Annotated in this window: 45 protein-coding genes, 2 tRNA genes and 5 pseudogenes (1 of these 52 cut by a window edge); 23 read left to right on the top strand and 29 right to left on the bottom strand. The window is 68.2% G+C overall.

Going from position 1 to position 57,671, the window contains the following annotated elements; all coding sequences use genetic code 11:
* Nucleotides 1-118: 118 nt before the first annotated feature.
* The 9 genes and pseudogenes from Rai3103_RS16575 to Rai3103_RS16615 all read right to left on the bottom strand — a co-directional run bounded on the left by Rai3103_RS16575 (nucleotide 119) and on the right by Rai3103_RS16615 (nucleotide 8,360).
* Entirely contained in the window at nucleotides 119-814 is a 696-nt protein-coding gene (locus Rai3103_RS16575; RefSeq protein ID WP_194793186.1) for an acyltransferase family protein, read from the bottom strand.
* Between the two features lie 52 nt (nucleotides 815-866).
* Entirely contained in the window at nucleotides 867-1,220 is a 354-nt protein-coding gene (locus tag Rai3103_RS16580; RefSeq protein ID WP_277873030.1) for a metal-sulfur cluster assembly factor, read from the bottom strand.
* Between the two features lie 71 nt (nucleotides 1,221-1,291).
* Nucleotides 1,292-1,759, bottom strand: a complete 468-nt coding sequence (gene sufU / locus Rai3103_RS16585; RefSeq protein WP_153573493.1) for a Fe-S cluster assembly sulfur transfer protein SufU — start codon at nucleotides 1,757-1,759, stop codon at nucleotides 1,292-1,294.
* A pseudogene (locus Rai3103_RS16590) lies at nucleotides 1,756-3,047 on the bottom strand (cysteine desulfurase). The gene sufU and the pseudogene Rai3103_RS16590 overlap by 4 nt, the downstream one beginning before the upstream one ends.
* Nucleotides 3,048-3,060: 13 nt before the next feature.
* The gene (gene sufC, locus Rai3103_RS16595) at nucleotides 3,061-3,828 is read right to left on the bottom strand and encodes a Fe-S cluster assembly ATPase SufC (RefSeq protein ID WP_153573494.1); all 768 of its coding nucleotides are present in this window, start codon (nucleotides 3,826-3,828) and stop codon (nucleotides 3,061-3,063) included.
* 50 nt (nucleotides 3,829-3,878) lie between these two features.
* Nucleotides 3,879-5,099: a Fe-S cluster assembly protein SufD gene (gene sufD / locus Rai3103_RS16600; protein WP_228489010.1), complete on the bottom strand. Its 1,221-nt coding sequence runs from the start codon at nucleotides 5,097-5,099 to the stop codon at nucleotides 3,879-3,881.
* A gap of 49 nt (nucleotides 5,100-5,148) precedes the next feature.
* On the bottom strand, nucleotides 5,149-6,582 hold the full coding sequence (gene sufB, locus Rai3103_RS16605; RefSeq protein ID WP_153573495.1) for a Fe-S cluster assembly protein SufB: 1,434 nt from the start codon (nucleotides 6,580-6,582) through the stop codon (nucleotides 5,149-5,151).
* 3 nt (nucleotides 6,583-6,585) lie between these two features.
* A complete protein-coding gene (locus tag Rai3103_RS16610; RefSeq protein ID WP_228489011.1) occupies nucleotides 6,586-7,440 on the bottom strand; it encodes a helix-turn-helix transcriptional regulator in 855 nt (284 codons plus the stop codon).
* Nucleotides 7,441-7,526: 86 nt separating this feature from the next.
* Nucleotides 7,527-8,360: an alpha/beta fold hydrolase gene (locus tag Rai3103_RS16615; protein ID WP_153573496.1), complete on the bottom strand. Its 834-nt coding sequence runs from the start codon at nucleotides 8,358-8,360 to the stop codon at nucleotides 7,527-7,529.
* Nucleotides 8,361-8,651: 291 nt separating this feature from the next.
* Between Rai3103_RS16615 and Rai3103_RS16620 the strand changes: the two genes are divergently transcribed.
* The 4 genes from Rai3103_RS16620 (at nucleotide 8,652) to Rai3103_RS16635 (ending at nucleotide 11,632) form a co-directional block, all read left to right on the top strand.
* Nucleotides 8,652-9,371, top strand: a complete 720-nt coding sequence (locus tag Rai3103_RS16620; protein WP_153573497.1) for an ABC transporter ATP-binding protein — start codon at nucleotides 8,652-8,654, stop codon at nucleotides 9,369-9,371.
* A gap of 11 nt (nucleotides 9,372-9,382) precedes the next feature.
* Nucleotides 9,383-10,186 carry an ABC transporter permease gene (locus Rai3103_RS16625; RefSeq protein ID WP_194793187.1) on the top strand — a complete coding sequence of 268 codons (804 nt, stop codon included), beginning with the start codon at nucleotides 9,383-9,385 and terminating at the stop codon, nucleotides 10,184-10,186.
* Nucleotides 10,183-11,082: a COX15/CtaA family protein gene (locus Rai3103_RS16630; protein ID WP_153573498.1), complete on the top strand. Its 900-nt coding sequence runs from the start codon at nucleotides 10,183-10,185 to the stop codon at nucleotides 11,080-11,082. Before Rai3103_RS16625 ends, Rai3103_RS16630 begins: the two co-directional genes overlap by 4 nt.
* Nucleotides 11,083-11,185: 103 nt before the next feature.
* Nucleotides 11,186-11,632, top strand: coding sequence for a hypothetical protein (locus Rai3103_RS16635; protein WP_228489012.1), 447 nt, complete (start codon nucleotides 11,186-11,188; stop codon nucleotides 11,630-11,632).
* 30 nt (nucleotides 11,633-11,662) lie between these two features.
* Here the strand turns inward: Rai3103_RS16635 and Rai3103_RS16640 are convergent, their stop codons facing one another.
* Nucleotides 11,663-12,373 carry a TIGR03936 family radical SAM-associated protein gene (locus Rai3103_RS16640; protein ID WP_153573499.1) on the bottom strand — a complete coding sequence of 237 codons (711 nt, stop codon included), beginning with the start codon at nucleotides 12,371-12,373 and terminating at the stop codon, nucleotides 11,663-11,665.
* A gap of 272 nt (nucleotides 12,374-12,645) precedes the next feature.
* On the opposite strand from Rai3103_RS16640, the gene Rai3103_RS16645 reads away from it, so the two are divergent.
* The 6 genes and pseudogenes from Rai3103_RS16645 (at nucleotide 12,646) to Rai3103_RS16670 (ending at nucleotide 19,698) form a co-directional block, all read left to right on the top strand.
* A complete protein-coding gene (locus Rai3103_RS16645; protein WP_194793188.1) occupies nucleotides 12,646-13,149 on the top strand; it encodes an SRPBCC domain-containing protein in 504 nt (167 codons plus the stop codon).
* A 77-nt stretch (nucleotides 13,150-13,226) separates the two neighbouring features.
* Nucleotides 13,227-14,941: pseudogene (locus Rai3103_RS16650) on the top strand (NAD-dependent malic enzyme).
* A 117-nt stretch (nucleotides 14,942-15,058) separates the two neighbouring features.
* On the top strand, nucleotides 15,059-16,009 hold the full coding sequence (locus Rai3103_RS16655; RefSeq protein WP_153573501.1) for a polysaccharide deacetylase family protein: 951 nt from the start codon (nucleotides 15,059-15,061) through the stop codon (nucleotides 16,007-16,009).
* Nucleotides 15,985-17,466, top strand: a complete 1,482-nt coding sequence (locus Rai3103_RS16660) for a glycosyltransferase family 2 protein (protein WP_153573502.1) — start codon at nucleotides 15,985-15,987, stop codon at nucleotides 17,464-17,466. The genes Rai3103_RS16655 and Rai3103_RS16660 overlap by 25 nt, the downstream gene beginning before the upstream one ends.
* The gene (locus Rai3103_RS16665) at nucleotides 17,463-18,734 is read left to right on the top strand and encodes an acyltransferase family protein (protein ID WP_153573503.1); all 1,272 of its coding nucleotides are present in this window, start codon (nucleotides 17,463-17,465) and stop codon (nucleotides 18,732-18,734) included. The genes Rai3103_RS16660 and Rai3103_RS16665 overlap by 4 nt, the downstream gene beginning before the upstream one ends.
* A 16-nt stretch (nucleotides 18,735-18,750) precedes the next feature.
* Nucleotides 18,751-19,698 (top strand): chitosanase, encoded by a 948-nt coding sequence (locus Rai3103_RS16670; protein ID WP_153573504.1) that lies wholly within the window; start codon nucleotides 18,751-18,753, stop codon nucleotides 19,696-19,698.
* A gap of 43 nt (nucleotides 19,699-19,741) precedes the next feature.
* Here the strand turns inward: Rai3103_RS16670 and Rai3103_RS16675 are convergent.
* The 12 genes and pseudogenes from Rai3103_RS16675 to Rai3103_RS16725 form a co-directional block, all read right to left on the bottom strand.
* Nucleotides 19,742-21,723, bottom strand: a pseudogene (locus Rai3103_RS16675) (TIGR03960 family B12-binding radical SAM protein).
* Entirely contained in the window at nucleotides 21,674-22,600 is a 927-nt protein-coding gene (locus Rai3103_RS16680) for a CPBP family intramembrane glutamic endopeptidase (RefSeq protein WP_153573505.1), read from the bottom strand. Before Rai3103_RS16680 ends, Rai3103_RS16675 begins: the two are co-directional and overlap by 50 nt.
* The gene (locus tag Rai3103_RS17100) at nucleotides 22,555-22,746 is read right to left on the bottom strand and encodes a hypothetical protein (RefSeq protein ID WP_194793370.1); all 192 of its coding nucleotides are present in this window, start codon (nucleotides 22,744-22,746) and stop codon (nucleotides 22,555-22,557) included. Before Rai3103_RS17100 ends, Rai3103_RS16680 begins: the two co-directional genes overlap by 46 nt.
* 2 nt (nucleotides 22,747-22,748) lie before the next feature.
* Nucleotides 22,749-23,141: a monovalent cation/H(+) antiporter subunit G gene (mnhG, locus tag Rai3103_RS16685; protein ID WP_194793189.1), complete on the bottom strand. Its 393-nt coding sequence runs from the start codon at nucleotides 23,139-23,141 to the stop codon at nucleotides 22,749-22,751.
* 142 nt (nucleotides 23,142-23,283) lie between these two features.
* Nucleotides 23,284-23,592 (bottom strand): annotated as a pseudogene (locus tag Rai3103_RS19155) (MrpF/PhaF family protein); the annotation flags it as partial.
* A gap of 18 nt (nucleotides 23,593-23,610) precedes the next feature.
* Nucleotides 23,611-24,198, bottom strand: coding sequence for a Na+/H+ antiporter subunit E (locus Rai3103_RS16695; RefSeq protein ID WP_153573507.1), 588 nt, complete (start codon nucleotides 24,196-24,198; stop codon nucleotides 23,611-23,613).
* On the bottom strand, nucleotides 24,195-25,715 hold the full coding sequence (locus Rai3103_RS16700; RefSeq protein WP_153573508.1) for a Na+/H+ antiporter subunit D: 1,521 nt from the start codon (nucleotides 25,713-25,715) through the stop codon (nucleotides 24,195-24,197). Before Rai3103_RS16700 ends, Rai3103_RS16695 begins: the two co-directional genes overlap by 4 nt.
* Complete coding sequence (locus Rai3103_RS16705) at nucleotides 25,712-26,197, bottom strand: Na(+)/H(+) antiporter subunit C (protein ID WP_153573509.1); 486 nt, start codon at nucleotides 26,195-26,197, stop codon at nucleotides 25,712-25,714. The genes Rai3103_RS16700 and Rai3103_RS16705 overlap by 4 nt, the downstream gene beginning before the upstream one ends.
* Entirely contained in the window at nucleotides 26,197-29,184 is a 2,988-nt protein-coding gene (locus tag Rai3103_RS16710; RefSeq protein ID WP_153573510.1) for a Na+/H+ antiporter subunit A, read from the bottom strand. The genes Rai3103_RS16705 and Rai3103_RS16710 overlap by 1 nt, the downstream gene beginning before the upstream one ends.
* Nucleotides 29,181-29,615: a nucleoside-diphosphate kinase gene (gene ndk, locus Rai3103_RS16715; protein WP_153573511.1), complete on the bottom strand. Its 435-nt coding sequence runs from the start codon at nucleotides 29,613-29,615 to the stop codon at nucleotides 29,181-29,183. Before ndk ends, Rai3103_RS16710 begins: the two co-directional genes overlap by 4 nt.
* An 88-nt stretch (nucleotides 29,616-29,703) precedes the next feature.
* Complete coding sequence (locus tag Rai3103_RS16720) at nucleotides 29,704-30,045, bottom strand: DUF4233 domain-containing protein (protein ID WP_228489013.1); 342 nt, start codon at nucleotides 30,043-30,045, stop codon at nucleotides 29,704-29,706.
* A gap of 2 nt (nucleotides 30,046-30,047) precedes the next feature.
* Nucleotides 30,048-31,562 (bottom strand): bifunctional folylpolyglutamate synthase/dihydrofolate synthase, encoded by a 1,515-nt coding sequence (locus Rai3103_RS16725; protein WP_153573512.1) that lies wholly within the window; start codon nucleotides 31,560-31,562, stop codon nucleotides 30,048-30,050.
* Nucleotides 31,563-31,699: 137 nt separating this feature from the next.
* Between Rai3103_RS16725 and Rai3103_RS16730 the strand changes: the two genes are divergently transcribed.
* From Rai3103_RS16730 to valS, 5 genes are all read left to right on the top strand, one after another.
* Nucleotides 31,700-33,487 carry a copper resistance CopC/CopD family protein gene (locus tag Rai3103_RS16730; RefSeq protein WP_153573513.1) on the top strand — a complete coding sequence of 596 codons (1,788 nt, stop codon included), beginning with the start codon at nucleotides 31,700-31,702 and terminating at the stop codon, nucleotides 33,485-33,487.
* Between the two features lie 2 nt (nucleotides 33,488-33,489).
* Complete coding sequence (locus Rai3103_RS16735) at nucleotides 33,490-34,191, top strand: YcnI family protein (RefSeq protein WP_194793190.1); 702 nt, start codon at nucleotides 33,490-33,492, stop codon at nucleotides 34,189-34,191.
* 44 nt (nucleotides 34,192-34,235) lie between these two features.
* Nucleotides 34,236-34,799 (top strand): MauE/DoxX family redox-associated membrane protein, encoded by a 564-nt coding sequence (locus Rai3103_RS16740; RefSeq protein WP_153573515.1) that lies wholly within the window; start codon nucleotides 34,236-34,238, stop codon nucleotides 34,797-34,799.
* A gap of 72 nt (nucleotides 34,800-34,871) precedes the next feature.
* On the top strand, nucleotides 34,872-35,657 hold the full coding sequence (locus Rai3103_RS16745) for a DsbA family protein (protein ID WP_153573516.1): 786 nt from the start codon (nucleotides 34,872-34,874) through the stop codon (nucleotides 35,655-35,657).
* A gap of 73 nt (nucleotides 35,658-35,730) precedes the next feature.
* On the top strand, nucleotides 35,731-38,346 hold the full coding sequence (gene valS, locus Rai3103_RS16750) for a valine--tRNA ligase (RefSeq protein WP_153573517.1): 2,616 nt from the start codon (nucleotides 35,731-35,733) through the stop codon (nucleotides 38,344-38,346).
* A 351-nt stretch (nucleotides 38,347-38,697) separates the two neighbouring features.
* Here valS and clpX read toward each other — a convergent pair whose 3' ends face one another.
* From clpX to tig, 4 genes are all read right to left on the bottom strand, one after another.
* Nucleotides 38,698-39,993, bottom strand: a complete 1,296-nt coding sequence (clpX, locus tag Rai3103_RS16755; RefSeq protein ID WP_153573518.1) for an ATP-dependent Clp protease ATP-binding subunit ClpX — start codon at nucleotides 39,991-39,993, stop codon at nucleotides 38,698-38,700.
* 20 nt (nucleotides 39,994-40,013) lie between these two features.
* Nucleotides 40,014-40,724, bottom strand: coding sequence for an ATP-dependent Clp protease proteolytic subunit (locus Rai3103_RS16760; protein WP_153573519.1), 711 nt, complete (start codon nucleotides 40,722-40,724; stop codon nucleotides 40,014-40,016).
* Between the two features lie 11 nt (nucleotides 40,725-40,735).
* The gene (locus tag Rai3103_RS16765) at nucleotides 40,736-41,311 is read right to left on the bottom strand and encodes an ATP-dependent Clp protease proteolytic subunit (RefSeq protein WP_153573838.1); all 576 of its coding nucleotides are present in this window, start codon (nucleotides 41,309-41,311) and stop codon (nucleotides 40,736-40,738) included.
* Between the two features lie 184 nt (nucleotides 41,312-41,495).
* Nucleotides 41,496-42,929 (bottom strand): trigger factor, encoded by a 1,434-nt coding sequence (tig, locus tag Rai3103_RS16770; RefSeq protein WP_153573520.1) that lies wholly within the window; start codon nucleotides 42,927-42,929, stop codon nucleotides 41,496-41,498.
* Between the two features lie 244 nt (nucleotides 42,930-43,173).
* On the opposite strand from tig, the gene Rai3103_RS16775 reads away from it, so the two are divergent.
* From Rai3103_RS16775 to Rai3103_RS16790, 4 genes and pseudogenes are all read left to right on the top strand, one after another.
* Nucleotides 43,174-43,246 (top strand) — tRNA-Pro (locus tag Rai3103_RS16775).
* 101 nt (nucleotides 43,247-43,347) lie between these two features.
* Nucleotides 43,348-43,812, top strand: a complete 465-nt coding sequence (locus Rai3103_RS16780; RefSeq protein ID WP_153573521.1) for a phage tail protein — start codon at nucleotides 43,348-43,350, stop codon at nucleotides 43,810-43,812.
* Nucleotide 43,813: 1 nt separating this feature from the next.
* Nucleotides 43,814-46,227 (top strand): annotated as a pseudogene (locus Rai3103_RS16785) (ATP-binding cassette domain-containing protein).
* Between the two features lie 46 nt (nucleotides 46,228-46,273).
* Complete coding sequence (locus tag Rai3103_RS16790) at nucleotides 46,274-46,993, top strand: NYN domain-containing protein (RefSeq protein WP_153573522.1); 720 nt, start codon at nucleotides 46,274-46,276, stop codon at nucleotides 46,991-46,993.
* Nucleotides 46,994-47,086: 93 nt separating this feature from the next.
* Here the strand turns inward: Rai3103_RS16790 and Rai3103_RS16795 are convergent, their stop codons facing one another.
* Together Rai3103_RS16795 and Rai3103_RS16800 are read right to left on the bottom strand one after the other, a co-directional pair.
* Nucleotides 47,087-48,784, bottom strand: a complete 1,698-nt coding sequence (locus Rai3103_RS16795; RefSeq protein ID WP_228489014.1) for an MFS transporter — start codon at nucleotides 48,782-48,784, stop codon at nucleotides 47,087-47,089.
* A complete protein-coding gene (locus Rai3103_RS16800; protein ID WP_153573523.1) occupies nucleotides 48,781-50,010 on the bottom strand; it encodes an amidohydrolase in 1,230 nt (409 codons plus the stop codon). The genes Rai3103_RS16795 and Rai3103_RS16800 overlap by 4 nt, the downstream gene beginning before the upstream one ends.
* Nucleotides 50,011-50,419: 409 nt before the next feature.
* Here Rai3103_RS16800 and Rai3103_RS16805 point away from each other — a divergent pair.
* Nucleotides 50,420-50,493, top strand: a tRNA-Gly gene (locus Rai3103_RS16805).
* A gap of 663 nt (nucleotides 50,494-51,156) precedes the next feature.
* Here the strand turns inward: Rai3103_RS16805 and Rai3103_RS17105 are convergent.
* A complete protein-coding gene (locus tag Rai3103_RS17105) occupies nucleotides 51,157-51,300 on the bottom strand; it encodes a hypothetical protein (RefSeq protein WP_194793191.1) in 144 nt (47 codons plus the stop codon).
* Between the two features lie 1,007 nt (nucleotides 51,301-52,307).
* Between Rai3103_RS17105 and Rai3103_RS16815 the strand changes: the two genes are divergently transcribed.
* The 3 genes from Rai3103_RS16815 to drmD all read left to right on the top strand — a co-directional run.
* A complete protein-coding gene (locus Rai3103_RS16815) occupies nucleotides 52,308-52,550 on the top strand; it encodes a hypothetical protein (RefSeq protein ID WP_239022468.1) in 243 nt (80 codons plus the stop codon).
* A gap of 613 nt (nucleotides 52,551-53,163) precedes the next feature.
* The gene (locus Rai3103_RS16820; RefSeq protein ID WP_153573525.1) at nucleotides 53,164-53,520 is read left to right on the top strand and encodes a hypothetical protein; all 357 of its coding nucleotides are present in this window, start codon (nucleotides 53,164-53,166) and stop codon (nucleotides 53,518-53,520) included.
* A gap of 1,153 nt (nucleotides 53,521-54,673) precedes the next feature.
* Nucleotides 54,674-57,671 carry the 5' portion of a DISARM system SNF2-like helicase DrmD gene (drmD, locus tag Rai3103_RS16825; protein WP_153573526.1) on the top strand. The gene runs 191 nt beyond the window's last position, so only the first 2,998 of its 3,189 coding nucleotides appear in the window; the start codon lies at nucleotides 54,674-54,676; the stop codon falls past the right edge of the window.

Genomic DNA, 57,671 nt, shown 5'->3' on the forward strand with positions numbered 1-57,671 from the left:
GCGGTCTGCGCGACGGCCAGCACGGCCATCGCGGCGGTGGGCGGGACCAGGTTCGCGACCCACTGGTCCCCCAGCCCCACGGCGCTGCGCGGGTAGTAGTCGACGGCGAACAGCAGCATCAGAAGGGCGAGCACCGCCCCGACGAGGGTCGCCCAGACGACGGCCACCGGCCCGGTGCGCCACCACCCACGGTGGTAGGCGATGCCCAACTGGTGCACGAACAGCCAGACCGCCACGTAGTTGGCGTCAGCGGCCCAACCGATGCCGAGGACGAAGCGGACGACGTCGACGGCGATCGCGGCGACACCGAGCACCAGCAGGACCTGCACCCCCAGAGGTCGTGCGCCATCACCATCACCGGTGCGAGCATGACGACGACGAGGTAGACGAGCAGGAACCACAGCACCTCGGTCAGCTTGCGGGTGCCGACGACCGCCGTGTCGAGGTTCCCGAGCCAGGCGACCACCGTTCCGATGGCTGTCCAGACCGCGATGTAGAACACCAGCGGGCCGAGCAGCCGGCGGGCCCTCGCGACGAGGAAGGTGCCGTAGCTGCCACCTTCAGCCCGGTGACGGTCGAGGACGTGGGTGTTGGCGAAGCCGCCGGCCACGAAGAACAGCGGCATGACCATGACGAACCAGCTCAGCGCCCAGCCGACCGGGCCGGGAGAGCCCACGAACGTCCTGATCAGGCCGCCGCTGCCGACCGAGGCGGGGTCCACCCCGAAGAGCATCAGGTGGAACCCGACGACCACCAGGATGGACAGCGCTCGCGCAGCGTCGATGGGGACGTTGCGCGGGGAGGTGGCGGTCACGGACTTCACTCCTCCATTCAACCCCACGTGGCAACGCGAGGGAGTGAATGACTCAGACGTTGAACCCCATCGCCCGCAGCTGGTCGCGGCCGTCGTCGGTGATCTTGGCGGCGGTCCACGGCGGCATCCACACCCAGTTGATGTGCAGGCCGTTGGCCAGTCCCTCCAGGGCCGCGTCCGCCTGGTCCTCGATCATGTCGGTGAGGGGGCAGGCGGCGCTGGTCAGGGTCATGTCCACGACGACGCTGGAGTCCTCCTCGACGTGGACCCCGTAGATCAGGCCGAGGTCGACGACGTTGATGCCGAGTTCGGGGTCGACGACGTCCTTGAGGGCCTCGAGCACCTCGTCCTCGTTCAGTCGGCTCGAGGAGCCGATGACGGCCGGGGCGGCCAGCTCCTGGGTCACCGGGGTGGCGGGGGCATCACCCATGAGTTCGCGGTCCCGGACCATGTCCGCGGGGCTCTCGACGGATTCGGTCATACCCGGTCCTCCTTCGTGGTGGGTTGGGCGGTGGAGGTCGCGCGCATCAGCGCATCGCGCAGCGCGGACCAGCTGAGCAGGGCGCACTTGACCCGAGCGGGGAACTTCGAGACGCCGGCGAAGGCGATGCCGTCCTCGAACTCGTCCTCGTCGGGCTCGATCCGGCCCTGGGATTCCATCATTTCCTTGAAGTGCGTGTAGAGCACCTGTGAGGACTCGATGCTGCGACCGATGACCAGGTCGGTCATCACGGACGTCGATGCCTGGGAGATCGAACAGCCCTCCCCCTCGTACGACACATCGGTGATGGTGTCGCCGGCCAGAGCGACCCGCAGGGTCAGCTCGTCGCCGCAGCTCGGGTTGACGTGGTGCACCTCGGCGGCGTACGGATCCCGCAGGCCACTGTGGTGCTTCTCCTTGTAGTGGTCCAGGATGATCTCCTGGTACATCTCCTCGACGTTCACTCGGCGGCACCTCCGGCGTGGGTCGACGTCCGGTGACGCGTACGCGACGCGGAGCGCGGCCGGTTGAAGAAGTCCCGGGTGTGGTCGAGGGCCTCCGCGAGGGCCTCGACCTCAGCCTCGGTCGTGTAGAGGTAGAACGACGCGCGGGTGGACGACTGGACACCGAACCGGTCGTGCAGCGGCCGGGCGCAGTGGTGGCCACCGCGGACGGCGACACCGCGCGCGTCCAGCATCGTCATCACGTCGTGCGGGTGGACCCCTCCAATGTGAACGAGATCGCACCGCCCCGGTCGACCGCCTCGGTCGGCCCCAGGATGCGCAGCCCCTTGACGTCCGTGAGGCGCCGCAGGGCGTACCCGGTGATCTCCTGCTCGTGCGCGGCGATCCGCTCCATCCCGATGCCGGTCAGGTAGTCGATGGCGGCCGACAGCATGACCGTCTCGGCGATCGGCGGGGTGCCGGCCTCGAACCGGTACGGCGGCGGGGCGTACGTCGACCCCTCCATCCGGACGACCTCGATCATCTCGCCGCCGCCCAGGAACGGCGGCAGCTCCTCGAGCAGGTCGTAGCGGCCCCACAGGACGCCGAGCCCGGTCGGGCCGACCATCTTGTGACCGGTGAAGGCGACCAGGTCGGCCTCCCACGCCTGCACGTCGGTGGGCATCTGCGGCACCGACTGAGACGCGTCGACCACCAGCACCGCGCCGACGGCGTGCGCCATCCGGGCGATGTCGGTGACCGGGTTGATCGTGCCGAGGACGTTGGACTGGCGGGTGATCGCCACGACCTTCGTCCGCTCGTTGACCAGGCCCTCCTCCTCGGCCTTGGCCAGGTCGAGACGGCCGCCCTCGGTCACGTCGAACCAGCGCAGGGTGGCGCCGGTCCGCTGGCAGACCAGCTGCCAGGGCACGATGTTGGAGTGGTGCTCCATCACGGAGACCACCACCTCGTCACCGGGGCCGAGCCGGGAGCCGAGGGTGTTCGCGGCGAGGTTGAGGGCCTCGGACGCGTTCTTGGTGAAGACCACCTCGCGGGCCCCGGCGGCACCGATGAAGCCGGCGATCTTCGCCCGTGCCCCCTCGTACGCCGCCGTGGCCTCCGCGCCGAGCATGTGCATGGCGCGGGCGACGTTGGCGTTGTGGCTGGAGTAGAAGTCGGACAACGCGGCGACCACCTGGCGGGGCTTCTGCGAGGTGTTCGCCGAGTCGAGGTAGACCAGCGGGTACTCGCCGACGGTCCGCTGCAGGACCGGGAAGTCCTGGCGGATCGCGTCGACGTCGTACGCCACGGAGGTCAGGGTGTCAGGCATCGACGCGCGCCGCCTTCACGTACTTGTCGTAGCCCTCCGCCTCGAGCTCGTCGGCCAGTTCCGGGCCGCCCTGGGTGACCATGTGACCGTCGACGAAGACGTGGACGACGTCGGGCTTGATGTAGCGCAGGATCCGCGTGTAGTGGGTGATCAGCAGCACGCCGCGGTCACCCTGTTCGATGAACCGGTTGACGCCCTCGGAGACGACGCGTAGCGCGTCGATGTCGAGGCCGGAGTCGGTCTCGTCGAGGATCGCGACCTTCGGGTTGAGCAGCTCGAGCTGGGCGATCTCGTGGCGCTTCTTCTCACCACCGGAGAAGCCCTCGTTGACCGAGCGCTGCGCGAACGACGCGTCGAGGTTCATCTGGGCGAGGGCCTCGGTGACCTGCTTGGTCCAGGTCCGGATCTTCGGCGCCTGGCCGTCGATCGCGGTCTTCGCGGTGCGGAGGAAGTTCGCCACGGAGACGCCGGGCACCTCGACCGGGTACTGCATGGCCAGGAAGAGACCGGCACGGGCCCGCTCGTCGGTGGTCATCGACAGGATGTCGTCGCCGTCGAGGGTGACGGTGCCGCCGGTGACGGTGTACTTCGGGTGACCCGCGAGGGTGTACGCGAGGGTCGACTTGCCCGAACCGTTCGGGCCCATGATGGCGTGGGTCTGGCCGGCCCGGATGGTGAGGTCGACGCCCTTGAGGATGGGCTTCGGGCCGTTGTCGGTCTCCACCTGGACGTGCAGGTCGTGGATCTCGAGGGTTGCCATGGATGGTCTCCTGTGTGCGAAAGCGTCTGGGAAGTCTGGGAAGGGAGGGATCAGGCCTGGACCGGGGAACCGATGGTCGCCGAGAGTTCCTCGGTGACCGCCGCCAGCAGGCGCTGCTCGATGTCGGGCACGCCGATCTTGTTGATGATCTCGGTGAAGAAGCCGAAGACGACCAGGCGGCGGGCCTCCTCCTCGGAGATGCCACGGCTCTGCAGGTAGAACAGGTGCTCGTCGTCGAAGCGGCCGGTGGTGGCGGAGTGCCCGGCACCGGCGATCTCACCGGTCTCGATCTCCAGGTTGGGAACGGCGTCGGCACGGCACCCGTCGGTCAGGACCAGGTTGCGGTCCGACTCGTAGGTGTCGATCCCCTCGGCCGACTTGCGGATGAGTACGTCACCGATCCACACAGTGTGCGCACCCTGGCCCTGCAGCGCCCCGCGGTAGTCGACCTTCGAGACCGACTTCGGGGTGGCGTGGTCGACGAGCAGTCGGTGCTCGAGGTGCTGGCCCGCGTCGGCGAAGTAGATGCCGTACTGGTGCAGTTCCCCGCCGACGCCGGCGTAGTCGGTGGTCTGGGTCAGCCGGACGAGCTCGCCGCCGAGGGTGGCGGTCACCGCGGTCACCTGGGCGTCGCGGCCCACCTCGATCGAGGTCTGGCCGGTGTGGACGGCATCGTCGTCCCACAGTTGCAGTTCGACGAGGTTGACGGTCGCGCCCTCACCGACCAGGACGGAGACGTACGCGTCGTACGTCGCCGAACCGAAGTGCTCCAGGACGATGGTGGCCTTGGCGTGGTGCCCGACAGTGATCGCCACGTGCTCGTGGACGACCGTCTCCGCGCCCTGACCGGTGAGGCCGAGGATCACCGGCGCGGTGAGTTCGGTCTCGGCCGGAACGTCGACCCGGACCGCTCCATCGGCGTTCGCGGCCGCGAGGACCGCGAGCCGGTCCATCGGCGCACGCCCACCCAGGGCACGGGCCTCCTCGCCGGAGATCCGGGTCAGGGTGACCCCCTCGGGCAGGCTCGACTCCCAGCGCAGCTTGGCCCCGGTGCCGTCGGCCTCGAGCAGGCCCCGCAGCCGCTTCAGCGGGGTGAACCGCCAGATCTCCTCGCGCCCCTTGGGGACGGGGAAGTCGGCGACGTCCCAGGAGGGCGTGGCGTGCAGGTGCGAGGCGACCTTCGGCAGCGTGGGGACGCGCGGGACACTCACCGTCTCGGCGGCGGGACGCCCGGCGGACAGGCCTGGGGTGGAAGCGGTATCGACGGACAACGGGATCACTTTCTCGGGTCGTACGGGGTGGGGCGGTCGGGGTCCGGGGTCAGCCGACGGCCCCCTCCATCTGCATCTCGATCAGGCGGTTGAGCTCCAGGGCGTACTCCATCGGGAGCTCCTTGGCGATCGGCTCGACGAAGCCGCGCACGATCATCGCCATCGCCTCGTCCTCGGCCATGCCGCGGGACATCAGGTAGAACAACTGGTCCTCGGAGACCTTCGAGACGGTGGCCTCGTGGGCCATCGACACGTCGTCCTCACGGATGTCGACGTACGGGTAGGTGTCGGACCTGGAGATCGTGTCGACCAGCAGCGCGTCACAGCGCACCGAGGACTTCGAGTTGTAGGCCCCCTCCTCGACCTGGACCAGACCCCGGTAGGAGGACCGGCCGCCGCCGCGGGCGACCGACTTCGAGACGATCGAGCTGGACGTGTTCGGCGCCAGGTGGACCATCTTCGAGCCGGTGTCCTGGTGCTGGCCCTCGCCGGCGAAGGCGATGGACAGGGTCTCGCCGCGGGCGTGCTCACCCATCAGGTACACGGCCGGGTACTTCATCGTGACCTTCGACCCGATGTTGCCGTCGATCCACTCCATCGTCGCGCCCTCCTCGCAGGTGGCGCGCTTGGTGACGAGGTTGTAGACGTTGTTCGACCAGTTCTGGATCGTCGTGTACCGCACCCGGGCGTTCTTCTTGACGATGATCTCGACCACGGCGGAGTGCAGCGAGTCGGACTTGTAGATCGGGGCGGTGCAGCCCTCGACGTAGTGCACGTACGAGCCCTCGTCGGCGATGATCAGCGTCCGCTCGAACTGACCCATGTTCTCGGTGTTGATCCGGAAGTAGGCCTGCAGCGGGATCTCGACGTGGACGCCCTTCGGCACGTAGATGAACGAGCCGCCGGACCAGACCGCCGTGTTCAGCGAGGCGAACTTGTTGTCGCCCGACGGGATGACGGTGCCGAAGTACTCCTCGAAGATCTCCGGGTGTTCCTTCAGGCCCGTGTCGGTGTCGAGGAAGATGACGCCCTGGCGCTCGAGCTCCTCGTTGATCTTGTGGTAGACCACCTCGGACTCGTACTGCGCGGCGACACCGGCGACGAGCCGGGCCTTCTCCGCCTCGGGGATGCCGAGCCGGTCGTAGGTGTTCTTGATGTCCTCAGGCAGGTCCTCCCAGGACTGCGCCTGCTTCTCGGTGGAGCGGACGAAGTACTTGATGTTCTCGAAATCGATGTCGCCGAGCTCGGCGCCCCAGCTCGGCATCGGCTTGCGCTCGAACAGCTTCAGCGCCTTGAGCCGGCGCTGCAGCATCCACTCGGGCTCGTGCTTGAGGCCGGAGATGTTCGCCACGACCGCCGCGCTCAGGCCACGTTCCGCCGCCGCACCCGCCTTGTCCGGGTCGTGCCAGCCGTACTCGTAGTGGCCGAGCGCATCGATCTGCTCGGCCTGCGTGAGCTGCGGCTCGTTGGTCACCTGCGTCATCGGTCAGCCCTCCTGGTGGGTGGCATGGGTGGTGGCACGCCCCGCGGGAGCGGGCGCGTCGGAATGGGTGCGCACCGCGGGAGCGGGCGCGTCGGTTCGGGGGTGGCGGCGACCCGTGAGGACCGCCGCGTCGGGGATGTGGGTGGTGCAGACACCGTTGCCGTCGGCGATGGTGGCCAGCCGCTGGACGTGGACGCCGAGCAGTCGGGAGAAGACTTCGGTCTCAGCGGCACACAACTCGGGGAACGCCACGGCCACGTGGGAGACCGGGCAGTGGTGCTGGCACAGCTGCTCACCGGTCCGGGAGGGCTGCATGGTGGCGACGTATCCCTCGTCGTTCAGTGCCCGGGCCAGCGCCTCCGGGGCGGCGATCGCCGTCCCCTCGGACGCGGCCTCCTCGAGGATCACCTGGTAGCGCCGCACCACGTCGGACACGCGGTCCTCGGCGAACCGTTCGATGGCGGGGTCTCCCGCCATGGCCTGCAACTGGCGCAGCGCCTGGATCGCCAGTTCGTCGTAGCTGGACGGGAAGTGCGCACGCCCTGCGTCAGTGAGCAGGAAGACCTTGGCGGGCCGTCCACGTCCACGGGATCCGTAGACACGCTCCTCCTCGCTGCGCAGGTCACCGTCCTCCTCGAGGAAGGCGAGGTGGCGGCGGACGGCGGCAGGAGTGAGATCGAGCCGTTCGGCGAGCTGGCCCGCGGTCGACGGCCCGTGCTCGAGGATCGAGCGGACCACCCGCTCCCGGGTCGTCCGCTCGGCCTCCCCCACACTGGGGGTGGGCAGCGGCGTACGCTCCGCCGCGGTGGCCGTCGCGCCACCGGACGGACGTACCGCGTCCACCCGGGAAGATTTCACAACGCCATTGTTGTCTTAATCACCGGGAAGTCAAAACAGCAGCGTGCCGTTCCCGGATACCGGACAGCGGCACCGTGCACTCCCGTTCAGACGCGTCCCTGGAGGAAGTCGCCCACCAGGGCGGCGAACGGCGCCGCCTTCTCGATCTGGGTCCAGTGCCCACAGTGACCGAAGACGTGCAGCTGGCTGTCGTCGATCCAGTCGAGCAGGGTCGTCGAGTTGGACAGCGGGATGACCTTGTCGTCGCGCCCGTGGACGATCAGCGTCCGGTGCCCGATCGTACGGACCTCGGCCTCGGTATGGGCCAACCCGTCGACCCCCTGCTGGCGGGGTGCGGGGAACATCGCCGAGAAGGCCTCCTGCGCCCCCGGGCGCACGCTCGCCTCGTAGCGCATCCTGACCAGGTCATCGGTGATCAGCGACGAGTCGTACGCGAACGTCGACCGCATCAGGTCGTCCATCGTCTCCAGCGACGGCTCGTAGCCCCAGACCCGGTCGAGACCCTCGGTGAGTTCGAAGGGGACCCCGGCCGCGCCCATCAGGATCACCTTGTCGACCCGCTCGGGGTGGTGGATCGCCAGGGAGAGGGCCATCGACCCGCCGAAGGAGTTACCCACCACCGAGGCCTTCTCGATACCCAGCGCGTCCATGAACGCGATCATCTGGTCCAGCCAGACCTGGCGGCTGTAGGTGATGCCGTCCGGGACCCGGCTGTAGCCGAAGCCGGCGAAGTCGGGCGCCAGCACGCGGAACTTCGGTGACAGGGCAGCGATCAGCAGGCGCCAGTTCGCCCACGCGCTGACGCCGGGGCCGGACCCGTGGAACAGCAGGACGGGTGCCCCTTCGCCGATGTCGTGGTAGTTCGTGACAATGTCCCCGGTCTGTACGGATTGGCCGATCTCGGGGTTCTGTTCGCTCATGCTGGTCGTTCCTTTCGAGCCGCGTCGTTGCTGGCCCGGTGGGTGGCGGGATCCGTTTCAGGCTAGAAGGGCGGCGGACGAGGCGTCCGGTCGTTTCCGTCCTGACGAACGGGGACCTACGGCGATACCGGGGAGCGGAGTGCCGCAGCAGCGAGCCGCATGCTGGTCGCCTGGAGCCGCTGGGACAATCAAGCGCTCGGCCACCCGCTCTCGCCGCGTGGCAGCCACACCCGCTGGTCCACCCGCCATCCCTCACCCGTTTCTCAGTCGGCGCCGACCTAGACTCATCGGGTGCTCGACTCCCCCGACGCCCTCGAGATCGACGACCTGGTCGTACGGCTCGGTGGGCGCACCATCATCGACTCCCTTTCCCTGCGTGCGGAACCCGGTCGGGTGACCGCGCTGCTGGGCCCCAACGGCGCGGGGAAGACGACCCTGATCCGCTGCTGCACGGGCATCCTCACCCCGGACGCCGGCGCGATCCGGATCATGGGCGACGACGCGGCCGCGGCCTGCCAGCAGGGCCGGGTCGGCATGATGCCGCAGACGACCGGCGCATGGTCCGGGGTCCGGCCACTGGAGTTGCTGCGCTACCTGGCGTCACTGCACGCTCATCCGCTGCCCATCGAGCCGCTCGCCGAGCGTCTGGGCCTGCATGAGTTCGCCTCCACCCCGTACCGACGGCTCTCCGGCGGCCAGCAGCAGGCCGTCAACCTCGCCGGCGCGCTGGTCGGCCGGCCGGAGCTGGTCTTCCTCGATGAGCCGACCGCGGGCATGGACCCGCACTCGCGCCGGTCCGTCTGGTCGCTCGTCCACGACCTGCGTGCGGCCGGGGTCTCGGTCCTGCTCACCACGCATCTGATGGACGAGGCGGCCGAGCTGGCCGATCGCATCTGGATCATCGACCATGGGCGCATCGCCCTGTCCGGGACGGTCGAGGAGTTGACCGCCGACGGCCGCTCGCTCGAGGACGTGTTCCTGGCGAACACGGACAGCCGGATGCGCCCATGAGGAACACGCCCATGAGGAGCACCGCCACACCATCCACCGCAGGAGGCTCCGTGACCGCGCTCGACTACTCCCCCGCTCCCGGTGCCTCTCCGGCGGGACGCCGGGTGTGGAGCCACGCCCTGATCGAGACCAGGCTGATGGTCCGCAATGGCGAACAGTTGCTGCTGGCCCTGGTGATCCCGATCGCCTTCCTGGTCGGCGGGAAGTGGTTCGGCCCGGCGATGGGGCTGGGGTTCCGCGAACTCGCGCCCTCGGTCCTCGCCCTGGCCGTCTGGTCGACCTGTTTCACGTCGCTGGCCATCAACATCGGCTTCGAGCGCCGCTACGGGGTCCTCGAGCGCCTCTCCCCCACTCCGCTGGGCCGCGGCGGGCTGCTGCTCGGCAAGGCGATCTCCCTGGTGCTCGTCTCGATCGGCCAGTTGGCGATCCTCGCGGTGATCGCACTGGCCCTGGGCTGGCGACCGATCGGGGGGCTGCTGCCGACAGTGGTGAGCGCGATCACGACGGTCCTCGGCGGGCTCGCGTTCGCCGCGATCGGGATGCTGCTGGGCGGCACGCTGCGCGCCGAGGTCACGCTCGGGCTGGCCAACCTCATCTACCTTGTGCTGTTGATGGGCGGCGCCGTGATGCTGCCGCTCGGCCGATACCCCGGTGCCCTACGCCCCGTGGTCGGTCTGCTGCCCACCGCCGCGGTCGGCGAGACGCTTCGCGCCTGGTCCGACGGAGCGGTGCTCTGGCAGCCCCTCGTCGTAGGGTTGGTCTGGGCGGTGCTGGGCGCACTGGCCGCACGAAAGGCTTTCCGTTGGACATCATGACCCGGCTGTTCGGGACGACCCGCGCGCTGCGCGGCTGGTCCCTGGCCAATCTCATCGCCAACAGCGGCATCATCCTCACCGGCGGTGTCGTCCGCGTCACCGGCTCGGGCCTGGGCTGCTCGCAGTGGCCCAAGTGCACCACGGATTCGTACGTCACCCTGCCGGCGAACGGCCTGCACGGGATGATCGAGTTCGGCAACCGGCTGCTGACCTTCGTGCTCATCGTGATCGCCGTGGGCAACATCATCGCGGCCTTCCGGGCACGCGATCGCGGCGCCACGGTGCCTCGCGTCCGTGAACTGAGCATCCTGGTGATGGTCGGCATCGTCCTGCAGGCCGTGGTCGGTGGCATCACCGTGTGGGTGAAGCTCAGCCCCTACCTGGTGGCCGTGCACCTGTTGCTGTCGGCCGCTCTGGTCAGCATCTGCACCTGGCTCGTGCACCTGGCCTGGCACCGGGCCCAGAACGTCGCGAACCGCACCCTGGTCAACCTCACCCGGGCGGCGTTCGTCCTCACCTGGGTGGCGGTCTACCTCGGCACGCTGGTCACCGGATCGGGCCCGCACGCCGGCGACCTCTCCTCCCCCCGCACCGGCTTCGAGCTCGAGACGATCGCCAAGATCCACGCGATGAGTGTCTGGCTGCTGGTGGCCCTGTCGATCTACTTCGTCGTCAAGCTGCGCAGCCGCCAGTCGTACGAGTTGCTCGGCGTGCTCCTGCTGCAGGGCGCGGTCGGCTACATCCAGTACTTCGCCGGGCTGCCGCGGGGGTTGATCATCCTGCACCTGCTCGGGGTGTGCCTGGTGATCATCGCCGCGACGGCTCTGGTGCTGTCGGTCCGGCGGCCCACGGTCGTCCACGAGCACGATCGGGAGTCCCGGACGATCCCGGCCTGAGGTCGGCTGCGCCTGACGTGGCCTTCGCCGCCGGTCGGTATCGGCGACAACCGATCCGCCCGCAGGGTTGCGTCCCCAGTGCCCGGCGGATCAGCCTGAGAGGGTGAGGACGCCAGCACAATCCGGTGGCCGCCCGGTCGGTAGCCCGTCGACGACAACCGCCGCGACGGATGTGGCCGCTGCCGGGGCGCCCTACCGCTACCTCTGCTATGGACACGCCGCCTACTACCTGGTGACCGGACTGTGGCCCCTGGTCAGCATGAGGACCTTCATGGCGGTGACGGGGCCGAAGAACGACACCTGGCTGGTCAACACCGCCGGTCTCCTGATCTCTGCCATCGGGACGACGGTCGGTCTGGCGGGCCGCCGCGGCGATACGTCACCGGCGGTCGCCACGGTGGCGATCGGCGGCGCCGCCAGCTTGGCGGCGATCGACGTGGTCTATGCCTCCCGGCGAAGGATCAGCCCGATCTACCTGGTCGATGCCGCCGCCGAAGCAGGACTCATCGGGCTCTGGCTCCTGCTCCGGCCCCGGGCCGGGCGTCGCTGATCCCTCCTTTCGACGCCGGGACGCTGTTGCTCACCACGGGGCGATGACGCGGTTCAGCTCCAGACGCCCCTGCACCAGACGGGTCAACTTCGGGGGATCGGCGACGACGAACTGCGGATGCAGTTCGTGCAGCACCCGCAGCACGTCATCGGGCCGGACCAGCGGCTCCGCATGGGCGATCACCAGGTCCAGCATCGCCACGCCGTCCGTCGCGTACGCGCTGATGCCCTTGACATCGCCTCGCGCGTCGAACGTACGAGGGCCGTGCTTGGTCATCCGTTCCGTGGTCGCCTCATCGCGATCGAGGAAGATCCGCACCGCGTCGGCCATCGCCCGGCCGTCCGCCCCGGGCAACTCAACCCGCCAGACGGAGGCTTCGAGGCCGTCACTGATCCGGCCCGCCTCGGCTTCCCGGGCCTCCAGCAGCACCACCCCGTCGGGGAGCGCCTCGTTCAGGGCGTCGAGCACCTTGGCGGGATCGCAGGTCTCCGCCAGCCCGATCTCCAGGTACTCCGCCTCGCTGGCCGCCCCAGTGGGCGAGGAGTTCGCGTACGAGATGCGGGGGTGAGGATTGAAGCCGGACGAGTAGGCCATCGGTACGTGGGCCCGCCGCAGCGCCCGCTCGAAGGCGCGGACGACGTCGCGGTGCGACGTGAACCGCGCCCGGCCCCGCTTGGCGTAGCGGATCTGGAGCCGCTGGACCGGTGGGGCCTGCTGTTCGGGTTGCTGCTGGGTTGCCACGAGGCGCCAGCCTACCGGTGGCTGACGACCCTGACACGGTTCTCCCACCCGCGACGGGGAGATCGAGGTGAGGACGACCTGCCTACCCGGGATGTGTGTCTCCTCACAACGCCCGCCACGGTCCCGCCCACTGCAACGCACCGGAGGGCAGCAGGGGGCGACGGCCTATGGTGGAGGTCGGATGCGCCTGCGCAGGCGCATCCTGTCCCCGACGTGCAGCGGCGCATGGGTTCGAGGTGCTGATCTCCGCCCGACCTCCCAGGAGTCCTCCCGTGAATCTCGGCTGCTACGACACGCTCAACGGCCGCCCCGCCGTCCGCTTCACTCTGCACCATCCCCGCACGCCGCAGCGCGTCTGGCTGTCCGTCACCGAGACCGCCCGGCTCGACCGCTGGTTCCCCGCCCACGTGGCACTGGAACCCCGAGAGGGCGGCACCGTGTTCTTCGGCAACGACGGCTTCGACCCGATGCTCGGCACCGTCCTCGCCTACGAGGAGGCCGAACGGCTGGGCTTCACGTTCGGTGCGGACGAGGTCTGGTTCGACCTGGTACCGGACGGTGACTCCACCCTGCTGACGATGACGATCCTGCTCGCCGACGCCGACCTCGCCGCCCTCAACGCGGCCGGGTGGACGAACTGCCTGTCCCGTCTGGAACTGTGCCTGCAGGGCGAGGAACCTCGCGACCTGTACGCGTGGGAGGACGTCTACGATCAGTACGTCCTGGCCGGGATGCCGGCCGCCGGCGACGTCGACGGGCTCACCGCCGGCGAATGATCCGGACGCCGACCCACCACGGCCCGAGGCCGACCCCACCACGGGGAGTGTCGTAGTCCCTCGATAGACTCCCGGCCATGGGCACCGCTCCGTATGAGTTCACCCACGGCCCCGATGGCGCGACCGTGCACGTCCACGTGAGGGGGCGCGACGTGCTCGCGCTGCCCATGATCAACCAGGGCACCGCTTTCCGCCAGGCGGATCGGGAGGCCTTGGGGATCGCGGGCCTGCTACCGCCCGGCGTGACGACGCTGAACTCCCAGCTGAAGAAGGTCTACGAGCAGTACAGCGAGCAGCCCAACGACCTCGCCAAGAACAACTACCTCGAGGCGATGCACGACCGCAACGAGGTGCTCTACTACCGCATGCTGGCCGAGCATCTCGAGGAGATGCTGCCGATCGTCTACACCCCGACGATCGGTGAGGCGATCGAGAAGTACAGCTTCTGGATGCAGCGGCCACGGGGCGTCTTCCTCTCGATCGACCACCCGGAGGAGATGGCGCAGGCCCTCGGCGCGTATCGGCAGGCTCCTGAGGACGTGGACCTCGTCGTGGTGACCGACTCCGAGGGCATCCTCGGCATCGGGGACCAGGGTGTCGGTGGCGTCCGCATCGCTGTCGGCAAGCTCGCCGTCTACACGGCCGCCGCGGGCATCCACCCCAGCGCGTGCTGCCCGTCGTCCTCGACGTGGGCACCAACAACGTCGCCCTGCTCAGCAGTGAGCACTACCTGGGCGAACGACACTCCCGGATCCGGGGTGAACGCTACGACGCCTTCGTCCAGCAGTTCATGGAGACGGCCTCGGCGATGTTCCCGCACGCGATGATCCATTTCGAGGACTTCGGTGCGGCGAACGCCCACAAGATCCTCGAGACCTACCGCGGTGACTACTGCGCCTTCAATGACGACATCCAGGGCACCGCCGCCGTGGTGGTGGCAGCCGTGCTGTCGGCGTTGCGCGCCACCGGTGGATCGCTGAGCCAGCAGCGGATCGTCGTGCACGGCGCGGGCACGGCGGGTGTCGGCATCGCCGATCTCCTCCGCGACATGATGGTCGCCGAGGGACTGACGATCGACCAGGCCAACGCGCGCTTCTGGTGCCTGGGCTCACGGGGTCTGCTCCGGGAGGGGCTCGCCGACCGGATGCGACCGTTCCAGGTGCCGTACGCCCGGACCGAGGAGGAGATTGCGCACTGGGACGTCGCCACTCCGGGGCACTACGACCTCGCCGACGTGGTGGACAACGTGCATCCGACCGTCCTGATCGGCACGTCCGCCCAGCCAGGGACCTTCACCGAGCGGATCGTGCGGGAGATGGCCGCCCACGTCGAACGCCCGATCATCATGCCGTTGTCCAACCCGACGTCCAAGGCCGAGGCGGTCCCCGCCGACCTGCTGACCTGGACCGAGGGCCGGGCGCTGATCGCCAGCGGTTCACCGTTCGAGCCGGTCGAGCACGACGGAGTCGTCTACACCATCGCACAGGCGAACAACGCCCTGGTGTTCCCCGGCATCGGCCTGGCCGTCGCCGCCTGCCGTGCGACCAGGGTGTCAGACCGGATGATCGCCGCCTCGGCCCGGGCCGTCGCCTCGCTCAGCCGAGCCAAGGTCCGCGGCGCGTCGCTCCTGCCGGGGATCCAGGACCTGCGCGCCGTCTCCGCCACCGTGGCCCTGGCCGTCGTGGCGGCCGCCGAGGACGAGGGTCTCGCGGGACAGCCGCTGGAGGACCCGGTCCAGGCCATCTACGACAAGATGTGGACGCCGCTCTACCCGAAGATCGTCGCCGAGTGAGCTGACCCCGAATCGGATGCAGATGTGTTTCGGATCACACCGCCTGGGTAGCCTTTTGGATACCTAGTCCGGTGCCTTCCCAAGGTGTTCGCCGGGCGTGACACCACGAGGCGAAGCATGCTCAAGCCGGCGAGACCATCCAGGACTCGACGAGCCGAAGGCTTCGTCTTCGCGGACCCGTCGGGCCGCCGGTGGCGGAGCCTGCGGGTACTGATCGCGGTCCTCTCGGCAGGGCTGCTGGTCCTCTCCCTCGTCGCGGTGGCCTCCGGGCTCGTCTCACCGTGGAGCAGGAACGGCGCAACGGCCGCGGAATTGGTCAGTCGTGGCAACGTGACGACGTCGGTCGCGGTGGGCTCCGGTCCGGTGCAGCGCGTCCTGGCGGTCAAGCGGTCCCCGGGTGAGGTGTCGGGGGTCGATCCCGGGACCGACGCGGTCGTGCACCGCTTCACCGCGGACGAGATCCGCACGATCGGGGATGCCCAGTACGTCGACTACTTCTCCGGCTACGACACACTGCCCGCCAAGACCGTGTCCCTCACCTTCGACGATGGCCCCGACCCGCGCTACACCCCCGAACTGCTGGACGTCCTGGGCACCCAGCACGTCCCGGCGACCTTCTTCGTGATCGGCAAGAACGTCGCCAGGAATCCGCAGATCGTCCAGCGGATGGTGGCCGAGGGCCACGCCGTCGGCGACCACACCATGAACCATCCCGACCTGGCCGGCATCCCCGCGTGGCGCAACGCCTACGAGCTGGTCAGCACCGATCGCATCATCCGCGCGACTACCGGCATCGCCACCAGGTTGTGGCGGCTGCCGTACGACACCGGGGAGGGCGCCGACGCCGGACCTTCGACGGATTCCCTGCTGGCAGCGCAGCAGCGGGGGTACCTGCACGCCGGGTACGACTTCGACACCACCGACTGGGCGCTCGATCCCCAAGCCACCACGGCCGCCAAGGACATTCCACTCCCGGATTTCAGCTCCGACGATCACCTCACGGTCCTGCTGCACGACGCCGGCGGCCCCACCGGGAGAAGACGGTGGCGTACGTACGCGACTACCTGATCCCCGCCGCGCGAGCCCATGGCTACACGTTCACCACGCTGCCAGCATCGAGCAGCGCGTTCGCGAACGGCAATGTCCACGTCACCCCGAGCTGGGCGGACGAGGCGACACTGGTCGTGACGAAGACCCTGTACGTGTGGCCGACGTTCGTGATGCACGACCTCTTCCTGTTCACCGTGGCCCTCACCGCCGCCATCGGGCTGCTGAACATCGGACTTGCCTTCCTGCGCAGCCGTGAGGAACGCCGCTGGCGCGCACAGGAGGTGGCTCCCACGCGGACGATCCCCGTCACCGTCCTCCTCGCGGCCTACAACGAGGAGAAGCTCATCGAGCGGACCATCCGCACGGTGCTGGCCAGCAGCTATCCGATCAGCGAGGTGGTCGTCGTGGACGACGGCTCCACGGACGCCACGTCCGCCGTCGTCACCCGGCTGATGGCCCAGGACGCCCGGATCCGGCTCCTCCGGCAGCCCAACGCCGGCAAGTCGGCTGCCCTCAACCACGGGTTGACCACGACGCAGGGGGAGGTCGTCATCACCATCGATGCCGACACCATCGTCGGGGCGCAGACCGTGTCCCACTTGATGCGTCGCTACGAGCGTGATGCCGAGGGCCGCATCGGGGTGGTCGCCGGAGCCGTCCGGGTCGGCAACTACCGGAGCAACGTGCTGACCCGCTGGCAGGCGCTCGAGTACGTCACCCAGATCGGCATCGACCGTGCCGCCCAGGCCGTGCTGAACGCCATCGCCATCGTCCCCGGTGCCTGCACCGCCTGGCGCCGGGAGGCGATCCTGGAAGCGGGCGGCTTCAAGGACGACAACCTGGCCGAGGATGCCGACCTGGCCCTGACCCTGCACCGCCTCGGCTGGCGGGTGGACCAGGCCGGCGAGGCGTACGCGTTCACCGAGGCTCCTGACACCATGGACGACCTGCTGAAGCAACGCGTGCGCTGGACCTACGGGATCATGCAGGCGATGTGGAAGCACCGCAGCTTGTTGTTCAGCCGTCGCCATCCCGGACTCGGCTTCTTCGTCTACCCGATGTACATCCTCAATCAGCTGATCCCCCTGGTGTTCCTGCCGATCATCGTCGTGGTGACCGTCTTGTCCCTGGAGAACGGCGGGTGGCCCAAGATCGTGGAGTTCTTCGCGGCCTTCGTCGTCTACCAGTTCCTGGTGTCGTTCCTGGCCATCAGCTTCCTCGGGGAGGACCGCGGCCTGCTGCGGATCGTGCCCATCTACCGGGTGATCTACGAGCCGCTGCGGGCCTACCTGCTCTACGCCACGGTCGTCAGCGCGCTCAAGGGAATCCAGATGCGGTGGAACCGGGTGCATCGCACCGGATCCGTCGATCCCCACCTGGGGGCGGCCGCGCAGCGCCACGGCACGGTCGCGCCCGTTGGCCTCACGCCTGAGGCGGAGCGGCCGGGGGCGCCTGCACCAGGAGGTCCTCGATGACCCTCTCCACTTCCTCCCGCCGTCCGGTCGCGGACGCCGGGGCTCTCCGCGCGGACCGCTCGCCTCAGCGTCCTCCCGTCACAGCGTCCCCCGTTGCCGGCGGCCCCGGAGACGTCGCGAGCACCGCCGGCCCACGGCGTGCGTCACGGGCAGCGGGAACCGAGCGGGACGGTTACCTGGACGTCCTGCGTACGGCGGCGCTGCTGCAGGTGTTCGCCCTGCGCTTCTCCGACGCGGCGTGGCTGCCGATCATCTTCCCGTCCACGGGACTCCTGTTCGCCATCGGTGGCTCACTGATGGCATCGTCCCTGGACCGGAGCCCCGGAAGGGCCGGTAAGGTCCTGCGACAGCGGTTGCGCCGGCTGCTCCCGCCCTTGTGGATGCTGGGCCTGGTGGTGATCCCCCTGATGGTGGCCACCGGGTGGCAGACGACGCTCGAGGGCACCCGGGCCCCAGGGCCGAGCCTGTTGTCCTGGATCCTCCCGCTGACCCACCCACCTGATTCCGATGCCGGTGCCGACACGACGGCAGTGCTCTGGTTCCTGCGCACCTACCTGTGGTTGATGCTGATGTCGCCCGCCCTGCTCTGGCTGTCGCGACACTGGCCGCGGATCATGTACCTGCTTCCGCTCGTCGTCCTCCTGCTCGTCGACGGCAGCCTGATCCAGCTCGAGGGTGACGTCGGGGAGAGCGTCCTGTCCGTGGTCACCTTCGTGGCTTGCTGGATGCTCGGTTTCGCCCACCATGACGGTTCGCTGCGTCGGGTGCGGATGTGGAAGATCCTGGCAGGCGGCCTGTTGTTGTGCGCGGCCGGGGTCGCCTGGGCCGTGCGGTACCCCGTCGGCAACGCCGCCCTGCCGAACGTCTCGGACATCCCGGTCGCCGAGGCCCTCTTCAATCTCGGGTTCACCATGATCCTCCTGCGACTTCCGACCCGGCTGGCGGTCGTCGAGCGTCGTCCGCTCCTGCGGGCCGTCTTCACCGGGATCGACCGCAGGCTGCTGACCATGTACCTGTGGAGCAGCATCGCGATGGACCTGGCGATGGCGGCTCTGCGGCGCCACCTCATCCCCCCACCCCTCGTCGAGGGTCCGTGGAGTCCCTTCGTCCCGGTAGGGGTGACCCTCGTCGTCCTTGCCGGCTTCGTCGTGACTCTCGGTTGGGTGGAGGACATCGCGATGCGGCGCCGGCCCCAGGTGTGGCCCACGTCCGGGCGGGCGAGCCGTCCTCGGGCCTATCCGCGTCGGGCGATCGCCGAGCGTGGCTGAGGGATCAGGCTCGGGCGTGAAGCCGCAGGATCACGCTCCCGACCGGAGGCGGTCGGCACCGAGCCCTCCCTCGGCCCGGCCCCGTCGGGCGGGGCGGTTGCTGCGCCGCGGGGTCGCGCTGCTGGTCCTCCTCCTCATCGTCCTGAGCGCTCTGATCTCCCTCGAACCCAGGCTTCCCCGCCACAGCGCGTTCGTACGGTGTGTCTCACCGCTGGCCCTGAACGGTGATCTGCGTAGCAATCCGCGCAAGCAGGAGGTCGCCCAGATGATGGTGGGCTCGGCGGAGAACTCGTCGGTGTACTGGGAGGACCAGGTCGGGTTCATCCAGTACAACGTCGAGGGCAACGATCAGTGGAACCGTGGGTACACCGGCGGGATCATCGGCTTCACGTCGAAGACGCACAGCATGGCCGAACTGGTCCGTCGCTACGTCGCCGCCCAACCGCACGACAACGCACTGGCGCCGTTCCTGCCGGCGCTCGAGGCGGTGGACGGGACGTCCTCGGCGCAAGGCCTCGGGCCGGACTACGTCGAGGCATGGAAAGCGGCCGCCGCGGATCCGGTCTTCCGCGACGCGCAGTGGCGACTGGCCCACGAGTGGTATCTCGCACCTGCCCTGCAATCCGCCGAGGCGGACGGACTGCGTTCGCTGGGGCAGTTCGCCTACTACGACGCGATGGTCCAGCACGGCAGCGGTGGGTTCGCCATCATCCACGCCGACGCCCTGCAGCGTGCCACCCCGCCCTCCCGAGGGGGCGACGAGGCGACCTGGTTGGATGCCTGGTTCAGCGCTCGGGAGGCGTACCTGGCCCGGGAGGTGTCGGCCAGCACGGCGACACGGGTGTCGACCGCGCAACGAGGTCTCCTGGCCGCCGGCAAGCTGCGGCTGCGCGCCCCGCTGACCTGGGACGTCTACGGCGACCACTACCGGATCGAGGTCGCCCCCTTCTGCGGCATGTCCTGACGGTGCCCCCCCCGGAAGTGACCGTTCGGGCCGAGTCGTTCGCTCAGTCCGCCGCGAGGGGGTTGCGCACCGGCGTGAGCGGCAGGAGCGTACGCCCCGTCGGGCCGACCTGGATCTCGGTGTCCATCTGCGGGCAGACGCCGCAGTCGTAGCAGGGGTTCCAGCGGCAGTCGTCGACCGGCTGCTCGTCGACGGCGTCCTGCCAGTCGTCCCACAGCCAGTCGCGGTCGAGGCCGGCGTCGAGGTGGTCCCACGGGAGCACCTCGTCGTAGTCGCGTTCGCGGGTGGTGTACCAGTCGACGTCGACGCCCGCGGCCGGCAACACCTGCTCCGCGGCGGCCATCCACCGATCGTACGAGAAGTACTCCGACCAGCCGTCGAAATGGCCACCGTCACGCCAGACCGCCTCGATCACGGCGCCGACCCGGCGGTCGCCGCGTGACAGCAGGCCCTCGACAATGCCGGGCTTGCCGTCGTGATAGCGGAATCCGATCGAGCGGCCATAGCGCTTGTCGGCGCGGATGATGTCACGCAGCCGCCCGAGGCGGCGGTCCGTGGTCTCGGCATCGAGCTGAGCGGCCCACTGGAAGGGGGTGTGCGGCTTCGGCACGAACCCGCCGATCGACACTGTGCACCGGATGTCCTTGCGGCCCGACGCCTGGCGGCCGGTCTCGATCACCTTGCGGGCGAGATCGGCGATGGCGAGGACGTCCTCGTCGGTCTCCGTCGGCAGGCCGCACATGAAGTACAGCTTCACGTTGCGCCAACCGTTCGAGTACGCGGTGGCGACCGTCCGGATCAGGTCCTCCTCGTCGACCTGCTTGTTGATCACCCGGCGCATCCGCTCGGACCCGCCCTCGGGGCGAAGGTCAGGCCCGATCGACGGCCGTTGCGGGACAGTTCGTTGGCGAGGTCGATGTTGAAGGCGTCCACACGGGTCGACGGCAGCGAAAGGGACACGTTCGACCCGTCGTAGCGGTCCGCGAGCTGCTTGGTGACGTCGGCGATCTCAGAGTGGTCGGCCGAGGACAGGGACAGCAGCCCGACCTCCTCCAGGCCGGTCGCCTCGAGACCCGCCTGCACCATCGCACCGATCGTCTCGATCGACCGCTCCCGGACCGGGCGGGTGATCATCCCGGCCTGGCAGAACCGGCAGCCGCGGGTGCAGCCGCGGAAGATCTCCACCGAGTAGCGCTCGTGCACGGTCTCGGCCAGCGGGACCAGCGGATGCTTCGGGTAGGGCCAGTTGTCGAGGTCCATCAAGGTGTGCTTGCGGATCGAGTAGGGCACCGTCGGCCGGTTCGGCGCGACCCGGCGGATCCGGCCGTCGGGGAGGTAGTCGACGTCGTAGAACTTCGGCACGTAGACGCCGCCAGACTCGGCCAGGCGTAGCAGCAGACCGTCGCGGCCGTCCGGGCGGCCCTCGGCCTTCCACTCACGGATGACCGCCGAGATCGCCAGCGAGACCTCCTCCCCGTCGCCGAGCACCGCGGCGTCGAGGAAGTCGGCGATCGCTTCCGGATTGAAGGCGGCGTGGCCGCCGGCGAGGACGATGGGGTCGTCCTCGCCGCGCTCGGCGGCGTGCAGCGGGACGCCGGTCAGGTCGATCGTCTCGAGCATGTTGGTGTAGCCGAGCTCGGTGGAGAAGCTGAAGCCGAGCACATCGAAGGCCCGTACGGGTCGGTGGGTGTCGAGAGTGAACTGCGGCACGCCGGATTCGCGCATCATCGCGGCCATGTCGGGCCAGACGGTGTACGTACGCTCCGCGAGGATCCAGTCGCGCTCGTTGAGGATCTCGTAGAGGATCGCCACGCCTTGGTTCGGCTGGCCGATCTCGTACGCATCCGGGTAGGACAGGCACCAGCGGACCTCGGTGGCGTCCCATTCCTTGACGACGGAGTTCAGCTCGCCGCCTACGTACTGGATCGGCTTGCTGACCCGCGCCAGCAGGGGCTCGAGTCGGGGGAACAGTGACTCAGGGCCGCTGCTCTCGCTCAGGTGCAGGTGGCTGGTCGCGGTGCTCATAGGGTCCCAGGGTATCTCCCGGCCACCGGATCTCCGAGTCCCCGACCGGTGGCGGGTACGCCGGGGCCGGTGGTGGCAGCAGCGCGAGTCCGGGCGCGGCCGTCCGGACCACCCCGCGCCGGCGGCGGACCAGGTCGGCGAGGAAGACGAGTCCGGTGATTAGAACGATCGGGACGAGTGATGCGGCGGATCCCGTGCCCGCCCCGCGGTCACCGATGGCGGAGTAGTCCCCGGTCAGGACGACGGGGACGAGCGCCGCGAGGTTGTTCACGGCATGCAGGACGACGGCCGACTCCAGGCCACCCGTTCGCCAGACGAGGGCGCTCTGGATCAGCGCGAACAAGAAGTAGAAGACGTTGAGCCACGGGTCGGCGGCGCTGTGCGCCAGCACGAAGAGCAGCGACGACACCACCACGCCGAGCGCTGCCCCGAGGCGGGCGCCGGGCACCATCGCGGCGACGCACCGAGGCACCAACCCTCGGAAGGCCCACTCCTCCCCCGCCGCCTGCAGCGGTGTGGTGAGCAGGGTCAGCGCCAGCATCGTCCAGACCGAGGGCGGCCAGGGCGGCGCCGGAAGGCCACCCTCGATCAGGGTCTCGATGCCCAGCAGGAGCACCAGGGGGACACCCACGACCAGGACGGACCAGCCGAGCCAGCGCCAGCGGAACCGGCCGGCCACCGATGAGAGCCAACCCGCGCTCTGGCCGAAGAACGCCCGGTTCACCAGGATCGCCAGCGGGATGAGGAGGGCCAGCCCGACGTTGTTGCCGATGAACAGCCCGGGGCCGATGGGGATCCTCCCCTGGGCGGCGCCTTGGAGATCCGCGACGGTCACGGTCCGGAGGACCAGGTCGACGACGAGGCCGCCGACGGCCACGACCCCCCGACGACGACGTAGCCGATGACCAGTACGAGAATCGCGAGGACACCCTTCCACCAGCGATAGCGCGGTGTCCGGAGGAAGCCGTAGTAGTCCTGGGCCTCCAGCGGGAGCGAGGCGGCGGGTGGCAGGGCTGGGCGCACGGTCAGGCCTTCCGATCGGTGCCGGCCGCGCCGGCGGTGCGGTCGGTGCGGGCTCGCTCGGCGACCGCGAGGGCGAGTTCGTCGGCGACGAGGGAGCGTGGATCGATCAGCCGCGCCCGGTAGCCGGTGCGGGCCACCACGTGGGAGGCCAGGGTCACGGTCATCATCTGCAGGACCGTCACCAGCAGCAACAGGAAGAAGGCCGACCAGGTCCGCACGTGCAGGACGACCCCGAGCAGGAGCACGACGATGCCGAGGCTCTGCGGCTTGGCGGCCGGGTGCATCCGCGAGACCAGGTCGGGAAATCGGACCAGTCCCACGGCCGCAGTCAGGCAGAGCAGCGCACCCACCAGGCAGAGCAGGGCGGCGAGCAGGTCCAGGACCGCCCCGATCATGACTCGCCCCCGTCCTGCGCACGGTATCGCGCCCCGGGGCCCGCTCGCCGCGGACGGTGGTCCGGCGGCCCTCGGCGCGGCGTCGGGCACGTCGCCCGGCCTCCTCGGCAGACCCTGGCACCTGGTCATGGACGAAGCGGGCCATCGACACCGCCCCGATGAACCCGACCAGTGAGAGCGCCAGCAGGATAGGCAGCGTGGTGAGCCGATCGGTGAGCACGATCTGGAGGGCAAGTCCGCCCACGGCGACCCCGACGACCAGGTCGCTGGCGATGATCCGGTCCAGGCTGGTGGGACCCTTAGCCAGCCGCACCAACGTGACGGCCGCAGCCAGGGCAAGCACGACGACGGCCACGACGGCCACCACCAGCTGCACGGCCTCGAGCCTCTGCACGACGTTCACCGGATCACCTCCATACCTCATCAACCCCGTACCTGATCCAACCGCCATATCTGATAAGCCCCATACTCAGCCGAGCTCCTGGCCGGAAAGGGGCCCGGCGAGTGCCGCGACCTCCTCGTCGGTCCCGAACGCCCGGATGACCCGCTCCTCGACCGTACGGACCGAGGCGTACGCCTCCTCCAGGTGCGCACCGTCGCGGACGTCGAGGACGTGGACGAAGACCTCGGCCGGGACCCGCATCTGTTCCACCACGACCGACCCGGGCACCAGGCCGATGAGCTCGACGATCATCGCGATCAGCAGGTCGGAGTTGGTCCGCAGCCGCACCCCGACGATGGCACTACGGACCGGCCGGCGCCAGGCCAGCGCGAGGACGGCCACCCGCCAGGAGGACACCGTGAGGTCGACCAGGGTCAACAGGACCAGCCTGACCAGCGCGAGTACCCGGATCCGCCCCCGGAAGCGGATCACCGGCAACGGGAACAACCACGCCACCGCCCCGGTGACCACCAGGCCCCCGAGGATCGTCTTCAGGTCGGCCTGGCCCCACAGGATGCACCAGACGATGACGCCGATCAGGATGGAGCGGCCTCCCGGCCGTGCCCGCCGGGTCGGCGTACGTTCCGCGGCTGCGCCACGACGTTCCTGGGTCATCGCACCCCCTGCGGGAGCACGGCGGTGATGTAGTCACCGTGGCGGGCGTCGTGGGCCGCACGGTCGGTGAAGCCGTACATCGACCCGCCGAAGACGGTCAGCGCCAGACCGACCGCCACCAGCATGCCCGCGACGACAGCCATCGACGGCTGCAGCGGGAGGCCGGCCTCGACCATCTTCCCGTCCTCGTTCTCGGCCAGGGGCATCGCCTGCCAGAAGGCCCGGTTCCAGATCTTCGCGACCGCGAAGAGGCTGAGCAGACTGGTCAGCAGGACGGCTGCCACCCCGACCCCGGCGAGCCAGTCGTGGGTGCCGACGCCGGCGCGTACGAGTCCGACCTTGCCGAGGAACCCCGACAGCGGGGGGATACCGGCGAGGTTGAGCGCGGGCACCAGGAACAGGGCCCCGAGCACCGGGGAGGCGGAGGCCAGGCCACCCAGTTCATTGAGTGAGGTCGACCCGCCGCGTCGCTCGATCAGCCCGGCGACGAGGAACAGCGCCGTCTGCACGAGGATGTGGTGCACGGTGTAGAAGATCGCGGCCGACAGCCCGGCCTCGGAGTCCAGCGCGATCCCGAAGATCATGTAGCCGATGTGGCTGACCAGCGTGAACGACAGGATCCGCTTGATCTCGCCCTGGGCGATCGCGCCGAGGATCCCGAGCACCATGGTGAGGATGCCGATCACCATCATCGGCACCCGCAGGGCGCCCTCGGGGAACAGCACGGTCTGGGTCCGGATGATGGCGTAGACCCCGACCTTGGTGAGCAGGCCCGCGAACACGGCGGTGACGGGGGCGGGGGCCGTGGGATAGGAGTCCGGCAACCAGGCCGACAGCGGGAACACCGCGGCCTTGATGCCGAAGACGGTGATCAGCAGGAGGTGGATGACCTGCTGGACCTCGGGCGGCAGGGCGGCGAGGCGCACCCCGGCCAGCGCCATGTTGACCGTGCCCGTCGCGGCGTACACCGCCGCCAGCGCGACCAGGAAGAGCAACGAGCTGACCAGCGACACCACCACGTACGTCGTTCCGGCGCGGATCCGATCCCCCGTGCCGCCCAGGGTCAGCAGCACGAAAGAGGCGAAGAGCAGGATCTCGAAACCGACGTAGAGGTTGAACAGGTCGCCGGTCAGGAAGGCGTTCGACACTCCCGCGGTGAGCGCCAGGAAGGTTGGGTGGTAGATGGAGATCGGCGTCTCCCGGCGGCGCTGTTCCTCTTCCTGCCCCAGGGAGAACACCAGGACCAGCAAGCAGATCACCGACGACACCAGCAGCAGCACCGTGGAGAGTCGGTCGGCGACCAGCGAGATGCCCTGGGGAGCCGGCCAGCCGGCGACCCAGGTCACCTGGGGTCCGTCACGGTCCGCCAGGTACACCAATCCGCCCGCGACGGCGACGATCGCCGACAGCACGCTCACCGAGACGGCGCGCTGCGCCATCGGTCGCCGTCCCAGGATCAGCGTGAGTCCCGCGCCGAACAGGGCGAGCAGGATCGGCATCGGCACCAGCCAGCTCATCGGTCGCCCTCCCGCGGATCGCCCGGTCGTGCCGCCCCAGTCGTCTCGTGGGTGTCGCTGCCCGCTTCCTCACCCGGCTCGCCGTGGGTGACGCCGGCGTCGTACGACTCGGAGGCCTCGTCGAGCAGGGCCAGGCGCCGGATCACGGCGTCCTCGACATCGTCCTGGACCTCGTCGTGGCCGTTCACCTGGAACGCCCGGTAGGCCATCGTCAGCAGGAACGCGGTGGTCGCCAGGGTGATGACGATCGAGGTGAGCACCATCGCCTGGGGCAGCGGATCGGTGATCCGGTCCGCTGCACTGAGGCCGATGAACGCGGGGAGCCCGGCCCGTCCGGCGATGATCGGGTAGAGCAGGTTGACGCCGTTGGAGGCGAGCAGGATCCCCATCAGGATCCGGGTCAGCGAGCGCTCGAGGAGGAGGTAGACCCCGCACGCGATCAGGAAGCCGGAGACGAGCAGCAGGGTGATGTTGGGTTCCATCACACCTCCGACTCTTGGGGTTCCTCGAAGGGACGACCGGGGAGCCGCAGCGCGCTGCGGCCGCCGCGGACCCCGCCACCCTCCGCCGGTCGCGGAGCGCGATCCTGCTCGGTCTGGACGTCGATGCCCGAGCCCAGCGAGCGGGCGATGTCGAGCAGCAGGCCGATGACGACCAGGTAGACACCGATGTCGAAGAAGACCGAGGTCACCACGTGGATGTCGCCTAGGAGTGGCCAGACCCGCCCGAAGGCATGCAGCTCGGCAAGGGCGGGGACATGGATGTCGAGCGCGTACGACTCCAGGATCGAGCCGCCGACCGCCAGCGGCGCGACGGCAGCCCCGACCGCCACGACCATGCCGGAGCCCAGCACGATGCCGGCGTCGACGGGGGCCGCGTCGTCGAGTTCGTGACGCCCACCGGCAAGGTAGCGCAGCACCAGGGCGAGCCCGGCGATCAGGCCGCCGGCGAAGCCACCACCGGGGTGGTGGTGGCCGGACATCAGCACGTAGACCGAGGCGATCACCATCACCGGGAAGAGCAGGCGGGTGACCACCTCCATCACCAGTGACCGGCGCAGTGGCGAGAGGGTCTGCCCACCCCGCAGCCAGGAATAGCCGCGCTTGCCGCGGACCTCCTGGGCCGCGAGCTCTCGCGTCTCGGCCGGCGTCCTGAAGGCGTAACGGGCCCGGATGAAGATCAGTGAGGCGACACCGGTCGCGGCGATCAGCAGCACGGAGATCTCACCGAAGGTGTCCCAGGCGCGGGCGTCGACGAGGGTGACGTTGACGATGTTCGTCCCGTGGCCGATCTCCCACGCCTGGGTGTACAGCGCTGTCGAAACCGGCTCAGCTACCCGCGCGGTGGTGGCCACCAGCACCACGCCGACGACGGTGGCGCCGACGGCCGTCGCCAGCACGATGCGCCACCAGCGCATCGAGGTGAGCGGGCGGTCGGTGAAGTACTTCGGCAGCTTCCGCAGCACCAGGACGAAGACGACGATCGAGACGGTCTCGGTGAGGACCTGGGTGAGCGCCAGGTCCGGAGCCCCGTGGATGAGGAAGAGGAGGGCCAGTCCGTAACCGGTGACGCCGACGAGGATGACGGCCTTGAGGCGGCCGCGGGAATTGGCGGCGAGCCACGCGGCCACGCACATCACCGCACCGACGATCGCCTGCACCGGTGTGTCCCACAGCCGCACCCCACTGCCGAGACCCGTCTGGGTGAAGACCTCGGTGCCGGTGAAGAGCACAAGCATCCCCAGGATCGCGGCGAGATAGAGCGGCAGCGAGCCCGGCTGGACCCGCGCGGTCACCTCGACCGCGAACCGGTCCAGCCACCTGATCAGCCGGTGGAACGTCTGCTGTGCCGGTGGGATGGCGGGCAGGGTCTCCTGCATCACCGCCACGCGGGTGCGGAACAGGAACATCACTGCGCCGAGGACCCACACCGAGACGGACAGGGCGAGCGCCGGGGTGGGGCCGCTCCACAGCGCCAACCCGTGAGAGCGTGCCCCGACACCGAGGGCTTCGCCGTAGGGCGTGATGATCGCCGTCCATTCCGGGCCCACCGACCCCAGCACCAGACTGGCCGCCCCCAGGATCACGGGGGCAGCGGCGAACCCGAGCGGCACCGCGTGCACCGGCCTCGGCTTGGCGACCGTGCGCTTCGTGGCGAAGGCTCCCCACAGGAAGCGGGCGGTGTAGGCCACGGTGAGAACCGACCCCACGACGAGCAGTCCGGTCATCGCGATCGACGGGCCCGGGAGCATCCCCGTACCGTCCGAGGCAGGGTCGACGACCCAGTTCACGGCCGCTTCGAAGGCGGCCTCCTTGGCCAGGTAGCCAGCGGTCGGCGGCAGTCCCGCCATCGACAGCCCGGCGAGGGTGGCGGCCGTGGCGACCCAGGGCAGCTGACGGCCCACACCGGAGAGTTCACGCAGGTCGCGGGTCCCGGTGGAGTGGTCGACGATGCCGACGGCGAGGAAGAGGGTCGACTTGAACACCGCGTGCGCCACGAGCAGGGCGAGCCCGGCGACCGCGCCGGCCCGCGTTCCGGAGCCGAGCAGGACGATGAGGAAGCCGAGCTGGGACACCGTGCCGTACGCCAACAGCAGCTTGAGATCGACCTGGCGCAAGGCCCGGTACCCCCCGAGGACCATGGTCAATGCGCCCACCGTCATCAGCAGGGGGCGCCAGCCGGGCACGCCCGCGAACCCGGGGGCCAAGACGGCGATGAGGTACACCCCGGCCTTGACCATCGCGGCGGAGTGCAGGTAGGCGGACACCGGGGTCGGCGCCGCCATCGCTCCGGGCAACCAGAAGTGGAACGGCACCTGGGCGGACTTCGTCAGCGCCCCGAGCAGGACCAACAGGACGGCACCGACCACGTACGGCCCCCGCGGTGCGGCGTCGACCACGGCGCCGAGCGAGTAGCTGTGTGCCGAGCCGCCCAGCATCACCAGGCCGGCCAGCATCGCCAGGCCTCCCGCGCTGGTGACCACCAGGGCGGTCAGCGCCGCGCCGCGGTTCGCCGCCCGCAGCGGGTTGTGGCCGACGAGCAGGTAGGAGAAGACGGTGGTCAGTTCCCAGAAGACGTAGAGGTAGAGCAGGTTGTCGGCACTGACCAGGCCGAGCATCGACCCGGCGAAGGCCACCAGCAGCCCGGCCACCCTGGCCTGCGGCCGGCCGCGGCTGAAGTACCAACGGCAGTAGACCAGGATGAGCGCGCCGATGACGCTGACGACGAGCCCGAGCACCCACTGGACCAGGCCGATCCGCAGGTCGAACGTGAGGCCGATGCCCGGCACCCAGGCCCGGTGCACGACGTACGACCCGCCCCCGAGGATCGTGCGGTGCAGCCCGAGGAGCCACACGGCGGTGGCCGCCGGGGCGAGGGCCATCAGCAGAAAGACGCGCCGGCCCAGCAGGCGGGTGAGCGCCGGGGCCAGGATCGCCAGTCCGAAGTGGACGGCGATCAGCGACGTCACTGACCGCCCGGCCCGGAGGCCAGGGAGGGGAACCAGAGGGCGATCTCGCGGGCAGCGCTTTCCGGGCTGTCGGACCCGTGGACAAGGTTCAGCTGGTTCGACAGGGCCCAGTCACCACGAATGGTGCCGGGGGCGGCCTTGCGGCCATCGGTGGCGCCGTTGAGCCCGCGGACCGCCTCCACCGCCTGGTCACCTTCGAGGACGAGGGCGACGAGCGGGCCGGACGTGATGAAGTCCCGCAGATCGGGGTAGAACGCCCGCTCGAGGTGCTCGGCGTAGTGCGCATCGGACAGGGCCGCGTCGATCGTCCGCAGCTCCAGCGCCACGATCCGCAGGGACTTCCGTTCGTAGCGCTCCAGGATCGTGCCGACGAGTCCCCGCGCCACGGCGTCGGGCTTGATCAGGACGAGGGTGCGCTGCGCTTCGGTCATGGGGCCACCCTAGCGGACGCTGTGGGCCGGGCGGCGGGTGCCGAGGACGCGGCGAGGAGGCTGCAGGTGGACACGCACGGGGTGCGGCTCAGGCGGTGCGGCTGGCCTCGATCCGGCGACCGAGCACGAAGCAGGCCACGTACAGACCCGCGAAGATGGCGCCGACGACGTACATCACCGGGCTGACGATCCCCAGCGCGATCCCGACCAACTGGGTCAGCCAGCCGAGCAGCTGACCGCACGGACGCCTGATCGTGACCCCCGCGACGAGGGCGAGCATTGCGGCCGAGCCGGCGAGGGCGCCGGCCGTGACCGGGCGCACGCCGTCAATCATGATCATCACCGCCAGCGACAGGCCGAACACGACGACCTCGAAGTAGAGGGTCATCATCAGGACCCTGATCATCGGGTTGTCCTTGCGCAGCAGCACGGTCAGTCCTCCCCCTCGGCACCCCAGGCGGTGGTGCCGATCTCCAGTTGGGCCTCGTCGTCGGTGGCGGCGGCCCGGGCGGCGACGCGGCTCTCCCCCGCGGCTCGCTCGCCGGGTACGAGGATCCCACGTGCCTCGCCGATTCCGATCACTGTGCCGGTGACCAGAATGCCCGGGGTCGGGGGCAGGTCCTCCTCGCCGGCCAGCAGCTCGGGGTCAATGCCTTCGGCCATCAGGGTGTCGGCGATCATCGTGGCCCGCTCCAGCGCGTCCGCCATCGTCGCCGCGACGCTCACCCGGTCACCGCCGAAGACCTCGCGGGCCAGTTCGCCCAGTTCCTCCGGCGAGAGGGCTCGGTCGGTGGCGGCCACGGTGGTGACGACCACCTGGTGCATCACCGGTTCGAGGGTTTCCAGGACCTGGCGCACGTCCTTGTCCCGCATCGCCGCGACGACACCGATCAGCGGATTGAAGGTGAAGGCCTCCTGGATCGTCGCGACGACCGCGGCGGCCCCGTGCGGGTTGTGTGCCGAGTCGAGGACGATCGTGGGAGAGGTCCGGACCACCTCCATCCGACCCGGCGCGATCACCTGATCGAGTCCGTCCTGGATCACCTCCGGGGTGAGCGCCTTCATCCCGAGGAACGTTTCCACCGCGGCGATGGCCAGTGCGGCGTTGTGCGCCATGTGTTCCCCGTAGAGCGGCAGGTGCAGGTCGCGGACGGGGCCGGAACTGGCGTTCACGGCGATCACCTGCCCACCGAGCGCGGGGGCTCGGTCGATCAGGCCGAAATCCACGCCCTCCGCCGAGAGCAGCGACCCGGTCTCGGTGGCGCGCCGCAGCAGGACGGTGGCCGCCTCGAGCTCCTGGCCCGCCGTCACGACATGGCTGCCCTCCTTGATGATCCCGGCCTTCTCGGTGGCGATCTCGGTGAGCGTGTTGCCCAGGATGTGCATGTGGTCGTAGCTGATCGGGGTGAAGACCGCCACCGTGGCATCGGCGACCGAGGTGGCGTCCCAGCGCCCACCCATGCCCACCTCGACGATGGCCACGTCGACCGGAGCATCGGCGAAGGCCGCGTACGCCATCGCCGTGATCACCTCGAAGAACGTCATCGGGATGCCGTCCAGCCGCTGCTCGTCCACCATGGCCACGTACGGGGCAATGTCCTCCCAGACCTCGTCGAAGCGCTCGACGCTGATCGGCGCCCCGTCGATGCTGATCCGCTCCCGGACGTCGGTCAGGTGCGGCGAGCTGAAGCGGCCGGTGCGCAGACCCATCGCGCGCAGCAGGGCTTCGATCATGATGGCGGTGCTGCCCTTGCCGTTCGTGCCGGTGATCTGGATCACCGGCGTCGCGTGCTGCGGGTCGCCCAGCAGCTCGCACAGCGCGCTGATCCGCGACAGGGACGGACCGACGCGGTGTTCGGGCCACCGGGCCATGAGTCGCGCGGCCAGTTCACGGTGGCGGGCGTCGCCGGCGAGGAGGGAGTCCGGGTCACGGGAGATGTCAGACATAGCGCGTCGAGTCTAGACCGCTCCTCGTCGTCCGGCATGGCCTCGTCGTCCGGCATGGTCTCGGCCTCAGTGACAGTGGTTCTTGCGGCGTCCGCGGCGGTACTGCATGGTGGACCCGAACAGCGGAGGGAGGCCTGATGCGCACAGCCGGCCACCTGCGCCCCCGGCGCCTCCTGGCCACCCTGGTGGCCGTCCTGGCGCTCCTCGTCGCCCTGCCGACCGTCGCCCATGCGCACACGCTGCTTCAGGACAGCGAGCCGAGGGCAGCCGAGACGATACCGACGGCGCCGGCACGGGTGACCCTGACCTTCAGCGAACCGGTCCAGCCTGCGTCGACGGCCCTCACGGTCCTCGACGACCACCTCCGGCCCGTGGCCACCGGTCCCCTGGAGGGTGACTCGGGTGGGACGAGCGTGTCCGTCTCACTGCCGCCACGGCTGGCCCCCGGCACGTACACGGTGTCCTGGCGGGTCATCTCAGAGGACACGCACGCGGTCTCCGGATCGTTCCGCTTCTCCATAGGCGCCCCGACGACGGTCACCGGGACGGCGCCCGGCGCAGGCGCCCGGAGCACCACACTGACGGCACTCCTGGGGCTCACGCACGGCTTGGGTTACGTCGGTCTGGCGCTCGGTCCGGCGCTCCTCTTCGCGGTCCTGGTCCTGTGGCCGGCTGGGCTGTCGGACCGTCGGGTGCAGACGCTGATCTGGACGGGTCTGGGGCTGCTGTTCGTCAGCACGGTCGGAGCCCGGTTGTACCTCGCACTGCAGGTCACCGGGCTCCCGTTCAGCACGCTCTGGATGTCACCGGACGATCTGGACACCCATTCGCCGCGCTTCGACCTGCTGACCGATCTCCGCTTCTACCTGACGATCGCGCTGGTGACCATCCTGGTCGCCGCCCTGTTCCAGGGGCCGATGGAATCGGGCCGCCCGAGTGTCGGGCCCGCCGGGGCTGTCCGGGCGGCGCCAGGCGGGCGGCGCCCACTCCTCCTGATCGGCGCCACGGTCCTCGCCTGGCTCGGGCTCCTGGTGACCTCGGCCCTGGCCGGACATTCGGCGACCGGTGACCTCGCCCCACTGGCGATCGGCGTCAAGGTCCTGCACCTGGCGGCGATGTCGCTGTGGTTGGGCGGCCTGGCCCTGGTGGTGACGGCGGTCGCGGCGCCCGGACGGCACGCCGAGGTGGCGGTGGTCATGCCGGCGTTCTCCCGGCTCGCTTTCACCAGCGTGCTGGTCATCGTGGCGACGGGCGGCTACCTGACGCTCCGCGAGGTCGGCCTCTCTTTCGGAGCACTGACGACGACGGACTACGGCAGGCTGCTCCTGCTCAAGGTGTCCGCTGTCGTCGTGCTCGTCGCCCTCGGCAACCTGGGTCGCCTGTGGGTCCGCCGTCACCTCGCGGGGCCGGCGGCGGATGCCACCGTCCCGGACGGCCGGGACGCCCCCACCGGCCCCGGCCCGGTGACGTACGGCCCTCGGGACGTGTCGCGCCTGCGCCGGGGAGTCTCCGCCGAGGTCGTCATCGCGCTGGTCGTCCTGGGGTTGACCTCGGCCCTGGTCGGCGTCCCGACCGCCCGGCAGGACTACGCGCCTCCCTTCCACACCACCGTCACCGCCCCGGGTACGAGGACGGATGTCTACATCGCGAAGCCCAAGGTCGGCGACACCACGCTGCGGGTCCGGGTCACCTCACCGGACGGGGCCCCGATCGGAGTACAGGCCATGACAGCGACGATCACCGCGTCATCGTCCGACGCGGCCCCGATCGCCCTCGTGCCGGCGAACGGTTCCGGTGCCTCAGCGGACGGACGCACCGACTTCCCGGTCAGCTTCCCCTCAGTCGGGAGCTGGACCATACGGCTCACCATCCGGACGTCAGAACTGGACGCCACCGCCCTCTCCACGAAGGTCACCATCACATGACGATGAGAAGAATCCTCGCCACCGCCGTCGCGGGGCTGGCTCTCCTCGCCGCGGGCACCGCCACCGCGTTCGCCCACGTCGAAGTGAAGAGCGACAAGGCCACCGCCGGCGCCACCGACGTCACGCTGACCTTCTCGGTCCCGAACGAGAAGGCCGGGCTCTCGACCACCTCGGTCGACCTGGTGCTCCCCAGCGATCATCCGCTGGTCGGGGTCTCCGCCGTTCCGCAGAACGGATTCACCCCGACCGTGACCAGCCGGACGGTCTCCACCCCGGTACCGGGCCGGTCCGGCCCGGTCACCGAGGTCGCCGACCGGGTGACGTTCTCCGGCGGCACGATCACCGGCACGGAGGAGAAGCCCTTCGCGATCAGGGTGGACAAGCTGCCCGACGGGGTCTCCTCCCTGACGTTCAAGGCCATCCAGCATTACTCGGACGGCTCGACGGTCGCCTGGATCGAGGTGGCCGCCGACGGTCAGGCCGAGCCGGAGAATCCGGCTCCCGTCCTCACACTCACCGTCCCCGCCGGCCAGAGCGCCAGCGCATCCCCCGTGGCCAGCACAGCGGCCACCGCCTCCCCGAGCCCGGCATCCGCGACGGCAGGGTCCTCGTCGCCCTGGCCCTGGATCGCCCTCGTCGCGATCTTCGCCGTGGCCGGTGTCGTGGTCGCCGTACGGACGCTGCTGGCGCGCGGAAGGCATTGACGCGGATAAGGGGCGACGGAACCGGGCACGTTAGACTCCCGGTCATGAGTCCAGCCACACCACCTCTCGGCACCACGGACAGCGAGGCTGTGGCACGACCGACGTCGGAGCGGCACCTGCTCGACTGGATCGGTCTGGCGTGCCGTCTCGGCCTGGGTGGTGTGCTCGTCGTGGCCGGCGCCCTCAAGGTCAGTGATCTGGAGCAGTCCGTGCTCGCGGTGCGGGGATACCAGATCCTACCGTACGACCTTGCCGTCGTCGTCGGCTACGCGCTGCCTCCGCTGGAGATCATCGTCGGGCTGCTGCTGATCGCCGGCCTGTTCACCCGATGGGCGGCGCTGATCGGCGGCCTCTTCATGGCCGCGTTCATCACCGGCATCACTCAGGCGTGGGTGCGGGGGCTGACGATCGACTGCGGCTGCTTCGGTGGCGGCGGCCAGGTCGCGGCCAACCAGACGAAGTACGGCCTGGAGATCCTCCGCGACGTCGGCCTGATGGCGTTGGGTGTGTTCCTCGTCGTCCGCCCCCGCACACCCTTCGCTGTGGAGCACCGGCTGTTCGGTCTCCCGCTCGTCCTGCCCGACGACCACAGCGACGGGACCGACTGAGGCCCGCCCCCTTCCGGCCGTGTACGACGGCCGGGATCCGACCCGCCCGCCCACGACCAGAAAAGGCCCTCGATGAGCAGCAAGAACCAGGCAGGCCCCACGTCCGCGACCAACCGTCGCGCCCAGATGCGCGCCGAGGCGGAGGCCGCCGCGCAGCGCGCCCGGACCCGCAAGATCGTCATCACCGCCCTGTCGGTGGTGGTCGTGGCCGTTCTCGTGATCGGCGGGCTGGTGTTGGCTCAGAGCCGTGGCAAGCAGTCGGCGAACGGGATCCTGCCCCCGAACACGACGTCCGCCGGCAACGGCATCATCGTCAATCCTGGTAAGGCCGAGGGCAAGCCTGTCGTCGAACTGTTCTTCGACTACCAGTGCCCCGGCTGCGGGAGCCTGGAGCGCTCGGCCGGCCAGTACATCCTCGGCGGCGCCCAGAAGGGCGACTACCAGCTCATCTATCGGCCGATGATCTTCCTCGACACCAACCTGCGCAACGACGCCTCGCTGCGCGCCGCCAACGCCGCCGCCTGCTACGCCCAGGCAGGCGGGGACTACCCGGCCTACCACCAACTGGTGTTCAACAACCAGCCGGCCAAGGAGGGGCAGGGTTACACCGACGACCTGCTGCGCAACCAGCTGCCGAGTCAGCTCGGCATGAACGGTGACCAGCTGACCCAGTTCCAGAAGTGTTTCGACGCCGGCACCTTCAAGGGCTTCGCACAGCAGACGAACACCGCCGCGGCGAAGGACGGCATCACGAGTACTCCCACGGTCCGCGTGAACGGCAAGAACCTCGACCTGTCGACGATGACCGCGCCCGACCAGTTCCCGGACGCCGTGGCCAAGGCTGCCGCGGCCAAGTGACCCACTCCTGACAGTCTTCTCGCCCCCGCCCCGGATGTGCGTGGGGGCGAGCCCTGTCCGTAAGATGCACCCCATGAGCGATGCCCTCCGGAAGCCCCCGTCCACCACGGCCCCGCACACCACGGGCACGTCGGTAGGCGCGGCCCGAGTACCGGAGAAGCCCGCCCTCGAGGGACTCGAGGACGCCTGGGGCACCCGCTGGGACGAGGCCGGAACGTACGCGTTCGACCGTACGGCGTCGCGTGAGTCGGTCTTCTCCATCGACACTCCCCCGCCCACCGTCTCCGGGTCGTTGCACGTGGGGCACGTGTTCTCCTACACCCACACCGACGTCGTCGCCCGTTACCAGCGGATGCGCGGCAAGGAGGTCTTCTACCCGATCGGGTGGGACGACAACGGCCTGCCGACCGAGCGCCGGGTGCAGAACTACTACGGGGTCCGCTGCGACCCGTCCATCCCGTACGACAGCGACTTCACCCCGCCGGCCAAGCCGGACCCGAAGCGCCAGGTGTCGATCAGCCGCCGCAACTTCGTCGAGCTCTGCCACGAGCTGACGGCCGTGGATGAGCAGGTGTTCGAGAACCTGTGGAAGCACGTCGGGCTGTCGGTCGACTGGAGCCTCCTCTACACGACGATCTCCGATGAGTCGCAGGCCGTCGCGCAGCGCGCCTTCCTGCACAACCATGAGCGCGGCGAGGCCTACATGTCCGAGGCGCCGACGATGTGGGACATCACCTTCCAGACCGCGGTGGCCCAGGCCGAACTCGAGGCCCGTGACTACCCGGGCTTCTATCACGCGCTGAACTTCCACAAGGCCGACGGCGGTGAGGTCGTCATCGAGACGACCCGCCCCGAGCTCCTCGCCGCGTGTTGCGCGCTGATCGCCCACCCCGACGACGAGCGCTACCAGCCGCTGTTCGGCACCACCGTGAAGACGCCGGTCTTCGGCGTCGAGGTGCCGGTCCTCGCCCACCGTGACGCGGAACCGGACAAGGGTTCGGGCATCGCGATGTGCTGTACGTTCGGCGACCTCACGGACGTCACGTGGTGGCGCGAACTGAACCTGCCGACCCGCACGATCATCGGCCGTGACGGTCGGCTGTCCCGCGAGACCCCTGAGTGGGTCGTCAACGCCGCCGCCTACGAACGGATCGCCGGGAAGACCACGCACTCGGCGCGCGAGGAGACCGTCGCGATGCTGCGTGAGAACGGCGAACTCATCCGCGAGCCGGAGCCGACGCAGCGCAAGGCGAACTTCTACGAGAAGGGCGACAAGCCGCTCGAGATCGTCTCGACCCGACAGTGGTACATCAGCAACGGCGGCCACGACGAGGACCTCAAGCAGGCCCTGCTCAAGCGCGGCGAGGAACTCGACTGGGTCCCGGCCCACATGCGCCACCGCTACGAGGACTGGGTCGGCGGCCTGAACGGCGACTGGCTGATCTCGCGCCAGCGCTACTTCGGTGTCCCGTTCCCGGTCTGGTACCCGCTCGACGCCGACGGCGAACCGGACTACGACCACCCCATCCTCGCCGACGAGGCGCACCTCCCGGTCGACCCGGCCTCCGAATGCCCGGCCGGCTTCGAGGAGAGCCAGCGCAACCAGCCCGGCGGTTTCGTCGCCGACCCGGATGTGATGGACACCTGGGCCACCTCATCCCTCACCCCGCAGATCGCCGGCGGTTGGGGGCGCGACGAGGAGCTGTTCGGGAAGGTCTTCCCGATGGACATGGCACCCCAGGCGCACGACATCATCCGCACCTGGCTCTTCTCCCGGATCGTGCGGTCGCACCTCGAGTTCGACTCGCTGCCGTGGGCCCGCGCGACGATCTCCGGCTTCGTGGTCGACCCGGACCGCAAGAAGATGTCGAAGTCCAAGGGCAACGTCGTGGTGCCGTCGGAGATCCTGGAGAAGTTCGGCGCTGACGCCGTGCGGTGGCGTGCCGCGATGGCTCGCCCGGGCATGGACTCGCCGTTCGACGAGAAGCAGATGAAGGTCGGTCGCCGCCTGGCGATGAAGATCCTCAACGCCTCGAAGTTCGTCCTCGGTTACGGCACCTCGACCGATCCGACGAAGGTCACCCAGTCGGCGGACCTCGCCATGCTGACGGCATTGGCCGACGTCGTCCGCCGGGCGACCGATGCGTTCGAGGCGTACGACTACTCGATGGCACTGGAGACCGCGGAGAAGTTCTTCTGGCAGTTCTGCGACGACTATCTCGAGCTGGTCAAGGAGCGGGCGTACGGCGCCCAGGGCGAGGCGGCCGCCGCCTCGGCGCAGAACGCTCTGGCCTTGGCTCTCAAGGTGCAGCTGCGGCTCTTCGCCCCGATCATGCCGTTTGTGACGGAGGAGGTCTGGTCGTGGTGGCAGGAGGGCTCGGTGCACCGCGCCAGCTGGCCCACCCCCGGGGAACTGACCGACGGCCTGTCCGGCGTGGGTGACCCGGACGTGCTCACCGACGTGGCTGCCGCACTCGAACTGCTGCGCGGGGCCAAGTCCTCCGCCAAGCGATCGATGAAGACGCAGATCACCGCAGTGACGATAAGCGGTCCGCGCGACTCGATCGCCCTGCTGCAAGGAGTCGAGGCCGACCTGCGGGCGGTGGGCCGGATCGTCGGAGAGATCAGCTGGGTGACGGGTGAGGGACCGATCGCTGCGGAGGTCGAACTGGAGCCCGAGGAGGCCTGAGCTCCAGCGGCGTAGCCGGACCTCGAGGCCCGGCTACGCCACGAACCGGGTGCGGTACCAGGCTCGACGCAGGGTGCCGCGCCTCGGCGAGTGTGTACGAATATTTGGCCATAGGGAAGCCCTATGGAACGCCAGCCCATCACTGACTGATCGACGGCGCCGCAGTTCCTCAGGTCCGACCCGGCGATGACGGCTCAGCGTGGCACACGCAGCGCTGCGGGGGCCGGCGAAGCAGATCGCCGACCCCCGCAGCAGTGCAGCAGGTGTGTCCCTGAACAGGCCTGCTTGATGCAATCGGGCCCCCGAGCAATCGGGCCTTGATCAATCACGCCTCGAAAGAAGGGCCTCCCGTCATGCGGTGCGTTCGTGCCGCTGCCCCCGTTTGGTGGCCTTGGCCCGGTTGAGCATCTGAGGCTTCGCGCCCTGGGTGATGACGTCCGCATCGACCACCACCTGGGTGATGTTCTCGTCGGACGGTACGTCGTACATCACGTCGAGCAGGGACTCCTCGAGGATGGCCCGCAGGCCACGGGCCCCGGTCCCCCGGTTGAGTGCCGACTCGGCGACCGCGGCGATGGCCTCAGAGGTGAACTCGAGGTCGACCCCGTCCAGCTCGAACAGCCGCTGGTACTGGCGGACCAGGGCGTTGCGCGGCTCGACGAGGATCCGGACGAGGGCATCCCGATCCAGCGGGGCCACTGTCGCGATCATCGGCAGTCTGCCGATGAACTCGGGGATGAGGCCGTACTTGTGCAAGTCCTCGGGGCGTACGTCGGAGTACGGATCCGAGCTCTTCTCGAGTCGCGACGACAGATCGTTGTTGAAGCCGAGGGGGCGCTTGCCGACCCGCTCGTTGATGATGTCGTCCAGACCGGCGAAGGCACCGCCCACGATGAACAGGACGTTCGTCGTGTCGATCTGGATGAAGTCCTGGTGCGGATGCTTGCGGCCGCCCTGCGGCGGGACGGAGGCGACCGTGCCCTCGAGGATCTTCAGCAGCGCCTGCTGCACGCCTTCACCGGAGACATCGCGGGTGATCGAGGGATTCTCCGACTTGCGGGCCACCTTGTCGATCTCGTCGATGTAGATGATGCCGGTTTCGGCCTTATGCACATCGAAGTCAGCGGCCTGGATCAGCTTGAGCAGGATGTTCTCGACGTCCTCACCGACATAGCCGGCCTCCGTGAGCGCGGTGGCATCGGCCATCGCGAACGGCACATTGAGCATCCGCGCCATCGTCTGCGCCAGGTAGGTCTTCCCGCAGCCGGTCGGACCGATCAGCAGGATGTTGGACTTCCCCAGTTCCACCCCGTCCTCCTCGGCGGCCCGCCGAGGAGTCGGGGCGTTCTGGGCCTGCACCCGCTTGTAGTGGTTGTACACCGCTACCGCGAGAGTCTTCTTCGCCGAGTCCTGTCCGATGACGTACTCATCGAGGAAGTCCCGGATCTGCTGAGGCTTCGGAAGCTCGTCGAAGGAGCCCGTCTCCCCGCTGTCGGAGAACTCCTCCTCGATGATCTCGTTGCACAGCTCGATGCACTCGTCGCAGATATAGACGTTCGGCCCCGCGATGAGCTTCTTCACCTGCTTCTGGCTCTTGCCGCAGAACGAGCATTTGAGCAGGTCCCCGGTTTCCCCGATGCGTGACATGACTGAGTCTCCCTCGTGACCTAGACGTCCTTGAGGGACTTCAGCACGTCGTCGATCAGTCCGTACTCCTTGGCCTGCTCGGCCGTGAGGTACTTGTCCCGATCGACGTCGCGGCTGACCTGTTCGGTCGTCTGACCGGTCGCGTCGGAGAGCATCTTCTCCATCAGGGCCCGGATCCGCAGGATCTCGTTGGCCTGGATCTCGATGTCGGAGGACTGGCCGTAGGAGGTCTGGCCCATCGACGGCTGGTGGATCAGGATCGTCGAGTTCGGCAGGGCCAGGCGCTTGCCCTTGGTCCCCGCGGCGAGCAGGACAGCCGCGGCGGAGGCGGCCATACCCAGGCAGATCGTCTGCACGTCGGGCTTGATGTACTGCATCGTGTCGTAGATGGCGCTCATCGCGGAGAACGAGCCGCCTGGCGAGTTGATGTAGATGCTGATCGGCCGCTCCGGATCCATCGACTGCAGAACCAGCAGCTGCGACATCACGGCATTGGCGATGTCATCGGTCACCGGCGTCCCGAGGAAGATGATCCGGTCCTCGAAGAGCTTCGTGTACGGGTCGACCCTGCGGACGCCGTACGACGTACGCTCCTCCCACTGGGGGATGAAGTAGTCCATCTGCGGACCGAGCGGAGCGGCACCGCCCGCACCGAGCGGGTTCAGTCCGCCGGGCTGCAGGGCCTCGTGACGCTGCTCCATGTTGAACCGAGCGAGATAGTTGTTGTCCATGGTCGTCCTCCTCACTGGTTCGGGGACTCGGCCCGGTCGTTGGTGATCTGCGACGCCTTCTCGTACACGTGGTCGATGAAGCCGTACTCGAGGGCCTCCTGGGCCGTGAACCAGCGGTCACGGTCGGAGTCCGCCTCGATCTTCTCGAGCGGCTGGCCCGTGTGCCCGGAGATCAGCTTGGCCATCTCCTTCTTCGTGGCCAGCAGCTGCTCGGCGTTGATCTTCACCTCGGTGGCCGTGCCACCGATCCCACCCAACGGCTGGTGCATCAGGATCCGGCTGTGCGGCAGCGCGTAGCGCTTACCACGGGTGCCGGCACTGAGCAGGAACTGTCCCATCGACGCAGCCATGCCCATGGCCACGGTGGCGACATCGTTGGAGATCCACTGCATGGTGTCGTAGATCGCCATGCCGGCGGTCACCGAACCACCTGGGGAGTTGATGTACAGATAGATGTCCTTCTCCGGGTCCTCCGCATTCAGCAGGAGCATCTGGGCGCAGATCGCGTTGGCGTTCTCGTCCCTGACCTCCGAGCCCAGAAAGATGATCCGGTTCGCCAGGAGGGACTGGTAGACGTTGTCCGCCATGCCGAGTGGGCTCGCGCCGTTGGCGGCGAGGGGGCTTCCCTGATTCACGTTCACGCTTCCGAACCTACCGGCACCCCATGACAAATCGGACCCGATCCGCGTCGTGTTCGCTACGGGCAGAGCGACGACAAGGGCGGCCACCCCGAAGGAGTGGCCGCCCGAAAGTCGTACGCGGACCGTCAGGTCACTCGGCCTCGACCTTGTCGGCCTCGACCTCATCAGCCTCGACCTCGTCGGCCTCGACCTCGTCCAGGTCGACGTCGGCGTCCGCAGCCTCAGCGGCGAGGGTGCCGTCGGCCTGCAGGCCCTTCAGGTCGACGACGTTGCCCTCGGAGTCCTTGACGACGGCGGCACCGACGACCAGGGCCAGCGCCTTCGACCGGCGGATCTCGGTCATCCAGTCGTTCGTGTGGTCATGCTCGAGCATGTGCTGCATCTCCTGCTCGGGGGAGGTGCGGTTGGCGCGCGCCCGGGCGAAGAGGTGCTCGGTGAGGTCGGTCTGCTCGATCTGGACGTCGTGGTCCTCGGCGATCTTGTCGAGGACGAGCTGGGCCTTGACGGACTCGGCGGCACGCTCGGCGAGGGTGGCGCGGAACTCCTCCTCGGTCTCCTCGTTCTCGTCCGACTCGGCGAGGTACTGCTTCAGGGTCATCCCGGCCTGGGCGAGCTCCTGGTCGACCTGGCTGTTGCGGGCCTCGACCTCGGCGGCCAGCAGGTTCGCGGGCAGCTCCATGTCGATCTGCTTGATGACGGCCTCGAGGACCTTGTCCCGGGCAGCGTTGGCCTGGTCGACGCGGTGCATGCGGACCAGGTTCTGGCGCAGGTCGTCGTACATCTCCTCGGCGGTGTCGAACTCGGAGACCATCTGGGCGAAGTCGTCGTCGACCTCGGGCAGCTCCTGCTCCTGCACCTTGGTGACGCTCACCTCGATGTCGGCCTCCTGGCCGGCCGCCGGGCCGCCCACGAGCGTGGAGGTGAACGTCTTCGTCTCGCCCGCCTTCATGCCGGTGAGGGCCTCGTCCATGCCCTCGACCATGCCGCCCGCGCCGACGCGGTAGGTGACGCCCTCGGCCTCGCCGCCCTCGATGAGCTCGCCGTCCTTGGTGGCCTTCAGGTCGAAGGTGACCAGGTCACCTTCGGCGGCGGCCCGGTCGACCTCGGTGTTGGTGGCGAAGCGCTCGCGCAGGATCTTGACCTGCTCCTCGAGCTCGTCCTCGGTGGACTCGACGGCGTCGACCTCGACCTCGACGGAGTCGAACGCCGGGATCATGAAGTCCGGACGGACATCCATCTCCGCGGTGAACTCAACGGTCTCACCGACCTCGAGCTTGGTGACCTCGATCTCCGGCTGGGTCAGCGGCACGAGTTCGTGCTCGGCCACGGCGGAGGAGTAAAGATCCGGGAGCGCCTCGTTCAGGGCCTGCTCCAGGGCGACGCCGGGGCCGAACCGCTGGTCGATGATCGACGCCGGCACGTGACCCGGACGGAAGCCCGGGATCTGCACCTGCTGCGCGATCTCCTTGTAGGCCTTGTCCAGGTGAGGCTTCAGATCGGCGAAGGGCACCTCGACGGTGATCTTGGCCCGCGAGGGGCTCAGCTGCTCAACAGTGCTCGGCAAGACGGATACTCCTGAATCGATGGCCAGAGGGCGACGGCCGGATGGTCGCCCCCTCACGTAGTGGGTGTCCGCAGCGACTCCGTCGACCTTGCTCCGGGTCTCGCTCGGCGCACACAAGATGACATCCTAACCTGACGCCCTGCCGCGTCGAAAATGTGGACTTGGCCACCTCGCACGCGCCCCGCTAGACTCCAACAGTTGCCAATCGGCGGACGGCGTCCGTACGCCACCGTCGGGCCGCGACCGGGGCGTAGCGTAGTGGCTAGCGCGCCTGCTTTGGGAGCAGGAGACCGCAGGTTCGAGTCCTGTCGCCCCGACCGATACTGGTTCCGTCAGAGGGCGGGCGCTGCGTACGCTGGACCCGCCTGCCCACTGGCTCGGGATCGCCCCGCGCCGCCCCCGTCTCCTGGAGGTTCGAGTGCCGTACGCCGTCGATTTCACGACCGTGTCCACCGTGGGGCTGGAGTCTTCCCCCGTGGCCGATGCCCTCGCCGGCCTGCGCGCCAACGAGGCCCGCTACTTCAAGAACAAGTACGACCACGTCTTCACCACATGGCCCGCGAACGAGGTGCCGGAGACCGTGGAGTGGGTGCATCGGATCCTCAAGGAGGAACGCGACCTCGAGATCGCGTCCCGCCCGCTGGAGGCGACCGCGTTCGAGGTCGACGGCATCCGGATGGCGTACGTCTTCTACGAGTCGGGCCTGTCGATCAACGTCATGTACACCATCGAGGACGGGAAGAAGCGTGCCGTCGGTTTTAAGCTGTCCGACGGGATGGACGTGCCCGAGGAATTGGCGGAGCGTTTCAAGTTCGCGCGGCAGAAGTCCAAGCTGGCCGGCACGATCCGCGGTTCGTTCTTCGTGATCAAGGGCGAGTACTGAGGTGCACACCGCCGATTCCCATGACCTGATCCGGGTCCGGGGTGCGCGCGAGAACAACCTCAAGGACATCGACGTCGACCTGCCCAAGCGGCGACTGACGGTGTTCACCGGCGTCTCCGGTTCAGGCAAGAGTTCGCTGGTCTTCGGCACCATCGCCGCGGAGTCCCAGCGACTGATCAACGAGACGTACAGCGCCTTCGTGCAGGGCTTCATGCCGACGCTTGCCCGTCCCGACGTCGACGTGCTCGACGGCCTGACCACCGCGATCATCGTCGACCAGGAACGTCTCGGCGCGAACATCCGCTCGACCGTCGGCACGGTGACCGATGCCAACGCTATGCTGCGGATCCTCTTCAGCCGACTGGGCAAGCCTCACATCGGGTCGTCCCAGGCGTTCTCCTTCAACGTCGCCTCGGCCCACGGAGCGGGGGCGATGACGGTCGAGACCGGCAACAAGCGGGCCGAACGTCGCGAGTTCTCCATCGTCGGTGGCATGTGTCCGCGCTGCGAGGGCACCGGCAATGTGACCGACTTCGACCTGACAGCGCTGTACGACGAGACCAAATCGCTCAACGAAGGTGCGCTGACCGTCCCGGGCTACAGCATGGAGGGCTGGTGGGGCCGGATCTTCCGCAGCAGCGGGCTCTTCGACCCTGACAAGCCGATCGGCAAGTACACCAAGAAGCAGCTCCACGACCTCGTCTACAAGGAACCGACGAAGATCAAGGTCGAGGGCATCAATCTCACCTACGAAGGCCTGATCCCGCGGATCCAGAAGTCGTTCCTGTCCAAGGACGTGGATGCGATGCAGCCCCACATCCGCGCGTTCGTGGAGCGGGCTGTCACCTTCCAGACCTGCCCGGAGTGCGGCGGCAGCCGGCTCAGCGAACTCGCGCGATCATCGAAGATCAACGGACTGAGCATCGCGGACGCCTGCGCCATGCAGATCAACGATCTCGCCGAGTGGGTCCGAGGACTGCAGGAGCCGTCCGTCGCGCCCCTGCTGGTCGGCCTGCGGGACTCCCTCGACTCGTTCGTCCGGATCGGGCTCGGCTACCTCAGTCTCGACCGCCCGTCGGGCACGCTGTCGGGGGCGAGTCGCAACGGGTCAAGATGATCCGCCACCTCGGCTCCTCACTCACCGATGTGACGTACGTCTTCGACGAGCCGACGATCGGCCTCCACCCGCACGACATCCAGCGGATGAACGAGTTGTTGCTGCAGCTGCGGGACAAGGGCAACACCGTCCTGGTGGTGGAACACAAACCGGAGATGATCGCGATCGCCGACCATGTGGTCGACCTCGGTCCCGGGGCTGGCTCGGGCGGCGGCACCGTCTGCTTCGAGGGCACGGTGGAGGCCCTGCGGGCCAGTGGCACCCTGACCGGGCGTCACCTCGACGACCGGGCTCGGTTGAAGGACACCGTCCGCTCCCCCACCGGCGCACTGGAGATCCGCGGTGCCTCGGAGCACAACCTGCGCAATGTCGACGTCGACGTCCCCGCCGGCGTCCTCGTCGTCGTGACCGGCGTGGCGGGCTCCGGCAAGAGTTCGCTGATCCATGGGTCGCTCGCCCGTCGGGAGGGCGTCGTGGTCGTGGACCAGGCCGGGATCAAGGGCTCCCGCCGCAGCAACCCGGCCACCTACACGGGCCTGCTCGACCCGATCCGCAAGGCCTTCGCCAAGGCGAACGGTGTCAAACCTGCGCTCTTCAGTCCGAACTCCGAGGGGGCGTGCCCCACCTGCAATGGCGCCGGTGTCATCTACACCGACCTGGCGATGATGGCCGGGGTGGCCATTCCTTGTGAGGAGTGCGGGGGCAAGCGCTTCCAGGCGTCAGTGCTCGAGTACAAGCTCGGTGGCCGGGACATCAGCGAGGTGCTCGCGATGTCCGTGGACCGGGCCGAGGAGTTCTTCGGCGCCGGTGACGCGCGGACACCGGCCGCCCACACCATCCTCGAGCGCCTCGTCGACGTGGGCCTCGGCTACCTCACCATCGGACAGCCGCTCACCACCCTGTCCGGCGGCGAACGGCAGCGACTCAAGCTGGCCACCCACCTCGGCGAGAAGGGCGGCGTCTACGTGCTCGACGAGCCCACCGCCGGCCTGCACCTCGCCGACGTCGAACAGCTGCTCGGTCTGCTGGACCGGCTCGTGGACTCCGGGAAGTCCGTCATCGTGATCGAGCACCACCAGGCGGTGATGGCCCACGCCGACTGGATCATCGACCTCGGGCCCGGGGCGGGCCACGACGGTGGCCAGATCGTCTTCGAGGGGACTCCGGCCGAACTCGTCGCGGGCCGCTCGACCCTCACGGGCCAGCACCTGGCGACGTACGTGGGGCCTGATGCTCCCGGACCGTTGGCCCTGCTGGCCCCTTCTCCATGGGTTGGATGGAGAGGGCAAGTTTCCTGAGATCCTGTGAAAGAGTTTGCGCCAGGACTGACATCTGGGGGATGCGATGGTGAACGGCGAAACTCTTGAGGCGCGCTTGGCGATCCTGATCGATGCGGACAATGCCAGTGCGAGCCACATCGAAGAGCTGGTCGTCGAAGTGGCCAAGTATGGCAAGGCCAGTGTCCGCCGCGCTTATGGCGACTGGACGAAGCCGAACCTCAGCGGCTGGAAGTCGACCCTTCTGAACCACTCCATCCAGCCGATGCAGCAGTTCGGCAACACGTCCGGTAAGAACTCGACCGACAGCGCCATGATCATCGACGCCATGGATCTGCTCTATGCGGGCAACCTGGATGGCTTCTGCATTGTGTCCAGCGACAGTGACTTCACGCGGCTGGCGGCTCGCATCCGCGAGCAGGGGCTTACTGTTTACGGATTCGGCGAGCGCAAGACGCCCTTGGCCTTCGTCGCAGCCTGCGACACCTTCATCTACATCGAGAACCTCACGGTCAAGCCTGCGCCTGCGGCCGATCAGGTGACCACGCCGTGGAAGCGCAGTTCGAAGCTGGACAAGCTGCTCGCCGAAGCGGTCGACGCGGCTTCAGCCGACAAGGGGTGGGCTCCTCTTAGCGCAGTGGGTAGTAATCTCTCCCGCTTGGCGTCCGACTTCGACTCTCGCACGTGGGGCTACCCCAAACTGAGCGACTTGGTGCAAGCGCATCCTGACTACGTCGTCCTTTATGGGCCCAACGGCGGCGGGGCCATGAAAGTCCGGAGAAAGTGACGTTACGCGACACAGTGCCGGACACGAGATGTCCGGCACTGTCGCCTTCGAGTCAGGAACATCGAGGAATCCCTGACCGCCCGCAGGGGCCGATCACTCCCGCATGGTGGCCACCAACTGTTGCAGCACCTTCGGATCAGCCTTGCCGAGCTGGTTCAGCAGCGCGGCTTTCTCGACAGCCTCCAGGTCTGCCAGGGACAGGGCGCTGAGGCGGCTGAGGATGGCGGCCTTCGCGTCGTCCGGCGGGAGCTGAGGAGCCGGGGTCGGCGCGACCGCCACCTTGTTGAGGTCACGGCTCCCGCCACCCTTGGGGACGGTCAGGGCGATGGACAGCATGGCACCGAGGCAGAGCAGCAGGTTGAACACCATGACGAACATGCCTGCCTGCCGCAGGTCGATGTTGCCCTGGACACCTTCGAAGTGCACCGTCTCGCCGAGGATGGATCCCTGTCCCAGGAAGCCGGTGAAGATGGCCAGCGACACGGCTGCCCCGATCGCGCCGCCCAGGGACGAAGCCATCTTGTAGATACCGGCGCCCGCCCCCGCCTGGTCAGCAGGAAGGTTGGACAGGGCGGCGTCGGTGGAGGGGGTGGCGTAGAACGCCAGGCCGAGCCCGAACAGGGTGTAGGCGACAGCGGCAAGGATCTTGTACTGCGACAGGAGCACCCAGGTCGGGATGAGCAGGACGCAGGTGAGCGCCACGATGATGCTTCCCCACATCATCGGCTTGCGCGGGCCGAAACGCTGGAGCAGCTTCTCGCCCACGCGGATGAAGGCGATGATCGCGACGGCGTAACCGATGGTCAACAGCCCTGCCTGGAACGCGGATACGTAGTCGGGAGCACCAGGGGTGCGCGCCTTCTGCAGCATCTGCTGACTGACGATCAGCAGGCCGATGGTGGCGTTGAGGATGAAGTTCGAGATCGTCGCGCCGGTGAACGTCGTGTTCCGGAAGAGCGCGAAGTCGACGAACGGCGCCGCCTGCCGCTTCTCCCAGAGGACGAAGACGGTCAGGCCGACGATGGCGATGGCAGACAGGCCGAGCGTCATCGGACTGACCCAGCCGAGCTGCTTGCCGAAGATGAGGACGATCATCAGGGCCAGCACCGAGACCAGGAACAGGACCAGACCCAGCACGTCGAAGGCAGACTTCTCGCGCTGCTCGACCTTGCTCTCCGGCGTGCCGAGGATCATGAAGAACGACACCACCGAGACAGCGATCGAGGTGCCGAAGATCCACTGCCACCCGATGTTGCTGGCGACGATGCCACCGAAGATGGCCGCCAGCCCTGAGCCACCCCACGAGCCGATCGACCACATGGACACGGCACGCTGCCGGCCCTTCCCGTCCCAGTACGTCTTCACCAGAGCCATCGACGCCGGCATGATGCATGCCGCCGAGAGGCCCTGGATCGCGCGGCCGACGAGCATCAGCCACAGGGCCGCTGCACCGCTGGCCAGCATGACCAGCGCGGAGCCGATGATGCCGAGGACGAGGCCGACAAGGGTGACCCGGACGCGACCCATCCGGTCGGCCGTACGCCCCATCACGACGATGAACATGCCGGAGAACAGCGCGGTGATCGACACCGCGAGGTTCATCTGCTGGAGGCTGATGAAGGTGTGGCCGCCGGTATTGACGTTCTCGAGGATCTTCGGGGCGACCGTGCCGACCGTTCCGGCGAACAGCCAGAAGGTGACGACAGCCATGACGATGCCCCAGAGGAGCTTCTCGGTTCCTTGGTACCCCTGATTGACCGGGGCCGCAGTCGCGACTGTTGACGCGCTCACTGCTCTGCTGTTTCCTTTCCGAAATAGGCCATGGCCGCGACGACGATGGCTTCAGTCCCGGTGCGCAACGTCGGCTGCATTGCCGGCGCGAAACCCGGATTGTGATTGGGGAATACCGGCATGCCCGGCAGGAATCCCCCGGTGAACCAATACACGTACGGAGCCCCGAAAGCCTCCGGAATGGTGGAGAAGTCTTCGGAGGCCGTCACCGGCTCACCGACGGCCACCCGGTCCTCGCCGAAGTGGTCCCGGAAGGCGTCCATGACCTTCGCCGTCTGCTCGGCCGAGTTGTGGGTCAGCGGGTAGTGGTCGTAGTACTCGAAGTCAGGTTCCCGGGGCGACCCGGCGGCCTGGCACTCGGCCCGGACGATGCGCTCGATCGAGGCGAGGATGGTGTCGCGCACCTCGGTGTCGTACGCACGGATATTGACCCGCAGGACAGCGTTGTCCGGGATGATGTTGGCCTTCGTCCCGGCCTGCAGACTGCCGACGGTGACCACGCCGAAGTCGCCGGGGGCCAGGACGCGCGCCACGATCGACTGCAGGCTCTGGACGATCGACGCGGCAAGCAGCACCGGGTCGATCCCCAGATGCGGCATCGACCCGTGCGAGCCCTTGCCGTAGACGGTGATCCGGATGGAGTCGGCCGCCGACATGACAGCTCCGGGCCGGCTCGCCACGTTCCCGGCCACGCCCGGCATCACGTGCTGGGCCAGGCAGACGTCGGGCGTCGGCACCGCGCCGACGAGCCCCTCGTCCACCATCCGCCGGGAGCCGGCGGCCAGTTCCTCGGCGGGCTGGAAGAGGGCGATGTAGGTGCCACTCCACCTGTCCTTGCTCGCGGAGAGCAACTCCGCCGCCCCGAGCCCGGCCGTGACGTGAACGTCGTGTCCGCAGGCGTGCATGACGGGCACGGTGTTGCCCTGGTCGTCGACGGCCGTGACCTGCGAAGCGTACGGGAGACCGGTGTTCTCCTTCACCGGCAGGGCGTCCATGTCGGCGCGTGCCAGGACCGTCGGTCCCTCGCCGTTGGCGAGGACGCCGACAACGCCCCCACCGATCCGCTGCACCTCGTAGCCGAAGGACTCGAGGCGACGGACGATCTCGGCGCTGGTCTCGGTCTCCTGGAAGGAGAGTTCGGGGTGGGCATGGAGCTGCTGGTACAGCTTCTCCTGCCAGGCGGTGGTGGCATCGAGGCCGGCGAGTACCGGCGTGACGTTGGACATCAGGAATACATCCTCTCGACGTGTCGCGGCGTCGAGTCGGTCCCATGGCAACAGGACGGCCGGCGCCCATGAATACAGGAATATGGGCTGAGCAGCGGCGGTAATCGGCGAGAATGCCGTGGGCTTCCGCCAACCTGACATCACAATAGTACGATCGCCGGTTGAGAAAACGGCAATTATGGCGATGCTGAGGGGAAACTCTTGGCAACTCCCGGGCCTGGCTGGAGTGCAACGTCCTGAGTCGGCTGTGGCAGGCTGGGACGCATGGGGCGAGGGGTGGCCAGTGGCCACCGCGCAGGGTGGCCCTTCTGGAGTGTGACGGAAGGGCTCCGAGCCCGGCTCACTGCGTCGGTTGGCCGCGTGCTCGACGGCTCGCTATAGTAGGGCCCTGCGTCACCCGGTGGCGCTCGCGGATGTAGCTCAATGGTAGAGCCCCAGTCTTCCAAACTGGCTACGCGGGTTCGATTCCCGTCATCCGCTCCAGACATCCGGCCTTGTCAGAGCCACATTGAGACACCGGAATCGTTCGAATACAGGGGCCTCGACCGCGACGCGTGCAACATACGTGCAACAGTGGTTTCAAGTTTCAAGTCCTCCCCCACCAGGGCAACCCCGAGCGGGTCGCGGAACGGGAGGACTCATGTCGTTCACCTGCACAGTCGAGGACGGGCGCGCCTGCGTCAACGAGTACCTGAAGGCCGCAGCGCAGGACTACGACGTGCCGGCCATCGCGGAGGTTGAATGCCAGCTCGGCACCCCACGCCTGCCCACGATTGACGAGGACGTGCTGTGGGGTGAGTTCTGGGCCACCCTGTTCCGTCACGAGCGCGGCGCGGTCAACATGCCCGAGTCTCCGTCGTGGTGGTTGGAGGGGACGGCTGGGACCGTGTGGCCCCTCCAGCAGGAGTACTTTATTGCCATATTTACTCCTCCTGTAGGTGGGTGTCACACCACCGATCTGGGGCTGAGGACGGACTGCCTGCACAGGCAGACTCCGCCGAGGATCGACCGGATCCCGATCCGGAATGGACCACGTCGACCCGCGGCCCTCGGTCGAGGATGCCCGCGACGCTGGACCGTACGCCGCACCTATCCCATCCTTGTGCGCACACGGGCAGGGGCCCGCATCCGTGGTGCTTGCACGTCCTACTCGGGTCCCCCCGGTCCGTCGCCGGTCAGGAAGGCGCCGAGGACAACCGCCGCGAGCAGGATCCCGTCGGCCACGATCTTCGTGGTGAGATCCCTAATGGCGGCGCTCACCAGGATGATCGTCGCGACGAAGATGATCATGATCGTCCACCCCTGCCACGTCCTGGGTGACCAGCCCCAACCCAGATATCGCTTGGGACCAAACCAAGCAGTCCGTGTGACCCGCAGCTTTCCGCGCATGGACCCACGGTAGAACCGGTCGCAACGAACCAGCGGACGGCCGATGCGCCGGACCGAAAGCAGTATCGGCCCACCTACCGGCTTCATCCCACGCCGCTGTTCTCAGCACCGATCATGTCACCACCGCGAGCGGACAGGATCATGGATCCCTGCAGACCCGATGATCGGGCAGGACCGGTGAGGACCTTCCATGCGACGTTGCCAACCACGCCCGTCAACGCGTAGTCGGACCCGACCAACGCACCCCGAGCTGGGCAGGTCGCATGGCCGTCCCGACGGTCGCAGATCCACTGCCAGGCAGCCGTTGCGCCACATGTCAACTACGGATCCTGTTCCCGATTACAGACCTCCCTTGGGATGCATCCTGGCCAGCAGTCGGACTGGTCTACCCTCTGAGCCGAGACATAGGGCAGAGGAGATCACCACGACCCCGACCTCATCGCGGATGCACCGGTCGACTACCCCACGTAACAGGCGGTCCGACCGCCGTGTGTTGTCCGCCATCCTCATCGCTGGCACCTCCGCACTGGTGGTCAGCGGATGCACGAGCCAGGCCGGCACCGACAACGCAGGCAAGCGTGCCCAGCAGCACTACCTCCCCGACGCCAGTCCAAAGTAGCCCGGCCACTCCCGCGGACTTCCACGCGACGATCGACCCCGACATCGATCACACCAGCCCGGCGACAATGGCTCGATCCGGATGCGCGCTCTACGAGCGGAAGATCGACCCTGTTATCCAACGCAATGTAGCGGCACAGGACTTGGCCCCGATCATCCGAATCCAAATGCGCCGGCGGCGGTTGAAAACTGGTCGGTAACGGCGCTCGAGAAGTGAACACTCTCTCGACGATTGGAGTGTGATCACTGTGGAGGATTGGGCGTTGATCAGGAGGCTGGCGGCGGAGGGGGTGCCGAAGGCTCAGATCGCGGCGAGGTTGGGGATCTCGCGGACGACGGTGGTGAAGGCGGTGGCTTCGGATGGGCCGCCGCGGTCTGAGCGAAAACCTGCGGCGACGTCGTTCACGCCGTTCGAGGCCCGGGTGCGGGCGTTGTTGGATGAGACCCCGGACATGCCGGCCAGGCCGGATCCGGCTGACCGGCTGGCAGGTATGGGACCCAGCCACCTTCGAGCTACGCACATGGCTGGTTGAACTGGTTAAAGGCGATCTTCCACGGGGTCGACCAACAGATGGTGATGTCCAGACCCCACATCAGAGGCAGGCAGGGGTCCACGACGCAGCGGGCGCAAGTTGCGGCCAGGGACTGCGCTCACACACCGGCCGACCCGGCATTGCCGGCCCAACGGCCGAACCTGGAGCCCACCTCGGCAGACCGGATCGCGCCAGAGTGCTGTGTGGCGTCTCGGGTACTGAATACTGTCAGTCAGACGATGATGAGGCCGACAACGAGGAACACAACGGGGCTTCGGCGGCGCCGGTCTTCCACCGGGGGCAGGCACGTTGGGCGCGCCATGTTAGTGTGGACTGTCAGGATGCAGGATATGGACTCGCGATCCGACGATCTTCTGCAACGCATGTACGCCTACCGCCAGACGGCTTCCTGGGCGGTGTGGGATGACGACAACATATCCTTCCCCACACGACCAGAAGGCCTCCATGCCCACGCCATCATGATCGCGGGTAACCCGGGCAAGGGCGCCTCAGACCCCACCCGTCATGACTGGATGAACTTCCACACCCGGGTAACCACAATGACGAGTTCCTGGCCCAAGCGTTCCGTTCGACGCCCTGTTGGGGCGGTTTCATGACTGACTTCCTCTCCCAGCAGGAATCCCGATCCGCCAGGGTCGACCGCACTACCCCCGCCCTGAAGGCCGGGCTCGACACCCTCATCAGGCAACTGGGCACTCTGGAGGCCGACAACCCGCTGATCGTCCTCATCGGCACCGACGCCCTGAACCTGGCTCACGACGCGGCGCTGCCCCAGCTCGCCGCCGCCGTCCAAGCCAGCGCCGACACCCTGAACTGGGTCCACATCCCTCACTGCAGCCGGGCCAACGGACAAGTGCACCACCGCGACCCCGACCTCTATCGACAGATAGTCGCGCGCGCACTCGCCCACCCGAGAATGAGGAGCCCGTGGAGATTGGAAGAATCCTGAGCACAGCGATACGCAACTCCTGGAGTCGTTCCGGAGACCGAGCGCCGCTGTAACGGTTTCGGTCTCAGTGTCCACCCCGGACGTCACTTGATCCCGAAGTCGAATCCATCCTTCTGGCGATGGCCGAAGCGATCCCTGTGGAAGTTGCCCATGCTGCTGAGTTCAGCCGACGTCTGCCCGTACCGACTCGCGTGCAAAAGCATCTGCCTGGCCCCGACAGCAGCTCCAACTGCTCAGCAAGTTCCTCATGGGGCGTCCTGCCATTGGGCTGCTTGTTGTCGACCATGCCCGCCGGAATGGCAAGGTAGCCCTTCAGGACCGCTGGGAGGTATTCCCGCACCAGCGCCCCAACTCATACTCGAACGCGGCATCCCACGACTGCTGCTTGGCCTCCGCCTCGATCACCGCATCCAACGTCTTGGCACGTCTCGAGGACCGTGACATAGGTATCAGCGGGGAACCGATACTTGTTCTCCTTCGCCGTTCGTCGAGAACACCCAGGCCAAGGCCGCCGTCAAGCCGTCAGTCTCCCCGCGCCCGCAATGTCGGCTGCTGCGGGGCCGCGATTTGCGACGGAGTGAAAGTCTCACCCGAGTTGCTGTACCGCGCCTGGAGCGCGCAAGCGGGGAGCCATAAATCGCGCAACATCATGGCCACTGTCCTGATTCGCCAACTAGAACAGACAGACAAGCTAGACCAGCCAGACCAGCAGGTCGGCAGCCACGGGAGCAGAGCGCGCGTTGGGGCGCACATGTCTGACCGCTGGACACTGCAATCCAGGGAGGGGTGTCAGTCGAGGTCGGCTTCTTCCAGTGCGTCGTCGGCCTTCTCCCGGGGCCTCTTCGAGCTGCCATCACACGCGCATAGAATCGCATGGTCAGCTAGACCAGCTATACGAGCTAGACCAGCTGCTTGGAGTCCGACTCTTCAGCCTTGCCCGCAGCGATTGCCCGTTCACCTTCCTGAGAGACGTCTAAGCATGGGTATGGTGCTCCTATCCCCACCGGGCGAAGGAGCCTGCTACAGCGATGAGTCTCTGCATCAACCACCTCTCCGCACCCGGTGTCACGGTGTTGGTTGGCGGCTTGGACTGGCTGGTCACTTCCGTCGATCGGACGAGCGACAGGATCGGTCGTCAAGCAAGGAGAGTTTCATGACCTCTGCCACACTCGCCGCCACGGTTTCAGAGGTTCCCCAGCCGGGGCGTGTGGTCGAGGTGCGAGGTTCGATGTGGGCCGTGACCGACGTCCAGGAGCAGGGCCTCACCCGCTCCCCTGCTGATGAGACGATCGCGGGCCTCCAGCACGTGGTGACGCTGCAGGCCCTGGGTGAAGACAACCTGGGCGACGAACTGCGGGTGATCTGGGAGTTGGAGGTCGGTAACACGCTGGCGCCCGACCAGGGCCTCCCGGAGCGCATCAACGCCGATGCGTTCGACGATCCGAACAAGCTTGGTGCGTTCGTCGATGCCGTCCGGTGGGGCGCGGTCACATCTGCCGACGATCGGGCCTACCAGTCCCCCTTCCGTTCCGGCGCCACCGTCGAGGCCTACCAGCTCGAACCGCTGCGCCGCGCACTGCAGGCACCTCGTACGAACCTGCTGCTGGCCGATGACGTCGGTCTCGGCAAGACGATCGAGGCCGGCCTGGTGATCCAGGAACTCCTGCTGCGCCATCGTGCCCGCAGCGTCGTCGTGGTCTGCCCGCCCAGCCTGTCGCTGAAGTGGCAGGACGAGATGCGCGACAAGTTCGGCCTGGACTTCGTCATCGTCAACAGCGATCGGATGGCCGAACTGCGCCGCAGTCACGGCCTGAGTGCCAACCCGTTCCGGCTGTTCCCCCGTGTCATCGTGTCGATGGCGTGGCTGCGGTCGGCCCGCGCCCAGCGGCTGCTGCGCGACATCTACGCCGATGTCGATGATTCGCACTCCGCGCGCCGGTATGCCTTCGACGTCCTCGTCGTGGACGAGGCCCACCACGTCGCCCCGTCCGCCCCGACCACGGTCGGCAAGAACCGCGGCTACGCCGTCGACAGCCAGCGCACGATCTACACCCGCGAGTTGGCCGAGCGGTGCGAGCACCGGCTGTTCCTCAGCGCCACGCCCCACAACGGCCACACCGAGTCCTTCACCGCACTGCTCCAGATGATCGACGATCGCCGATTCTCCCGTGGCGCCGACCTGGACGAGGATGCGCTGAAGGACGTGACCGTGCGGCGTCTGAAGTCGGAGATCACCTCCAAGAACTTCAAGACCCGCACGATCAAGCCGATCCCGTTCACCCCGGACACGGGCGAGCAGGAGCACTTCGCGACGCTGGATCGGCTCATCCGGGCCAGCAAGAAGATGAACGGTCGTGAGCAGGGCGGGGACCTGGTCGGGATGCTGCTGAAGAAGCGGCTCCTGTCCAGCCCGGTCTCCTTCGGCCGGACACTGGCCGCCTACATGGACTCACACGCCACCCCGGGCGGCATGCTCCCGGCGGCCCTGTTCGATGACGATGACGAGGTGCTGCGCGAGACCATCGGCAGCGACCAGAGCGATGAGGAGGAGGGGCTGCGTGACCACCCCGAGTTCATCGCCCTCCAGCAGCGCAAGGTCACCGACCCGCTGGTCGCCGCCACGAAGACCGACCTGAGCGGGCTGATCGACTGGGGTCTGTCGTATGAGGCCCGACCGGACTCCCGCCTCACCGCCCTGATCGGCTTCCTCGACGCGATCTGCCGGCCCGGCGGGCACTGGACGAACGAACGGGTGGTCATCTTCACCGAGTACGCCGACACCCTGCGCTGGATCGTCGATGTGCTGGAGTCGAAGGGCTACAAGGACCGCCTCGAGGTGATCCAGGGCGCGACCGATCCCGAGGAGCGTGAGCTGATCCGTCAGCGGTTCAGCGCCGACCCGGTCGACGAGCCGGTCCGGGTGCTCGTGGCGACCGACTCGGCCGGGGAGGGCATCGACCTGCAGGGGCACTGTCACCGGCTGGTGAACTTCGACATCCCGTTCAACCCCTCGCGCCTCGAGCAGCGGATCGGCCGGATCGACCGCTACGGGCAAACCCATACCCCGGAGATCTTCCACTTCGTGCCCGAGAAGGACTCCACGACCTACGGCGCAGACCTGGACTTCATGGCTCGTATCGCCACGAAGGTCGGCCAGATCGCCACCGACCTCGGCTCGGTCAACCAGGTCATCGACCTCGACATCCAACAGCACTTCTCCCCCAACCGGTCCCGCAGCACCGTCGTCGACGACCGGTCGGCGACGATCATCAACAAGACGCTGGCCGGCGGCCTGGAACTCAACCGGCAGCTCGATCAGCTGTCCCGCTCCTTCGAAGCCAAGAAGGCCGACCTGCACCTGACGCCAGCCGCTACCGAACGCGTGGTCTCTACCGCGCTGGACTTCTCCCGCCAACCCCCGCTTGAGGAGATCGGTGACGACCGGACGGACTCCCCCGTCTTCAGGGTTCCTGCGCTCAGCGCCCGCTGGCAGAAGTCGCTGGAGGGGTTGGCCACCAAACTTGATCCCAAGAAGCAGCGTCCGATCACGTTCGATCCGGACGCCCTGATCGACCCTGAGGACGGCTCGACGCGCACCGACCTGGTGGCCATCCACTTGGGCCACCCGCTCCTGCAGCGGTCGGCGCGGCTGCTGCGCAACGGGTTGATGACCGCCGGCGCGGACGTGCACCGGGTCACTGCGGTCGTCGTCGATGATCTGGATGCCTCCTGTGTGGCTGCGGTGTCGCGGCTGGTCCTCGTCGGGCGGGGCGGCCTGCGGCTCCATGAGGAGGTCTTCGTCACCGGGCTGCGGATGAAGGCCCAGGATCTGGCAGAGGAGAAGGTCCTCGACCTGCTCGACCGTGCTCTCGACCCTGGCCAGCACACACCGGCAGGTGCGGCGACCCGACGTCATCTCGCCGACCTGTGGAACGCCGAGGGATCGCGCCTGCACGAGCGCCTGACCACCGCGATGGAACGCCGCGCCGAGACACGGCAGAAGCGGGTGGAGAACCTCCTCACCTCGCGACGGGAAGCCGACCTGACGCGGGCACACGACATCTTCGCGGCCTTCCGGCGCAACCTGCAGGATTCGATCGCCCGGCTGAACCGGGAGGACCAGATGCAGGACATGTTGCCGTTCGTCGAAG

This window comes from Raineyella fluvialis, from assembly GCF_009646095.1.
In the GTDB taxonomy this organism is placed as follows: domain Bacteria; phylum Actinomycetota; class Actinomycetes; order Propionibacteriales; family Propionibacteriaceae; genus Raineyella; species Raineyella fluvialis.

Coding starts and splice junctions, on each gene's coding strand:
- sufC (WP_153573494.1), bottom strand. CDS start 3,828: ATGGCAACCCTCGAGATCCACGACCTGCACGTCCAGGTGGAGACCGAC.
- sufB (WP_153573495.1), bottom strand. CDS start 6,582: ATGACGCAGGTGACCAACGAGCCGCAGCTCACGCAGGCCGAGCAGATC.
- Rai3103_RS16615 (WP_153573496.1), bottom strand. CDS start 8,360: ATGAGCGAACAGAACCCCGAGATCGGCCAATCCGTACAGACCGGGGAC.
- Rai3103_RS16625 (WP_194793187.1), top strand. CDS start 9,383: ATGAGGAGCACCGCCACACCATCCACCGCAGGAGGCTCCGTGACCGCG.
- Rai3103_RS16630 (WP_153573498.1), top strand. CDS start 10,183: ATGACCCGGCTGTTCGGGACGACCCGCGCGCTGCGCGGCTGGTCCCTG.
- Rai3103_RS16655 (WP_153573501.1), top strand. CDS start 15,059: ATGCTCAAGCCGGCGAGACCATCCAGGACTCGACGAGCCGAAGGCTTC.
- Rai3103_RS16665 (WP_153573503.1), top strand. CDS start 17,463: ATGACCCTCTCCACTTCCTCCCGCCGTCCGGTCGCGGACGCCGGGGCT.
- mnhG (WP_194793189.1), bottom strand. CDS start 23,141: ATGATCGGGGCGGTCCTGGACCTGCTCGCCGCCCTGCTCTGCCTGGTG.
- Rai3103_RS16695 (WP_153573507.1), bottom strand. CDS start 24,198: ATGACCCAGGAACGTCGTGGCGCAGCCGCGGAACGTACGCCGACCCGG.
- Rai3103_RS16700 (WP_153573508.1), bottom strand. CDS start 25,715: ATGAGCTGGCTGGTGCCGATGCCGATCCTGCTCGCCCTGTTCGGCGCG.
- Rai3103_RS16705 (WP_153573509.1), bottom strand. CDS start 26,197: ATGGAACCCAACATCACCCTGCTGCTCGTCTCCGGCTTCCTGATCGCG.
- ndk (WP_153573511.1), bottom strand. CDS start 29,615: ATGACCGAAGCGCAGCGCACCCTCGTCCTGATCAAGCCCGACGCCGTG.
- Rai3103_RS16725 (WP_153573512.1), bottom strand. CDS start 31,562: ATGTCTGACATCTCCCGTGACCCGGACTCCCTCCTCGCCGGCGACGCC.
- Rai3103_RS16730 (WP_153573513.1), top strand. CDS start 31,700: ATGCGCACAGCCGGCCACCTGCGCCCCCGGCGCCTCCTGGCCACCCTG.
- Rai3103_RS16735 (WP_194793190.1), top strand. CDS start 33,490: ATGAGAAGAATCCTCGCCACCGCCGTCGCGGGGCTGGCTCTCCTCGCC.
- Rai3103_RS16740 (WP_153573515.1), top strand. CDS start 34,236: ATGAGTCCAGCCACACCACCTCTCGGCACCACGGACAGCGAGGCTGTG.
- Rai3103_RS16745 (WP_153573516.1), top strand. CDS start 34,872: ATGAGCAGCAAGAACCAGGCAGGCCCCACGTCCGCGACCAACCGTCGC.
- valS (WP_153573517.1), top strand. CDS start 35,731: ATGAGCGATGCCCTCCGGAAGCCCCCGTCCACCACGGCCCCGCACACC.
- clpX (WP_153573518.1), bottom strand. CDS start 39,993: ATGTCACGCATCGGGGAAACCGGGGACCTGCTCAAATGCTCGTTCTGC.
- Rai3103_RS16760 (WP_153573519.1), bottom strand. CDS start 40,724: ATGGACAACAACTATCTCGCTCGGTTCAACATGGAGCAGCGTCACGAG.
- Rai3103_RS16765 (WP_153573838.1), bottom strand. CDS start 41,311: ATGGCGGACAACGTCTACCAGTCCCTCCTGGCGAACCGGATCATCTTT.
- Rai3103_RS16790 (WP_153573522.1), top strand. CDS start 46,274: ATGGTGAACGGCGAAACTCTTGAGGCGCGCTTGGCGATCCTGATCGAT.
- Rai3103_RS16800 (WP_153573523.1), bottom strand. CDS start 50,010: ATGTCCAACGTCACGCCGGTACTCGCCGGCCTCGATGCCACCACCGCC.
- Rai3103_RS17105 (WP_194793191.1), bottom strand. CDS start 51,300: ATGATCATCTTCGTCGCGACGATCATCCTGGTGAGCGCCGCCATTAGG.
- Rai3103_RS16820 (WP_153573525.1), top strand. CDS start 53,164: ATGACTGACTTCCTCTCCCAGCAGGAATCCCGATCCGCCAGGGTCGAC.